The organism is Micromonospora sp. NPDC002575 (genome assembly GCF_042889525.1).
GTDB classification, from domain to species: Bacteria; Actinomycetota; Actinomycetes; order Mycobacteriales; family Micromonosporaceae; genus Micromonospora; species Micromonospora carbonacea.
In genome coordinates, this window is sequence record NZ_JBIARA010000007.1 from 282,971 (window position 1) to 325,576 (window position 42,606).

The 42,606-nt window shown below is 69.3% G+C and carries 32 protein-coding genes, 2 tRNA genes and 2 pseudogenes (1 of these 36 running past the window's edge); 19 read left to right on the forward strand and 17 right to left on the reverse strand.

Translation table 11 applies throughout. The annotated features are described in order from the left end of the window. Together ACFYWL_RS14085 and ACFYWL_RS14090 are read left to right on the forward strand one after the other, a co-directional pair. Positions 1-298: the 3' portion of a carbohydrate ABC transporter permease gene (locus ACFYWL_RS14085; RefSeq protein WP_386971924.1), read on the forward strand. 551 nt of this gene lie to the left of the window's left edge; the window shows 298 of its 849 coding nt (coding positions 552-849); its start codon lies off the left edge, out of view; its stop codon occupies positions 296-298. Between the two features lie 2 nt (positions 299-300). Then, on the forward strand, positions 301-1,665 hold the full coding sequence (locus tag ACFYWL_RS14090; protein ID WP_386971927.1) for an FAD-dependent oxidoreductase: 1,365 nt from the start codon (positions 301-303) through the stop codon (positions 1,663-1,665). A 45-nt stretch (positions 1,666-1,710) separates the two neighbouring features. On the opposite strand, the gene ACFYWL_RS14095 is transcribed toward ACFYWL_RS14090, so the two are convergent. From ACFYWL_RS14095 to ACFYWL_RS14105, 3 genes are all read right to left on the reverse strand, one after another. Then, complete coding sequence (locus ACFYWL_RS14095; RefSeq protein ID WP_386971930.1) at positions 1,711-1,917, reverse strand: hypothetical protein; 207 nt, start codon at positions 1,915-1,917, stop codon at positions 1,711-1,713. Positions 1,918-2,050: 133 nt separating this feature from the next. Further along, the gene (locus ACFYWL_RS14100) at positions 2,051-2,848 is read right to left on the reverse strand and encodes an NAD(P)H-dependent oxidoreductase (protein ID WP_386971933.1); all 798 of its coding nucleotides are present in this window, start codon (positions 2,846-2,848) and stop codon (positions 2,051-2,053) included. After that, positions 2,845-3,462: a TetR/AcrR family transcriptional regulator gene (locus ACFYWL_RS14105; protein ID WP_386971934.1), complete on the reverse strand. Its 618-nt coding sequence runs from the start codon at positions 3,460-3,462 to the stop codon at positions 2,845-2,847. Before ACFYWL_RS14105 ends, ACFYWL_RS14100 begins: the two co-directional genes overlap by 4 nt. 643 nt (positions 3,463-4,105) lie before the next feature. Between ACFYWL_RS14105 and ACFYWL_RS14110 the strand changes: the two are divergent. Further along, a pseudogene (locus ACFYWL_RS14110) lies at positions 4,106-4,597 on the forward strand (MMPL family transporter); the annotation flags it as partial. Between the two features lie 47 nt (positions 4,598-4,644). Here the strand turns inward: ACFYWL_RS14110 and ACFYWL_RS14115 are convergent. Then, positions 4,645-4,887, reverse strand: a pseudogene (locus ACFYWL_RS14115) (response regulator); the annotation flags it as partial. Positions 4,888-5,482: 595 nt separating this feature from the next. Between ACFYWL_RS14115 and ACFYWL_RS14120 the strand changes: the two are divergent. Genes ACFYWL_RS14120 through ACFYWL_RS14135 form a run of 4 tightly spaced genes read left to right on the forward strand, consistent with a single transcriptional unit; the run spans position 5,483 to position 14,490 of the window. Then, positions 5,483-6,934 (forward strand): PD-(D/E)XK nuclease family protein, encoded by a 1,452-nt coding sequence (locus tag ACFYWL_RS14120; protein ID WP_386971936.1) that lies wholly within the window; start codon positions 5,483-5,485, stop codon positions 6,932-6,934. Next, on the forward strand, positions 6,909-8,063 hold the full coding sequence (locus tag ACFYWL_RS14125) for a hypothetical protein (protein WP_386971938.1): 1,155 nt from the start codon (positions 6,909-6,911) through the stop codon (positions 8,061-8,063). The genes ACFYWL_RS14120 and ACFYWL_RS14125 overlap by 26 nt, the downstream gene beginning before the upstream one ends. After that, positions 8,056-11,571: a signal recognition particle gene (locus ACFYWL_RS14130; RefSeq protein ID WP_386971941.1), complete on the forward strand. Its 3,516-nt coding sequence runs from the start codon at positions 8,056-8,058 to the stop codon at positions 11,569-11,571. The genes ACFYWL_RS14125 and ACFYWL_RS14130 overlap by 8 nt, the downstream gene beginning before the upstream one ends. A 36-nt stretch (positions 11,572-11,607) precedes the next feature. Continuing rightward, on the forward strand, positions 11,608-14,490 hold the full coding sequence (locus ACFYWL_RS14135) for a pPIWI_RE module domain-containing protein (protein ID WP_386971942.1): 2,883 nt from the start codon (positions 11,608-11,610) through the stop codon (positions 14,488-14,490). Positions 14,491-14,674: 184 nt separating this feature from the next. Here ACFYWL_RS14135 and ACFYWL_RS14140 read toward each other — a convergent pair whose 3' ends face one another. Beyond that, entirely contained in the window at positions 14,675-15,634 is a 960-nt protein-coding gene (locus ACFYWL_RS14140) for an FAD-dependent oxidoreductase (protein WP_386971945.1), read from the reverse strand. Positions 15,635-15,649: 15 nt separating this feature from the next. After that, the gene (locus ACFYWL_RS14145; protein ID WP_386971948.1) at positions 15,650-17,029 is read right to left on the reverse strand and encodes a carph-isopro domain-containing protein; all 1,380 of its coding nucleotides are present in this window, start codon (positions 17,027-17,029) and stop codon (positions 15,650-15,652) included. Between the two features lie 264 nt (positions 17,030-17,293). Here ACFYWL_RS14145 and ACFYWL_RS14150 point away from each other — a divergent pair, with 264 nt between their 5' ends. Genes ACFYWL_RS14150 through ACFYWL_RS14180 form a run of 7 tightly spaced genes read left to right on the forward strand, consistent with a single transcriptional unit; the run spans position 17,294 to position 23,874 of the window. Further along, positions 17,294-18,193, forward strand: a complete 900-nt coding sequence (locus ACFYWL_RS14150) for a radical SAM protein (protein ID WP_386971950.1) — start codon at positions 17,294-17,296, stop codon at positions 18,191-18,193. 16 nt (positions 18,194-18,209) lie between these two features. Next, entirely contained in the window at positions 18,210-19,460 is a 1,251-nt protein-coding gene (locus ACFYWL_RS14155) for a methionine adenosyltransferase (protein WP_386971953.1), read from the forward strand. Beyond that, complete coding sequence (locus ACFYWL_RS14160; RefSeq protein ID WP_386971956.1) at positions 19,457-20,116, forward strand: class I SAM-dependent methyltransferase; 660 nt, start codon at positions 19,457-19,459, stop codon at positions 20,114-20,116. Before ACFYWL_RS14155 ends, ACFYWL_RS14160 begins: the two co-directional genes overlap by 4 nt. Further along, on the forward strand, positions 20,113-20,871 hold the full coding sequence (locus ACFYWL_RS14165) for a phytanoyl-CoA dioxygenase family protein (RefSeq protein WP_386971958.1): 759 nt from the start codon (positions 20,113-20,115) through the stop codon (positions 20,869-20,871). Before ACFYWL_RS14160 ends, ACFYWL_RS14165 begins: the two co-directional genes overlap by 4 nt. A gap of 8 nt (positions 20,872-20,879) precedes the next feature. Beyond that, entirely contained in the window at positions 20,880-21,851 is a 972-nt protein-coding gene (locus tag ACFYWL_RS14170) for an NAD-dependent epimerase/dehydratase family protein (protein WP_386971961.1), read from the forward strand. Continuing rightward, positions 21,848-22,480 (forward strand): FkbM family methyltransferase, encoded by a 633-nt coding sequence (locus tag ACFYWL_RS14175; protein WP_386971964.1) that lies wholly within the window; start codon positions 21,848-21,850, stop codon positions 22,478-22,480. Before ACFYWL_RS14170 ends, ACFYWL_RS14175 begins: the two co-directional genes overlap by 4 nt. Positions 22,481-22,491: 11 nt before the next feature. Then, positions 22,492-23,874 carry a hypothetical protein gene (locus ACFYWL_RS14180; RefSeq protein WP_386971966.1) on the forward strand — a complete coding sequence of 461 codons (1,383 nt, stop codon included), beginning with the start codon at positions 22,492-22,494 and terminating at the stop codon, positions 23,872-23,874. Between the two features lie 11 nt (positions 23,875-23,885). On the opposite strand, the gene argS is transcribed toward ACFYWL_RS14180, so the two are convergent. The 4 genes from argS to ACFYWL_RS14200 form a co-directional block, all read right to left on the reverse strand. After that, positions 23,886-25,604 (reverse strand): arginine--tRNA ligase, encoded by a 1,719-nt coding sequence (argS, locus tag ACFYWL_RS14185; RefSeq protein ID WP_386971969.1) that lies wholly within the window; start codon positions 25,602-25,604, stop codon positions 23,886-23,888. A gap of 124 nt (positions 25,605-25,728) precedes the next feature. Then, positions 25,729-27,153, reverse strand: a complete 1,425-nt coding sequence (gltX, locus tag ACFYWL_RS14190; RefSeq protein ID WP_386971971.1) for a glutamate--tRNA ligase — start codon at positions 27,151-27,153, stop codon at positions 25,729-25,731. 235 nt (positions 27,154-27,388) lie between these two features. Further along, positions 27,389-27,829, reverse strand: a complete 441-nt coding sequence (locus ACFYWL_RS14195; protein ID WP_386971973.1) for an NUDIX domain-containing protein — start codon at positions 27,827-27,829, stop codon at positions 27,389-27,391. Positions 27,830-28,091: 262 nt separating this feature from the next. Beyond that, positions 28,092-28,167, reverse strand: a tRNA-Lys gene (locus ACFYWL_RS14200). Between the two features lie 186 nt (positions 28,168-28,353). On the opposite strand from ACFYWL_RS14200, the gene ACFYWL_RS14205 reads away from it, so the two are divergent. Together ACFYWL_RS14205 and ACFYWL_RS14210 are read left to right on the forward strand one after the other, a co-directional pair. After that, positions 28,354-29,625 carry an Ig-like domain-containing protein gene (locus ACFYWL_RS14205; RefSeq protein WP_386971975.1) on the forward strand — a complete coding sequence of 424 codons (1,272 nt, stop codon included), beginning with the start codon at positions 28,354-28,356 and terminating at the stop codon, positions 29,623-29,625. 202 nt (positions 29,626-29,827) lie between these two features. Beyond that, positions 29,828-31,123 carry an Ig-like domain-containing protein gene (locus tag ACFYWL_RS14210; RefSeq protein ID WP_386971978.1) on the forward strand — a complete coding sequence of 432 codons (1,296 nt, stop codon included), beginning with the start codon at positions 29,828-29,830 and terminating at the stop codon, positions 31,121-31,123. A 74-nt stretch (positions 31,124-31,197) separates the two neighbouring features. On the opposite strand, the gene ACFYWL_RS14215 is transcribed toward ACFYWL_RS14210, so the two are convergent. The 6 genes from ACFYWL_RS14215 to ACFYWL_RS14240 form a co-directional block, all read right to left on the reverse strand. After that, positions 31,198-31,270: transfer RNA gene (locus ACFYWL_RS14215), tRNA-His, on the reverse strand. Positions 31,271-31,464: 194 nt separating this feature from the next. After that, positions 31,465-31,746 (reverse strand): hypothetical protein, encoded by a 282-nt coding sequence (locus ACFYWL_RS14220; RefSeq protein ID WP_386971980.1) that lies wholly within the window; start codon positions 31,744-31,746, stop codon positions 31,465-31,467. A gap of 111 nt (positions 31,747-31,857) precedes the next feature. Beyond that, positions 31,858-32,148 (reverse strand): hypothetical protein, encoded by a 291-nt coding sequence (locus tag ACFYWL_RS14225; protein WP_386971982.1) that lies wholly within the window; start codon positions 32,146-32,148, stop codon positions 31,858-31,860. Then, on the reverse strand, positions 32,123-36,082 hold the full coding sequence (locus ACFYWL_RS14230) for a toxin glutamine deamidase domain-containing protein (protein WP_386971984.1): 3,960 nt from the start codon (positions 36,080-36,082) through the stop codon (positions 32,123-32,125). Before ACFYWL_RS14230 ends, ACFYWL_RS14225 begins: the two co-directional genes overlap by 26 nt. A gap of 16 nt (positions 36,083-36,098) precedes the next feature. Next, positions 36,099-36,443 (reverse strand): hypothetical protein, encoded by a 345-nt coding sequence (locus ACFYWL_RS14235; RefSeq protein ID WP_386971987.1) that lies wholly within the window; start codon positions 36,441-36,443, stop codon positions 36,099-36,101. Beyond that, positions 36,440-36,862, reverse strand: a complete 423-nt coding sequence (locus ACFYWL_RS14240; RefSeq protein ID WP_386971989.1) for a YbaB/EbfC family nucleoid-associated protein — start codon at positions 36,860-36,862, stop codon at positions 36,440-36,442. Before ACFYWL_RS14240 ends, ACFYWL_RS14235 begins: the two co-directional genes overlap by 4 nt. 80 nt (positions 36,863-36,942) lie before the next feature. Between ACFYWL_RS14240 and ACFYWL_RS14245 the strand changes: the two genes are divergently transcribed. Further along, positions 36,943-38,172, forward strand: coding sequence for an SUKH-3 domain-containing protein (locus ACFYWL_RS14245; protein ID WP_386971991.1), 1,230 nt, complete (start codon positions 36,943-36,945; stop codon positions 38,170-38,172). A gap of 30 nt (positions 38,173-38,202) precedes the next feature. Here ACFYWL_RS14245 and ACFYWL_RS14250 read toward each other — a convergent pair whose 3' ends face one another. Continuing rightward, positions 38,203-39,642, reverse strand: a complete 1,440-nt coding sequence (locus tag ACFYWL_RS14250; RefSeq protein WP_386971994.1) for an aldehyde dehydrogenase family protein — start codon at positions 39,640-39,642, stop codon at positions 38,203-38,205. A 161-nt stretch (positions 39,643-39,803) separates the two neighbouring features. Between ACFYWL_RS14250 and ACFYWL_RS14255 the strand changes: the two genes are divergently transcribed. Both ACFYWL_RS14255 and gabT read left to right on the forward strand, forming a co-directional pair. Then, the gene (locus tag ACFYWL_RS14255; protein ID WP_386971997.1) at positions 39,804-41,240 is read left to right on the forward strand and encodes a gamma-aminobutyraldehyde dehydrogenase; all 1,437 of its coding nucleotides are present in this window, start codon (positions 39,804-39,806) and stop codon (positions 41,238-41,240) included. A gap of 3 nt (positions 41,241-41,243) precedes the next feature. Further along, complete coding sequence (gene gabT, locus ACFYWL_RS14260; RefSeq protein WP_386972000.1) at positions 41,244-42,515, forward strand: 4-aminobutyrate--2-oxoglutarate transaminase; 1,272 nt, start codon at positions 41,244-41,246, stop codon at positions 42,513-42,515. Positions 42,516-42,606: the final 91 nt, after the last annotated feature.

The window sequence follows — 42,606 nt, forward strand, 5'->3', positions numbered from 1 at the left end:
CGGCTACCTGCGCGCCTTCCTCGCGGTGACACTGCCGCTGCTGCGCACCGGCCTGGCGACCACCGCCATGTTCTCGTTCATCCTCTCCTGGGACGAGTACCTCTTCGCCAGCGTCATCGCCCAGGGCCGCAACGTCACCGCACCTGTCGCGATGGCCGGCTTCGTCACCTCGTTCGACATCCGCTGGGGCGCGATCATGGCCCTCAGCACCCTGGTAACCATCCCCGTCGTGGGACTCTTCCTCGTGCTCCAGCGCTACTACGAGAAGGGCCTCACCGCCGGCAGCGTGAAAGGCTGAGCGTGTCACCCGAGAAGCACGTCCTCACCCCTCAGGTCCTCGTGGTCGGCGCCGGCTCGGCCGGCACCGCCGCCGCGATCGCCGCTGCCGAGACCGGCGCCGACACGCTGCTGGTCGAGGCCAGCGGACACATCGGCGGCACCCTCGCACGCCAACTGCTCGAGCACAGCGCCGGCTTCCACGACGCCGCCGGCAACCAGGTCACCGGCGGCATCGGCCAGCGGATCATCGCCCTGCTCCAGGAGTACGGCGGCTCACCCGGCCACATCCCCGATGACGTCAAATACACCGCCACCCGCACCCCGGTCAATCACGCCGAGCTGTCCATGTGCGAGGCCATCCTGCTGCGCCGAGCAGGAGTACGGCTCCTGCTCAACACGGTCGTCGTCGCCGCGCAGACCGCCGAGGGTGAGCAAGGCAAACGGGTCACCGCGGTCGTGGTGGAATCGGCCGCCCTCGGCCGTGCCCTGATCCGTCCGGAGGTGGTCGTGGACTGCTCCGGCGACGCCGTCGTCTTCGCACTCGCCGGGGCGAGCTTCCAGACCGACCGTCTCCGCTCCACCCAGCCGGCGTCCCTGCTGCTCAAACTCGGCGGCGTCGACTACGGGTCACTGCTGACGTACGCGAGCGACAACGCCGACGACTTCCGCCCCGGTAGCCGCATCGGCACACCCACCGACGAACACGTGAACCTCTGGGGCTTCGGCCGCCTGCTCGAGCAGGGCCACCGCGAGGGGCGGCTCTCCTGGCGGCGTACCGAACTGCACCTGGCCGGCTGGCCGAGGCGTGCCGAGGCCGTACTCAACCTGACCCGCACGCCGATCGACCCCGCCGGCAGTCGTCTCGGCGACACCTACCTGACGCTCGCCGAACAGGTCATGCAGACCGTGGCCTGGTTCCGTCGGTACGTACCCGGTGGATCGGACGCGTACCTGGCCGATGTGGCAGACCGGGTAGGAGTGCGGGAATCACGGCGGATCAAGGGAATCACCACCCTGCGCGAGGAGGACGTCAGAAGCGGTCGCCGCAGCCCCGACAGCATCGGGCAGGCAGCCTTCCCCATCGACGTGCACGCCAGCGACGCACCAGGGCTTTCCCACACCGACGGTCTGACCGCCGCCTACGACATCCCGTACGGAATCCTCGTCGGCCACGACCACGACAACCTCCTCGCAGCCGGTCGATGCGTCTCGAGCACCCACGAGGCCAACGGCTCGGCCAGGATCACCGCCACCTGCTTCACCACCGGCGAAGCGGCCGGCACCGCGGCGGCCCTGGCCGTCCGACACCGTACGAATCCCCGCCGCCTCGACGTCGAACAGCTCCAGGCGGCACTTCGCCAACGTGCAGTAATCGGAGCCCGCTAACCACCTGATGATGATGGTCGATCGGCAACATCAGCGACCTCGAGATCATGCACCGGACGCCAACTTGTTGGCTCTGGCACACATTCTGGTGAGACGGTCGCCGTTGCCGCCTGTGGGTGTGAGGAGCGCGGCGAACGGGCCGATGAAGCCGGCCAGCGCGGTCGTCTGCGGGCAGGCGGCGGTGAGAGCGTGGACGAGCGTCCGCTGGTGGCCTGTGAGCTGGTCGGGTGCGGTCAGGAGGTAGTCCTCCACCTGATCACTGTTCTGCAGCGGTTCCTGGTCAAGGGCAAGAGCATCACCGACGGGCTCACAGCATCGCCGCAGGTTCGGATTCAGCGCTCAGGCTGACGTGGTGGGCAACGCCGGCGCTGCCCGTGAGCTTCTCTCAGGCGCCGTGGGCGGAGTGAATGCCGAGATCGGTACGCCCTGGCAGTAGATCCTCGCGGAGGGCCCGGGTCCCGTGGTAGTCGCCATCGCGCAGGCGTCGGAACGGCAGGGTGGGCTCGGTGTCGACGGTGCGCAGCCGCTCTCGTAGTCGCGTGGTCTCGCGTTCGACAGCGGCGGTGTCCAGACTGTCGGCATCGTGGACGACGTGCAGGTCGACCACGTCGATGCCGACGTACCAGAGCACGCCGTGGGTGACGGGGAACAGCAGGGAATCGATGTCGCCGCTGATACCGCGCGGGCCGATCGATGCGGCGTCTTCGCCGGCGGTCACCACGATCAACGCCCGGCGTCCGGCGAGGCCGCCGTCGCCGTAGCGGCGCGGCAGCCCATCGTCATCGAGGTCACCGTACGCGAATCCACTGGTGAGTACTCGGTCGAACCAACCTTTGAGGATCGCGGGCGGCCCGTACCACCACAACGGGAACTGGATGACCAACAGCTCGGCCGCGGCCAGTTTCGCCTGCTCGTCGCGCACGTCGGCGGGCAGTTCGCCCCGGGCGTACGCCTCGCCGGCCAGTTCGGCGATGTTGCCGGGATTCGCGACCAGCTCACCGAGGTCACGGTCGCTGAGAACGGGGTCGAAGCCCTGCGCGTACAAATCGGACGTCTGCACCCGGTAGCGAGCGGCCAGGGCCTCGGTGCCCGCCTGGAGGAGGTGAGCGTTGAAGGATTCCCGGCGGGGATGCGCGTACACCCAGAGGGCGTTGCCTGCCTCGGGGGTGTGGGTGATCGTCATCGGGTCTCCTCGCTCGTGGGGTGTCGGTTCTCGGTGGCGACCGCCGTGACGACGCGGGCAAGCGCGTCGCGGGCGCGCTCGGGGCTGATCCGGTTGTCGAGGGTGCTGCGGGCGAGGGCGTCGCCGGCGCCGACAATGGCCTGCAATCCTGCCGTGTCGATGGGGCCGGCCAGGGGCACGAGTGCCTCGCGGCACATGTCGAGGTAGGCCTCTTCGGCCTCCTGGCGTAGCCGGTTGAGGGTGGCTGAGCCAGTCAGCGCGGCGACGACGTCGGCCAGCTCTCGGCCTTCGGCAAGGCAGCAGTCGATGTATGCCCCCGCAACCAGGTCCGCCACTCTCGGCAGGTCGGGCTCGGCTTCCTCGAGCGCGGCGCGCAGCGTCTCGCGCTGGCGGGCCTCGAACTCGCGGTACAGCTCGGCGAGGATGCCGCCTCGGTCGCCGAAGTGGTCGTAGACCAGGGGTTTGGTCACTCCGGCGCGGTCGGCGAGCCGGGCGAGGGTGAACTCGCCGGTGCCGGCGTCGCGGATGAGCTCGCGGGCGACCTGCAGTAGTTGGGTGTGCCGCTGCTGCTTGGACATCCTGCGGCGCGGGCCGGCCGCCGGTAGCTCACTCACCCGAACTCCTTCCACACCAAGATCGCCGTAAGTTACTTCCAGTAAGTTACCACAAGTAACTTCGATCGGATATGGATCTTCGCTCCGGTGAACACGACGGCGGCAGCGGGCCGCGCGGTACACATCCATGCCTTGCCCGGTCGGTGTGGTTGTCTCCGCTGCCCATGGCAGCAGACGTCGTTACCATCGGAACCACGGCATCCGCGACATCGCGGGCAGCGTGGCAATGCTGGCCATTTCCATCATCGCCGCCTCGATGCGGGCCGCCTCGTGGCCGCCGAAGCCACGTCAAATCCCGCGACGGCGTACCAGTCCGCTCCGCCGTTGACGCCTGCCTCGGCCTGTTGCTCCCCCGGCTCGACGGCAGCACTCCCGAACGGGGTGCCGCTCGAAACGGCTCAGCTCTGCGTGAGCCGCAGAACGCGAACGTCCCAGGGGCCTTGCCAACCAGTCTGATCACCGGATTAACGGTCGTCTCAGATTCGCTCGTTACGAAGTTGGCCTCAGACAAGCGATGCAACCCGCCAGGAGGCTATTGATGTCAGTCAACGCAGCGCCGCCCAGGGAAGCGCCGCCCGGTCGGTTGGCAGGCCGGTGGGTGCCGTGGCTGGTGATCGGCTTGTGGCTGGCGCTGGCGGCGGTCATGGTGCCGTTGAGCGGAAAGTTGAGCTCGGTCACCACCGACAAAGCCGTGGACACCCTGCCGGCCAGCGCCGAGTCCACCAAGGTGGCGGTGCTAGAGGACAGTCTCCCCGGCGGCGAGGACAACACGTTCGTCTTCGTGTACCACCGCGCCGGTGGCATGACCGACGCCGACCGCGCGACGGTCGAGCGCCACCACAACGCCCTTGCCGAGCGGTACCCGCCGAAGGTGGCGGCCGGCGAGGACGACGAGGGCCCAGCGACAAGACTCTCCACCGACGGCAAGGCGATGATGTTCACCCTCGACGTGAGCACGACCTACGGCGCACCGGAGGCCATCGTCGGCCCGTTGCGTGACGCCGCGAAGGACCGCCCCGCCGGCCTGGAACTCGACGTGACCGGCCCAGCCGCGATCGACGGCGACATGGACGCTGTCTTCGACGGCATCGACCTGCAGGTCCTCCTCACCACGGTCGTCGTCGTCACGGTCCTGCTTATCCTCACCTACCGCAGCCCGGTGTTGTGGTTCATCCCGCTCGTGGTCGTCGGCGCGGGCCGCCCGCCACGCCACGCCTCGAACCTGTCGGGATCGACCCGGACGTCGGCGAACGACAGGATCTGCGACTCCCCGTCGCCCGGCGTGCGCCGGCGCAGCAGGGCCCGCACCCGGGCCAGCAGCTCCTCGGTGGCGAACGGCTTGGGCAGGTAGTCGTCAGCGCCCGCGTCCAACCCCGCGACCCGGTCGGAGACCTGGTCAAGAGCGGTCAACATAAGCACCGGCAGTGTACTTCGATGGACGCCCCAACGGGGACACCCCTTCCTCTGGACCAACATCCAGTCTCAGGGTGTCCACATCTCAGGGGGAAGCCCAGGTAAGGTCCGCGCCGAGCTTGGTCAGCTCTCCAGCGAGGGCGTAGCGGGTGTCGTGGATGCGCTCACGGAAGTAGCTCGCTCCGGGTGCTTGGGTGGCGAGGGCGCACCCCGTTGGCATTGCTGCTCAGCTGACGTGACCTGCTAGCCTTCCAACGCGCTGTTATCAAACAATCACGCCTTGCGAGCAAGCGTCAAGGGTGCTGAGCTGTGCGAACACCTTCGTCATGGGAGCGCGATGTCAGACAGGAAACCGCCATCCCTGGAACAACCCGGCACCCTTCCCCTCGTTCCCGGTCAGAGAACACCCGAGGACGCACCGCCCGCAGGAACCTGGGCCGCGCCGCCCGAACTCGTCGGCAGCGCGTCACCTATCCGTGTGGCATTGAGCGTCTTGGCTGGGGGAGACCATAGGTGCCCGATGCACCTTGCGGTGAAGTCGAGGCCAGGGCTTAAGCCCGCCGCCTGGCCGCGTCGAGACAAGCCGCCGGTGCCCATACGGCTTGTCATGGATGTACTGGACGCTGTGGAGTTCGACCGTCGACCGGTTGACGAGGCGCTGAACTCGGTGCTGGCGAAGCAGCTGCTTCACGAAGGTCTCGCAGCCTTCATCAAACATGCCGCACGCAGCTACCTATCGATCTGCGAGGCGGAAGCTGCGATGCTGCCGGTCGCCCGCTGGTGGGTGGTCCAGCATGTCGATCAAGGTGTACGCGAGCTATGGGCTTGGGGCCGGCGCTACCGCTCGACTGACGGTGCTGTGCGTGAACTACGGCTAATTCGCCTCGCGAACATGCTAGAGCGACAGCGCAGCGAGGCCGAGGTGGCGGTCGCGGCCTACACGGCCGCATACGGCCGTCCCGCGCCGTGGCCGGATGATTGGGAGAAAAAGTTCTTTGTCCGGGCACGCGAAGAGATTTCTCGCGTAGTGGTCGCCGACATCGACCTCACCGAAGGCTTGAAAAGAGTCCTGTTCGACGGAACCATCGAGGATGCCGCCGCTCTTTACGAGAAGCATGGACGCCGTGCTGCGGTTCAGGTCCTTCATGGCCAGACGCGCCGCCCAGGCGGCGATTGTCTCAAATGCCGTCTCGTGCTGGCCTGTGACGAGGTAATGCGAGCTCCGGGACTGCTGGGACTGCGGTCGGACCGGCGAGCGAAGCTGCGCCAGGTGTCGATCACCGACTTACGCTATTACGACAATTGCCCGGCCCAGCATTACCTGCAGACGTTGCGTCTGCCGAAGGTCAACGAGTACGCCATTCCGGCCCGGATCGGTCAGGCAGTTCATCGCTATTTGGAAACGCTGCACGCAAAAGTAAGCGGACCGTGCCAGCACGCGGACATGCCAGGTGACATCAGCTGGCCCGACCCGCGCTGGGAGCTCGACGCTGATGCAGCCGAGGCCGGCATGCGGATGCTCGCGCATCACCCGTCCGTGTGCCCTCTTGAAGAGAGCACCTCAGACCTCAGGATCGAAGAGACTTTCGTCTTTCATGACACAGCTGCCCAGTCGCTGGTGATCGCCAAGCCCGACCTCGTCTACCGCGACGACGGCGCCTGGGTGTGGCGCGAGACCAAGACCACCCGGCGCCGCCAGCGTGGTGGCGAGGATGTCGTCACAGAGTTCCCGCAGGTCGCACTCGCGACGGCCATCCTCGGGCGAGGCCTGCTCGGCGGGCCCGTCGACGGTTCCAGAGTGGAGCTGGAGATTCTCCGGCCAACCGGAGCGGATCTCATCATGGTCGACCCGTCAGATCCGCAGGAGCTCGATAAGGCGTACGCAGCCCTGCGGAAGTTGACGCAGCCGTGGCGCGAGGACAACACCTTCGCCGCGGTGCCAGGAGATAACTGTCGTACCTGTCCGGTAAGTAGGTGGTGTCCCAGCGCGGCGGAAACGGACCCGTCGCCGTCCTTTCAGGAGGCCGCCCACGGTGCTGATCCAGAACAGCCCGCCTGATCTGTCCACCTTCACCGGGGTGACGCTGCTGCGCATGGTCGCGACCGCTCTGGTCGACCTGTCGCGTCATGACAGGTCCCCGGATCCGATCTACTCCGACAAGGTGCAGAAGGCCTACAACCACCTGGTCCTGCAATGCCTGCTGCGCGAGATGGAGCCGCCGGCTAGCGTCGCAGGCATGGCGCGCTGGGCGGCGACCAGGCCGATCGGAGATTGGCCGTTTGACCTGCCGGCGGAAGCCGAGAACCTGGACGAGTTCCTGGTCGACGTGCAGACCGGGGTCCCCACCCAGCGATGTTACGAGTGGGAGGTCTCAGGTCCCGATGCCGCAGCCGAGCTCTTCGAAAACGAGATCATCCGTACTGTCTTCGCACAGTGCGAGACGGCACGATCGCCACAGTCCTACACCGCGTTTCGGCGTCTTTTGATCGACAAGCCGGTCCTGACCGGTATCGACAAGGCGACGCTGATCGGTGAGCATCCCGAGCTGGGCACCGTTTTGGAGACGGTGAACCGGTGCTACGAGCCGGCCCCGGCCGCCTACCGAGGCACCGACGGACGCTTCGCTACGTGCGCACGCTGTCACTGCCTGCTCAAACCCGATGGGCGGTCCTGGCGGTGCGAGCTGGACCGATGCCGCCGCGAAGCCCACGCCACCCTGAAAGAGTTCATCGACGATCGCTCGACCGGCGGGCTGTATTTACTGCGAGCGCCGCTGCGCATGTTCATCACCGGCCCGGGGCTGGCCGAGGTCGAGCTGGAACAGAAGCTCATCAGCAAAGGCCTCGTCCCGGAGATGTGGCCGGGCTGCGACGCCTATGACCTGAGGATCACGCTACCGAACCGGCAGGTTTGGGCCATCGATGTGAAAGACCGCGCCAACCCGGCCCTGCTCGGGCACAGTGCCACCCGGTTCCGGCCGGAGCCGCCGTACAACCGGGCCTTCCTGGTGGTGCCGCAGTACCGGTTCGATGACCGCGAGGACTACAAGATCGTCTTCGAGCATTTCTGCCCGCCGGAGGTCAAGGAGCAGGTGACCCTGCTCAGCGACAAGGCGTTTCTCCGCATGTTGACAACCACCTTGACCCGGCTGCGTAAGAACGGCTCTGTGGGAGGCGACGATGCGTGATCGCAGTAGCTGGCACGGCGACCTTGCCGCCGAATTCCGTGACGCGTGGAAGGCACCTGCCGGGTTCGGCATCGGTGACCTGCTCGACGTCGAGCTGGCAATCTACCTCGGCACGCGGGTCATGCCGACCCGGCCGGTGCGCGACATTTGGACGCTGCTCAGCGGCTACCCCTATGAGGAAGTGTTCGGCGACGTACGCACCAGCGAAGCGCGGCTGATGATCCGGCGGGCCCGGCATTTCCTGTGGGACCGCAGCCGCCGCTACACCTGGCACAACTCGCTGCACATGTATCTCGACGTCGACATCACGCTGCGCGGCTACACGTTCGCGACCATCGACGATCTGCCCAAGGCGCTCGAGCCCACGCGCGCGCACGACCGCAGGGACGTCTATGAAAGGTTGCTGACCCAGCCGCCTCCTCTGGAGCGGCGCGAGCTGCCCATCGCCGGCGCCGGAGACCAGCTGTTCTACGTCCGCGACCAGCGCCACTCCGTGAACATCCCCGTCGAGCTGATCGGCCTCAAGCCCTGGATCAGGCATGACATCGGGGCGGCACCGGCAGGCAAAGGCGAGCCGATCACCGTCACTATGACCGAACTGGAAGCCGCAGCCGATGCTATGGACGCCTTGGAGGCCGCCACCAACGCCGCGGATCTGGCGGAGAACCGCACGCCTCGCAAGCTCAACGATTGGAAGAGGCGCCTACGTCGGGTCGAGTTGCTGCTGCGCGACGAAGCCGCCGGGGCGTTCCAGACCCATCCCCGGCTGCGCATCGATAGGCTGATGAACCTGGTTGGCATGGTCGGCGCCGGCAAGTCCACGATTCGCGACATTCTGGCCTTCCAGCTCGCCATTCGCGAGCGACCGGCTGACCGACGCCGGACCACGATCGTCGTAGGTGACGTCGCCGAAGTGCTGACCATCGCCGAGCAGTTTCGTCGTCTCGGTGTGCACGCCGCGCCGATCCTGGGAAAGTCCACCCTCGAACGCAATATTCAGCGGTTGCATCGGCGCAGCGAGTCTGCCACACAGAGCATGCTGAATCATGACAACCCGGGTTTCGCGTACCTGTCGAGCGCCTGCCCGCTGGACGCCCTAAGGGGGTTCGAGGCACGCCGGGCACTGGCGATCACCGCTGCGCCATGCACCGGTTTGTACAACGCTGACGATGTCGAAAAGTCCGAGATCGAGCACGATGATCCTGACCCCGTCAGCACGGGGTTCCGGCGTCGCCGCAAGCCAGCCAGGCCGAAACGTCACGGGTGCCCGTTGTGGACTGCGTGCCCGCGGCATAGTGCGGCCCGCGACCTGGTCGACGCGCAGATCTGGGTCGCTACGCCGGCATCGCTGGTGCACAGTCGTGTGCCCGACCATCTCAACGACGAGAATATGCGCTACCTGGAGCTGGCCTGCCGCCGCAGCGACCTGATCATCGTCGACGAGGCCGATCGGGTACAGATGCAGCTCGACACCGCGTTCGCACCAGCGGCGACGCTGGTGGCCCGTGGTGCGGAGTCGTGGCTCGACGAGGTCGGCAAGCACAAGCTCACCGAGCTGGCCGCACAGGGCCGGCTGCAGTTGTCGAGTGACGAGATCGACGATTGGAACAACGCGCTCAACACGGTCATCACGGCCACCGACCGGATCTACTCGATGCTGATCAACGACGAGCCGCTGCGGCGATGGATCACGCAGGATTACTTCAGCGCGATGACCTTGCACCAGTGGCTGATCAATGAGTGGTTTCCCGAGCTGCGCAGGCGCAACCGCAACGATGACGAGAATGCCGTGGCCCCCGACGAGGACAAACTTGCTTCCCAGCGGGCCGAACTCCAGCGTGTCGACACCGTTCTCGGCAGTTTCCGCGACTCGCCGCTGACCCCGTTGCGCGGGCGTGGTCCCGAGGATACGACCACGGACCTGGTCAACGCGCTCGTGGCGATGGCGACGGAGTTGCTGCACGCGCCCCGCGGGGTATTCGTTCGCGAGTTCAGCCGTGAGCGGCTGAAGAAGTTGCTGCGCCAGCTGGTCCCGAACAACGCCTCCGTCGCCGGTGACCTTGACGCCAACCTGCACCGCTTCGAATTCACCCTCGTGCTGGCGGTCCTGCACGATCGTCTTGACCGCATGACCATTCTGTGGCCTCGCGTCGAAGCAGCGCTCAACCTGGATTCGACCTCCAACGTGCTGTCGCGCCGGCCGCCCAAGGACTACATGCCGGTGGTTCCCGAATCCCCCATGGGTAACGTGCTGGGCTTTCAGTTCCAGGCCGGCGACCGCAACGAGGACGGCGATCAGAGCGGTGAGCTGCGGTTCTTCCGCTGCAACGGAGTCGGCCGCGAGCTGCTGCTGGAGCTGGCCGACATCCCTGCCGTGGACAACCGACCCGGTCCACACGTGCTGCTAATGTCGGCCACCAGTTGGGCCGGCACCTCCAGCCGCTACCACCTGCACGCCCAGGTCGACGCCGTGCTGCGGCCCCACGAACATGAGGTCGCCGCCATCAAGAAGAGCACCTTCCGCAAGCTCTTTCTCTACCCGCCCGGTGTCACCACCGCCCTAAGGCTGTCCGGCACCGACCCCCGGCAGCGTCCCGCCCAGCTCGAGCAGATGCTGCACCAACTGGCCGTACCTGACCGCAGCCTGACCGGCGCGACCTCGCTGCTGCAGCAGGAACTAGACGACATCGACGACCCACAACGCCGCCGGATCCTGCTGCTGGTCGGCAGCTACGCCGAGGCACACCGTGCCGGGCACTACCTCAACAACCTGCCGGAATGGACCGGCAACGTCACGGTCCTGGTATCCGATGACACCGACCTCGACCACTCCTGGAGCAACCTGCCCGCCGAGACCCGCCAGCTGCACCTTCGCCGCGGCGAGCTGGCCAAGTTCCCTGACATCGGTGGGCAGCTGCTGATCGCGCCGCTGCTGGCCGTCGAGCGCGGGCACAACATCGTGGTTCCCGGCGGTAAGGCCGCCATCGGCAGCGTGTACTTTCTCGCCCGCCCGCATCATCGCCCCGACGACATCACCCTCGCCACCCAGGCGATCAACGACTGGGCGGTCCGCCGAGTCCGCGGCCCAGGCCGTCGCTTCGCTCAGACCGCTCTGGCCGCCGGAAGCCCGGACGACGCCGGACTGCGCTTCCGGGCCGAAGCCGCCCGCAAATGGCACCGCTTCCTCACCCGTCGCCTGTCCTGGACCAGCCTGCCCCCCGATGAGAAGTCGGCCTTCACCTGGGATCAGCTCGTGGTCATCTGGCAGGTCATCGGACGACTCGTGCGCGGAGGTGTCGCGGCCCGCGTCTACTTCGTCGACGGAGCCTTCTCACCCCGCGAGGCCGGCTTCACGGGGGACGACACACCAGCGACCAGCCTGCTCGCCAGCATGCTGCACGAACTCGCGCCCTATTTCGACCCCGAGTCGGCGCAGACGGCGGTCGACCGATCGCTGGTGCAAGCCCTCTACGACCCGCTCTACCGCGCCCTGCGCGATATGAACTGACCGCCCCACGCTCGGACCGGTTCAGAAAGGCCCTTGATGCGCTACGACCGCACCCAGACCGCAGCCTTCGTGGCAGCACGCGATCTCAAGATCCCGCTGCACACGCTCACGTTCCCCGTCTCCTGGCGCCGCCCCATCCTCGACCTGCACACCGCCGGCTGGCGCGAGGAATCACGCGCGCGCGCCCAGCAGGTGCCAATCGGGCGCCTCAACGCACTGATGCGTACCGCAGCCCCCGATCTGGTCTCCACCGCGACCCGGGCCAACCTCGACGAAGGCAACCCCTGGTTATTCGCGGCGACGCCGTTCCCTCCGGCGATCATGCGGACCTTCATCAACGCCTGGCTGTATGACCTGCCCACCACCGACGACGGCAAAGCGCTCGTCCTGCCGACGATCACGAAACTCGGCTCCGGCATCCTGCAATGGACGCAGAAGACCGTCGACCTGCTCGCCCACGAACTCTCCGATGGCAACACCGCCGTGCCGCAGCCTCACCTGTTCACCCTGCTGCCTGACTACGCCGCAGCCAAGATCGCCGGCCGGTCCTACCAGCACGGCAGCAAATCCATGCGGTTCCGGCAGGTCGCGGCCAATCCCGCCAACGGCTACGCCGAACTCGTCTCCTGGCCGCCGCTGGAACACCACACCGGCAAAGGCAGCAACATCCGGACCTGGTACTACAGCGCCACGATCAAGATCGCGCTGCGTACAAAGGCCTTCGACCCCACCCTGCGACTGCACGTCGACACCGGCATCCGGCGTTGGACCAGCGGCGAGCTGAACACCAAGGGCCGCTGGGGAGCCTCCACCCTCCTGCAGTCGACCAGCCCGTTCGTCACCGACGCACCGACATCGCAGAAATTCGCGGTCGCCCACCTGATCTGGGACCGCGATACCCGGGAGATGGGCTGGCGCAACGGCGGCACCGAACAGATCCTCAACCGGATCGGCGCCCTAGACAACCTTCCGGCAGCCGAGCAGCTCGCCGGCAAATCGGACGCCTGGATCTTCGGCCGGGACGGCGTTACTGCCGCAGTCACCTACCACACCACCATGCGCGGCCCCGACCACCAGGTCGGCACCGGCATCATGCCAGCCGAACGCAGCCGCCTCATCCGCTGGATCGGTCAGTGCCTGCAGCCCGACTTCGATCTCGACCATCCCCTGACCCGCGTGCTCATCGGCGGCAAGGCGAGCCGGAGCCTCACCAAGCTCGAAAGCGTCCCGAAGGACAAGAAGGACCAGACCGACGCCGAGCGCGCCCAGCTCGTCGAAAGGCAGGAAGCCGCCCACGCCACGAACGATGAGATCTCGAAGGCGAACGCGCTCATCCGGCGCCAGCAACTATCCGCCGCGGTGGACGGCAGGCTTTCCGTCGTCTTGCTCTACCAGGGCGACGGCAAGGGGATGCGCGACCGCCTGCTCGCTACCGTCGAACGACTACTCGACCTGCCCCGTCAGCAGCCCGCCAGCAACGACACCTGGACATGGGACGTCGGCGACCTCACCCTCACGATCCACGCCCGTCCTCTCGGCAGGCTCGGCGCAGCGCTCGGCGAGGGATCCGTTCCCCGGCGTGGCAGGAAGCACGACGAAGCCGTCGCCATGCGCCGGAAGCTGGTCGCTTCCGCTATGAAAGATCTGGCCGAAGAAGTCGGTGACACCCTGCACCTCGCCCTCATCGAGCTCGACGGTGCGAAAGCCTTCAACGCACGTACCACCGACCCGAAATTTGCGATCCGCATGGGCTGTGCCGACGCCGACATGGTCAGCCAGTTCATCCGCCCCGACGAGTTCCCCGGCAAGGACCTCGGCAAGGAAGAGGCCAGCAACCAGCACCGGGCCGAAGCCGCCTGGGACGACTGCCTACGTCAACTCGGTATCCGTTTCGTCCCGCAACATCGCCTCAAGAGCGCCATCCCCGACGACCTCGAGCAGCTCGCATTCTGGGTCGTCAAAAGACGCAACGACGACACCAACACCCATCAGATCTTCGTCCCTATCGCCATCCTGATCCGGCCCGGCCAGAAGCACATCATGGGCAAAGCTGAAGGTATGGCTGACTGGGTGCCCTACCCGACCCTACTCAAGACCCTGGCCGGCACGAACTACCACGCCAGCCCCGCCAAGGAAGACGAACAGAAGGAGCGGCTCGCCGCCTTCATCCGAAGCACCCTAACCCGGTTCCGGAACACGCAGACCCTCATCCTGACTGAAGCCCACAACATCCGGTATCGCCTAACTACGGTACAGAACGCTCATATGCTGCCCGACCACCTCCAGCTCGGCGAATTGCGCCCCCAGAAAATCAGCCTTTTCGGCAAAAAAATGAGGCTGGTACGGATCTGCGGCAACGAACGCCTCGAAACCCCCGAGTCATGGGCTTTCGAGGGCGACAACATAGGCATCTCCGACGGGCTGTGGCGACACGACGACGGAAGCGGAAACACCGAGCAGACCCGCGTCTACTACAGCACAGTCGACAAGCCGGCTACCCACAGCTCCATCGTCATCGACCTAGCCAAACTTACGCCTCATTACAAGGAGATCCCGGCAAAGGCCGATGCCCCCCAACCCTCAGAGGGCCGGTCCCCCGACGACGGAAAGCTAGAAGGCGCGAGGAACTATCTCGACCCTTCTAAGAACGCCTGGAACGCCGAACTGCTCGAGTTCGTCGTCGTCGCTCACCCCGAGGGCGAAGACCCCGCAAACTGGGCCGGGTTTCTGCACCAGCAACGCCACTGCTTTGACGACTACCGGGCAGCCCTCAGCAGGCCCCTGATCATGCACGTCGCACGACTCGCCAACCAATACGCCCTACCCGCCGACGACACTCTCGAAGACGACGGTGACAATATTGACGATCAACCCGAACCCGAAGGCGACATCCAACTAGCCTTCGACTTCGATTTCTGAAGCCCCCGGAGCAAACGAAAATACGGCCGGGCACCTCACTCCGCACGAGGTTGCCCGGCCTGACCCAGATGCCGACGACCCCGCCCGGAATATCACTATCGAATTAGTGAGTAGGGCGCAGTTTTTAGCTACCTCACGTGCGGATCAATAAGGCTTGTGCGATCACGCGACGTGTTGGGCTGTATCAGACGATCAGATTTGAACGTGCGATCTCGAAGGCACAGCCCCAGGAGAGAGTGAGGCCAGCCCCGCCATGGCCGTAGTTGTGGACCACCTTCGCGTCACCAAGCTGCTCTTCTTCGACCCGGACGTACGGCCGGGTGGGGCGTAGTCCCACCCGGTGCTCGACGACCCGGGCGTTCCGCAGGCGAGGCTCGACGTCGGCACAGCGGGCGACGATCGCTGCGGCGGTCTCCGGATCGGGTTCTCGGTTCCATTCACCGGGTTGGGCGGTGCCGCCGAGAACGAGGGTTTCGCCCTGCGGATAGAAGTGCAGCAGGTCCGGTGAGGGCCCGGTGTCTTCGGAGAAGAACTCGGTGATGCCGGGGTTCTCGACCACGACGAGTTGCCCGCGGATCGGAGTCAGGTCGGGGTCGGGTACGAGGTCACGGGCGCCCATCCCGGAGCAGTTGACGATCACTGGGGCCACACCAACGGCCTCACCAAGCGAGTGAATCCGGCGGATTGCGATCTCGCCGCCGGCCGCCTCCAGCCGCCGATGCAGGTAGCCGAGGTAGACCGGCATGTCGACCAGCGGGGCGGTGTACCGCCACCCGGTGGCGAAGCCGTCCGGCAGTTCATTCGGCTCGCAGATCCGGAACCCGTCGAGCTGGCTGCCCCACTCGGGCGGTTCGACGGGCGTGCGGGACGCCTCGATCCCGGAGACGAGCCGCACCCCGGTCGCCGGGTCGGTGGCGAGGTGCCGCAGCACGTCCAGCGTCTGAGCGCTCCACACCCGTACCCGGTCGACGGGCTCGACAAGGTACGGACCCCACATCGCCCCGGCGGCATACGAGGTGGTCCGCTCGGGTGGCTCGGCTGCCCAGATCTTCACCCGCCGTCCGGCTTCGGCGAGGCAGGCGGCGGTGGTGAGGCCGGACACGCCGGCGCCGATGACCAGGGCGTCGAGATCGGTGCGGCTCATCGGTCGACCGTAGTGTCAGGCCGGTTGGCGCGCGAGCGCGTTCTCAAGGTCGGGGAGCAGGTCGGCGACACCCTGGTTCCGCTTCCGCCGCCGGAGCTCCTTGGCGAGCGTGCCCAACAGGGCGGCACTACGAGGCGATCGGACCTGCTCGAGCCGGGGCAGGGCCATCCGGGTAACCGCGCAGGCGTCGTCGAGTTTGCCGTGAGCGGTGTAGCCGAGCGCGAGCCAGGCACCTTCGTAGAGGGCACGGCGTTGGTAGGGGACGTCCGGCCGGCGGGCGTAGGCCCCGGTGCGCAGGAGTGCCTCGCCCTTGCGGAGCAGGGCCCGCCCGTCGGTTCCCCTGCCGCTGGCAACCACCTGCCGACCGGCGAGGATCATCGCGTAGCCGGCCTGGCAGTCGAGATGGTTCGGCGTCAGGTAGTACATCCACTCCGGGTCGCGGTCGGGATGCCGCTTCGCGAGCTGGTCGCGGGACTCTGCCCAGGTTCGTTCGCACTGCTCGACATGTCCGGCAGCGGCGTGGGCGTACGCGAGGCGGGACAGCACGGAGGCCTGGACGCTCGCGGCGGACCGGTCGGCCACCCGGCGGGCGGCGCTGCCGAGGCGCAGGCCGTCGTCGGCGTCGCCGAGTGAGGCGGCCTGGAAGGACAGGTCGGCCAGGATGTGCGCTTCCATGGCCCGGTATCCGGCGTCATGGGCGGCGCGTAGGCCGGTAAAGAAGTAGCGCTGGGCGAGACCCTGGTGTCCGGCGTCGAAAGCCTTCCAGCCGGCGAGTTGGGCGAGGTCGGCGAGGGCGACCAGAAGTCGGCGGGTGGTGGCGTCGGTGTGGCCGCCGTCGCGGAGTACGAGCAGAACCGCACGTACCTGGGCCCCGACGTAGCCGAGGCCGGACGCGCCACCGCGCTCGTCGTCGAGCAGTTGCAGCCGCGGCACGCTGGCTTCGATCTGGTCGACGAGGGGGTCGTCGGGTGTCGCGGTCGGGAGCGCGGCCCCGTCGGCCGGTAGGTGTACGCCGAGGTAGATGTTCACGGCCTGGGTGAGGGCGGCCCCGGAGACAGAGAGGAACATTCTCCGGTCCACCAGTCCTCCCAACAGCCAGTCCTCGGCGACCAGCATGGTGCTCGCGAGGGTCCACGGCCCGTCCATGCCGGTGCTGGCCGCCATGACCAGCGTGCCATCCGCCGTGTCGGGCTGCCCATGCCAAAGGTCCCCTGCGGTCACGATGCGGCCGAGGCGGCGGGAGATGACGTACGCGGTCAGCGCCGGCAGCGGCGGGCGGGGGATGCCGCCCGCGTCGCGCCAGTGGTAGGGCGCGGTTTCGGCGAGCGTGCCAGCCCCGAAGAGGCGGTTGATCTCCCGCGCGAGGGTGCGCGGGGTGAGGCCCGCTTCGGTCATGTGCGCGGCGAGGGTCTGGTTGGCGCGGTCGGGTGGCAATCCCATCGACTCCTCCGCAGGGGCAACCGACAGTACCGCGACAGTGCCGGATCGTGTTGACCGCTTCGGCCAACGGAATTGACGCTCTTGACGGTTCCATCCCCTGCCCGAGCGGTGCCGGTTCGCGGTCTGCTGAATGCGTCCCCGCCGGCGTACCGCCAGGAGGGCTGCGCCGGCGGGTGAATCCCCGACGGGCGAGCGGAGGACCTGATGCGTACTTCGGCGATGACCCAGACCAAACCTCCATGGGACTGGGAGTTCGACTGGCACCTCACGAACCGCTGCAACTTTTTCTGCGAGTACTGCCACCCGCAGATCCGCTACGTGCTCAACCGCAGGCACCTCGACGAGCCGACCCCTGAGCTGGTGGTCCGGCGCTTCGACGAGCTGGGCAAGGTCTGCCTGGTGCACATGTCCGGTGGCGAACCGTTCATGTTCCCTGGCTTCGTCGAGCTGTGCCGGGGTCTGGCCGGCAACCACTTCATCAGCATCAACACCAACCTCGCCTCGGACGACGTGGCGGAGTTCGCCGAGCGTGTCCCGGCCGGCCGGGTGGCGAAGATCGTCGCCGCGATCCATCAGCCGGAGCGCGAGCTACGTGGGCTGGAATTCGACGCCTACGCCCGCAACTACCTGATCCTGCGGCGCGGCGGGTTCGACGTGACCGCCCTGTACGTGCTCTACCCGCCGCTGCTCGGTCGGTTCGCCGCCGACCTGGACCGGCTGCGCGAACTGGGCGTGGACCACGTCCGGGCCAAGGTGTTCAAGGGTGTGTACGAGGGCGTCCGCTACCCGGAGGGCTACACCGACGAGCAGAAGGCCCTGGTGTTGGCGAACTCCGGCGAGTACGTCTTCAACCGGCCCTACCTCGACGGGATGCTCTCCTTCCGGGGCCAGGCATGCACCGCCGGTGTCACCTCATTCAAGGTCACCGTCACCGGTGACGTGCGTCGGTGCGCCTCTGTGCCCACCGGCTACGGAAACCTCTACGACGGCACCTTCCAGCCTGCGGACGTGAACGAGCCGTGTCCCGCCAAGCGGGTGCTGGTCCTGTCGCAGTGCCTGTCCTACCTCGTCGATCCTCCGGTCCGCCCCGAACAGGGCGTCGACCCGGACGACCTCTGACCCGAAGGGCATCCCCATGCGAATCTCGATCCGTCACGCCTGCGTCGACCCCGACGACCAGCCGTTCGACGTCGCCGAACGGAAGGGAGTCGGCCACCCGGACAGCCTCGCCGACCTGGTCGCCGACGCCTTCTCCCAGCGCTACTCGTCCTGGTGTCTGCGCGAGTTCGGTGCCATCCCCAACCACTGGGTCGACAAGGTGAACCTCGTCGGTGCCGCCGCCGACGTGCGCTTCGGTGGCTTCGACATCCTCAAGCCCGCCGACTGCTACCTCTTCGGGAAGATCACCGACCAGGTCGGTGCCACGCAGGTGCCGATCGAGGAGATTTTCCGAGCGGTCGTTCTCGAGATCCTCCCGGCCGCGCTCGGCGATCGCCGCATCCTCGAACACCTCCGCCTGCACATCAACAACACGCGCGGCACCGCCGTCGACCACGACCGGAGGTTCTACCGCCCGGACGCGGCACTGGACATCAACACCGTGCTCGCGACCGAGTCCGTCGCCAACGACACCGTCGTCTGCGTCGGCACCAGCCGGCGCAGCCTCGCCGCCGATCTCGCGATACGACTGGAACGCCGGCTCACCGCCGAAGCGTTCCGGCAGGCCGTGCCGGCTGCCGGGACCGACGTGAAGGTCATGGTGATCCGGATCGGCTCGGCGCTGGAGGTCACAGCCGCCGTACCGTTCCATCCCGAACTGGTCGGCTCCTGGCCGGCGTACCGGACCGCGCTCGCCGAGGCGCAGAGCGCCGTCTCCGCCGAACTGAAGTCGCTGCTCGACCAGGAGCCCCGAGCCCGGCATGTCACCGGCCTGTCGCTGCATCTCAACACCAAGGACGTCCCCGGTCGCGGCTACCTGGCACCGTTCGGCACCTCTCTCGGTAAGGGTGACTGTGGCGCGGTCGGGCGTGGCAACCGGTACAGCGGCGTCATCGAGCCGCTCCGCCCGGCCAGCGGTGAAGCGCCGGCCGGCAAGAACCCGGTGCATCACGCCGGCAAGATCTACACCGCGCTCGCCGCCGAGGCCGCCGAGCGGGTGCTGGCCGAAACCTCGGTGTACGCCGAGGTCACGATCGCCGCCCGCAACGGTGGCCAGCTCGACGCTCCCGCCCACGTCCTGATCTCCGTGGACCGCGAGGTCGACGCGCTCACCGTGGCCGAGGTCGAGGAGGTGGTGCGACGCGTCGTCGCCGGTGCCCCGACCTTCGTCGCCCGGTTCATCACCACCGAGCCGCTTGCCCGGTTCCGGGACGGGATGCCGCTGTGACGCGCAAGGTCCTGTCCACGGCGCACCAGCGGCACATCGCCGCCCTCCTCGACCAGCCCGCCGTCATCGACGCGGAGGGGCTACGTATCGGCTCACAGTACGTGATGTTCTTCGCCGAGGCCGACCTGATGGGCGAGCACGTCGACCGTCTCACCGAGGGTTTCTGCCGTCCCGACGTGTTGGAGGTGGGACTGGGCCTGGGTGTGTTCGCCGCGCAGCTGGCGAAGCGCGAGGTCGGCTCGTACACCGCGATCGAACCGCATCCGGGCGTGGCCCTAGCCGCTCGCATGCGGCTGGTCGAAGCCTTCGACACACCCATGCGGGTGCACGTCGACCCGTGGCAGCTCGTGAGGCTACCAACCAGTGCCTTCGACGCGATCATGTACGACACCTGGCCACCGGACGGCCACGCCGACCTGGACTTCGCCGACTTCGTCGCCAACGTCGCGATTCCCTGCCTGCGCCCCGGTGGCCGGTTCAGCTTCTTCCACAGCGGCACCGCGATCAGCCCGGCCCGCCGCGCGGTCCTCGACCGGCACTTCGCGGAGTGGACCGCCCACCCGCACACCATGCCGGTCGAGCAGACCCCACCTCACTGGACGAAACCCAGCCGCGACTTCCTGATTCCGATCGCCACGAAGGGCGGTGCCCGATGACTCCCCCGATAGCGTCGGCGGTCACCGCGCAGCAGATCGACCGATTCGCCTCGCACGGGTACCTCGTCCTGCCGAACCTGATTCCGCCCGCCACCATCCAGGACCTCCGCGTCGAGGCCGACGAGATTCTCGGTGGTCGGCTCGCCTGGATGGTGGCCTCCAGGACGCTCGACCCGCGCGTCACCTGGTGGCGCCTCGCCAGCGGCAAGCCGTACGTCCTCAAGGTCAAGCCCGTGGTCGACCTGTCCCCGACCGCCACGACGGTGGCCGACGACCATGCGCTGCGCGCTGTCGTCGCCGACCTGCTCGGTGCGCCCCCGACGCTGATGGACAACAAGATGATGTACAAGCAGACCGTCGACATCGCCGCAGGCTGGGCGGCGCTGCCGGTGCTCGGTGAGGAGGTCCGCAAGCACACCGACGCCGCCTACTACGCGGCACGCGGCTACCCACGGGTGCTCACCGTCGCCGTCTGCCTCGACCCCTGCACGGAAGATGCCGGCGCGCTGCGGGTATGGCCCGGCAGCCACCGGCGCACCATCGAGATGATCCCGACGGACAACCAGGGGCCCGTCGTACCGGACGCCGCCGCGCCCGACACGGCGGCCGTGACGCTGGTCGCCGCGCCCGCCACGGTACTGGTTTGGGACGCCGCCCTGGTCCACGCCAGCGGACCCAACACGTCCGGTCACCCACGCCGGCTGCTCGTGCTCGGGTACAGCCCCGCCCGGCCGGAACGCGGGGCACCACGATGAAGATCCTCATGCTCGGTGGCACCCGGTTCGTGGGCCGGCACATCGTGGAGGAATGCCTCCGGCGCGGAGACGACGTCACCGTGCTCTACCGAGGCCGGTCACCGTCACCCTTCGCCGGGATCAGCCGCCACGTCCTCACCGACCGGCGCGCACCAACCGCCGAAGCAGCCGCCGTCCTCGCCGAACCCTGGGACGCGGTCATCGACACCAGCGCCCGCGACGTCGACGACCTGCGCCCGGTCCTGCCCCTGCTCGGTGGCGTCGGCCGGTACCTGTTCGTCTCCAGTTGCGGGGTCTACCGCAGGACGCTCGGCCGGCACGGCCTGACCGAGCGGGCGCCCACCATCGCGGCTGACGTCTCCCACCCGGTACGCGCCTCCGCCACCCGCAAGCTCCGCTGCGAGCGGTGCCTCCGGCGTCGTCTCGACCGGACCGACGTACCGCTGCTCACCGCCCGCCTCGGCCTGGTCATCGGCCGGTACGACGACAGCGAACGCCTCGCCTACTGGCTCGAACGCGCCCTGCGCGGCGGCGACGTTCTCGTCCCGATGGACGACCGCCAGGCCATCCAACTCATCGATGCCGTCGATGTCGCCCGGTTCCTGCGCGACGCCATCGACCAGCGACGTGTCGGCGTCGTCAACGTCGCCGGTGCCCGCGCCACCGCCCGAACCCTGGTGGACACGGTCCTCACCAGCGCCGGCCGAGCCGTTGCCCCCTGTCGGGTCGGCGAGGAGTTCGCCCTCGCCCATCGCCTCCAACCGTGGACCGAGATCCCGCTGTGGCTGCCCGCCAGCAGTCCCGAACTGGCTCTCATGTCGATCGACAACAGCCGTGCCACCGACGCCGGTCTCACCCTCCGTCCCCTTGCCGACAGCATCACCGACGCACTCGGTTGGCAGGCGCTGCGGCGCAGTTGGTCACAGCGGTGGCTCGATCACGCCCGTGAGCGGGACCTGATCAAGCGGTGGAGGGGATGACGGCCATGCTGCCCTACACCCAACCCGCGCCGTACCACTCGCAGTGGGGCGAGGACCGCTGGCTCGCCGAGAACTACCACCTCCCGGCGCATGGCGTGTTCGTCGACGTCGGCGCTGGCGACGGCGTACGCGGCAGCAACAGCCTCTACTTCGAGAACCGAGGCTGGCGCGGACTCTGCGTGGACGCCGACCCTCGCAATCACCGACGCCTCCGGGACCGCTGCTGTGCCGTGGACACCTGCGCCGTGTCCGCCACCCCCGGACTCTGGCCGTTCGGCATGTACGCCTACAAGCCCTCGTGGTCCGGCCTGCAGCGGCGCGGCACCGACTACCAGGAGATCCTCGTCGCCTGCCGGCCTCTGGAAGACCTCCTCGGCCAGTGGTGCATCGACCAGATCGACCTGCTCAGCATCGACGTCGAGGGCACCGAACTCGACGTCTGGGACTCCTTCGACCACACCCGGCACCGGCCGACCGTCGTCATCGTCGAGTTCGACGACGAGCACGCCGACCGGCACCGCCACACGATCCACCGCCACCTCGGCCCGGACACCTACGAACTCGTCCACGAGACACCAGCGAACCTGATCCTGCACCGGACAGACCGACCCTGGCGACGACGCCGATGACCCACCCCGGCATGTCGATCACCCAACTGCTACCCGACGGCAAGCTGATCGTCCTCTGCGGACGCGCCGACGACGCGGAAGCCTGGCAGGACCTGCTCGGCCCGGCCCGGTGTCTCGCCATCGCCCTGGACGACGCACCATCCGATGTCCGACCCCGGACACTACGCGGCGCGTCCGACCACCTCGCGTGGCAGCACCACGCGATCGGCGGGCTCGACGGCTCCGGCTGGCTCGCCGAAGCGGCGGACGCCTTCGACCCCGACCACACCGCGACACTCGTTCTGCCCGACCCGCTCGATCCGCCGAGGGCCGGGACCCGGCGACGGTTCGGCGTCAGGCAGCCCGCGTGGCGGCTGTTCGAGGACAAGACCGTGGTCGACACGCTGTGGGACGCCGCCGGGGTGCAACGCGCACCGTCGGTCGTCGGTGACGGCACCGCTGACCTCGCCATGCTGGGTGCGATGGTGGACCAGGGCACCGGAGTCGTCTGTTCCTGCCAGCCCAGGGGTGCCGGTCCGTCCGCCGGCGGTGATGGCATCTGGTGGTGGCGCGAAGGCCCACCACCGACGACCATCCCCACCGCCGGATCCGGAACCTGGCGGGTCCGGTTGATGCCGCTCCTCGAAGGGATCCCGGTACGCCTGCACGGGTTGGCCCTCACCACCAGGAGCATCCCGTTCCCGCCCATGGAACTCGTGACGCTGCCCCGCCCCGGGCAGGGGACCTTCCTCTGCGCCGGTGCCGTTCCCCTGCTCGACGATGCCGCCGATCTCGTCACCCATACCGAGCGGATCGGGGTTGGGCTACGCGAACGCCTCGGCTACTGCGGCGGCTTCTCCGTCGACGGCATCCTCACCTCCAGCGGGTTCCAGCCCACCGACTTCAACGCTCGGCTCACGTCGGCCATGGAAGCGGCACCATCTGACCGTCGGGTCCTGCTGCACGCGGTCAACCTGCTCGCTCGGGAAGGAAACGAGCCCGACGCCGGCGCGGTCGAGCAACTCGCGGAGGAGGTCTTCTCCATCGGCACCAGCTGCACGATCTTTGGCGCGACCACGCACGTCAACGAAAGGGCCTCCCGGACGTCGTCGGTCCGCTGGGATGGTGACCGACTGGTCCCTGCCCCCAGCAGCGGGCAGACGGAAGGCTGGTCATCACCCCGTCACCGCGCGGCTGGCTGCTCACCGCGACCCTTGCCACCGCCCGGCTTCCGGGCGGTGGCTGGGTCGGGCCCCGGGCACCCGAGATCTTCCGGGTCAGCGACGAGGTCCTCGGCACCAACTTCGGACACCTCGTACCGCCATTCGACACCACGCCAGACGCCTGTCTGCCGGAAGCACGGCTCAGCCCCGAGCCAGCGGGCAGGTAGACGGGCCGTGCACGGGAGTGGTTGAGGGGACGATCGCTACATGCGGTCCGGGGTGGTGATGCCCAGCAGGTACAGGCCTCGGTGCAGGACCCGGGCGGTGAGGTCGCACAGGGCCAGCCGGCTGTCGCGTACCTCACCAGCGGCGCGCAGAACCGGGCAGTGCTCGTAGAACCCGCTGAAGGTGGCGGCGAGAGTGTGCAGGTAGCCGGCGAGCCGATGGAACTCCAGGGTCTGCTCGACGTCGGTGACGACACTGCCGAAGTTGACCAGTTCGAGGGCGAGGGCATGCTCGGCCGGGTGCCCGATCGAAATCGGTCCTGCGGTGAACTGGTCGATTCCGGCGCGGCGGAAGATGGACCGGATCCGGGCGTGGGCGTACTGCAGGTACGGGGCGGTGTTGCCGTCGAGGGAGAGCATCCGCTGCCAGTCAAAGACGTAGTCCTTGATCCGGTCGGTGGACAGGTCGGCGTACTTGACGGCACCGATGCCGACCGCGCGGGCGACGTCGGTGACGGCCGCCTCGGGCAAGTCGGGGTTCTTCTGCCGGGCCAGGTCGGCGGCCCTGGCCACGGCCTCGTCGAGCAGCCCGACGAGCTTGATCGAGCCGCCGGCCCGGCTGCGCAGCATCCTGCCGTCCGAGCCGAGAATCGAGCCGAACCCGATGTGTTCGGCCACTGCGGGCGGACTCAGCCACCCGGCCTGCCGGGCGACCGCGTACACCATCTCGAAGTGCTGACGTTGCGGCAGCCCCACCACGTAGAGCAGCCGGGTCGCGCCGAGATCCCGGGTCCGGTGCCGGATCGCCGCGAGGTCGGTGGCACCGTAGCCGTATCCGCCGTCGCGCTTGCGCACGATGATCGGCAGCGGTTGCCCGTCGCGGCCGGTGAAGCCTTCCGGGAAGACGCAGGCGGCGTCACCGCTGTCCCGCAGCAACCCGAGCCGGTCCAGTTCCTCGGTCACTGGGGCGAGCATGGCGTTGTAGTAGCTCTCGCCGTAGAAGTCCTTCTCGGTGAGCAGGACGCCAAGCTGGTCGTAGACGGTCAGAAAGTACTTCTCCGACTCGGCGACCAGCAGTCGCCACAGCCGCAGGGTCAGCTCGTCGCCGCTCTGCAGGGCGACCACCCGCCGCCGGGACCGCTCCTTGAACGCGTCGTCGGCGTCGAACTTGATCCGCGCAGCCTTGTAGAACGAGTCCAGGTCACCGACGGACAACTCGTGGGCCGCCTCCGCCTCACCCAGTTCAAGCAAGTGCTCAATGAGCATTCCGAAGGGGGTCCCCCAGTCGCCCAGGTGATTGGCCTTAACCACCCGGTGCCCGAGCCACTCCAGCAGCCGGACGGTCGCGTCACCGATGACGGTTGACCGGAGGTGCCCGACGTGCATCTCCTTGGCCACGTTCGGCGCCGAGTAGTCGACGACCACCGTTTCGGGTGCGGTGCTCAGCGGGACGCCGAGCCGGGTGTCGGCGGCCATCCTCGACAGGAGCACGCCGAGAGCCGGGTCGGCGACGGTCAAGTTGATGAAACCCGGCCCGGAGACCTCCACCGCCGAGCAGAGGTCCGCCAGCTCCACCCGGCCGAGGACCTCGGTGGCGATGTCCCGGGGCGGGCGGCCGAGCCGACGCGCCAGGGACAGGGCGGCGTCGGACTGGTAGTCGGCGTGCTGCGACCGCCGTACGACCGGGTCGACCGGACCGTCGGCCACGGCTGAGAACGCCTGCGCCAGCCGGTCGGACAGCAACTTCTCAAGATCCATGAAGTGCGCCAATCTCGCTCCGATCCGCCTCGGGGAAGGAGGCGGATCTGCCGGGAAGTGCTCGGGGAGCGGATCGATCGACGACCAGGTTGACCGGCGGATCGATCCGCCGGTCGCGAAGGGGTCAGCTCAGGCGGTCGAGTGCGGCTCGCAGGCGAGCCAGGGTTCGCTCACGTCCGAGGATCTCGATCGACTCGAACAGCGGCAGCCCGACGGTACGGCCGGTCACCGCGACCCGTACCGGTGCCTGGGCCTTGCCGAGCTTGAGCCCGCGCTCCGCGCCGATCGCCTCCAGCGTCGACTTGAGCACCTCGGCCTGCCACCCGCACGTCTCGTACGCCTCGGCCACGGCGGCCAGCAGCGCCGGGGCGTCGGCCTTCATGGACTTCGCCCACGCTGCCTCGTCGGTGACCGGCTCGTCGAGGAACAGGAAGTCGACCATCGGCACGATCTCGGAGAGCACCGCGATCCGGGTCTGCGCCAGTTCGGCGACCGCAGCGAACGCCTTGGCGTCGTACGCCTCCGCCCGCCATGGCGTGGCCTCGGCGCTCAACCAGGGCTGACACGCCTCGACGAACGCCTCCACCGACAGGGCCCGGATGTAGTCACCGTTGAAGGCCCGCAGTTTCTTCACGTCGAAGAACGCCGGAGAAGGGTTGACATCCTCCAAGCGGAACTCCGCCACGATGTCGTCCCAGGGCAGGATCTCGCGGTCACCAGACGGCGCCCACCCGAGCAGCATCAGGTAGTTCCGCATCGCCTCGGCGAGGTATCCCTCGGCGCGGAAGTCCTCCAGGGCCACCCGGTCCCGACGCTTGGACAGCTTCTGCCGCTTCTCGTTGACCAGGATCGGCGCGTGCACCCACACCGGGGGCTCGGCGCCCAGCGCCTCCCACAGCAGTTGCTGCTTCGGCGCGTTGGGCAGGTGCTCCTCAGCGCGGATCACGTGGGTGATGCCCATGACCATGTCGTCGACCACGTTCGCCAGCAGGAACACCGGCGACCCGTCGCCACGGGCGATCACGAAGTCCTCGATCAACTTGTTGTCGAAGGTAGGCTTGCCGCGAACCAGATCGACGATCACCGTCGAACCGTCGTCCGGCGTACGGAAGCGCAGCGCGCGACCTTCGCCGGCGCTCTGGGCACGGTCCCGACAGAAGCCGTCGTAGCCCTTGTGCTCGCTGCCCGTACGCGCAATGACCTGGTCCCGGGTGCAGTCGCAGTAGTAGGCGCGACCGGCGGCGAGAAGCCGGTCGATGGCCTCGCGGTGCTGCGGGGCATAGTCGGACTGGAACAGCGGACCCTCGTACTCGCTCGGGCCGATGCCGAGCCACTCCATCGCATCGAGGATGCCCTGCACCCACTCCGGGCGGTTCCGCGCCGCGTCCGTGTCCTCGATCCGCAGCACCATCGTCCCGCCCGACTGTCGGGCCAGCACCCAGTTGAACAGGACGGACCGGGCGTTGCCCACGTGGAACATGCCTGTCGGGGAGGGTGCGAAGCGGACGCGGAGATCGGAGCTGGTCACGGATAGCAGGCTACCGAACATGCTGCGGTCAGCCTCACCGATATCCGGGCTGGAGCTTCCGAGGCGAGACGGGGCACCCCCGATCTGCGCAGACCTGCTGTGAACGGGGTGCTGGAAGCGACAGCCGCGCCTACGCGGAATAGCGCGCACCCGACTGCGTAGTCGGCCTGAGCCCCGACGAGTACCCAAGCGAGTACCAAGCGTGGCGCAGCCCGGGACTTCAGACTCGGACCGGCGATGGTCTGGCCAGCCTGCCCTACACGGAGAGCAGGGCCTCATCGTTGGAGATGATGAACTCTTTCAGCTCATCCGGCTTGAGATCCACCGCAGGCAGCTTGTCGATCGCCACCCGGTCGAGCTGGTAGCCACCACGCGACGGATCAGCGAACTCCTCCCCGGTCCGGGCGTCCTCGTTCAGCTGACGTAGCCGACAGGCGAAGAAGTGCTGGACGGAAACGCCCTCACCAGCGGGGGTGGTGAACAGGAACACCTGGGCGAACCGGTCCGCCTCGGCACCGAGTTCGTCGTGCAACTCGCGGCGAAGCGCCGCCTCCAGGGAGACATCCGTCGGCTCCAGGCCGCCGCCCGGCGTTGTCCAGTACGGTGTCTGGCCGGGCTTGATCCGCTTGATCAGCACGAGTCGGTCGTCCTCATCCAGAAGAACGGCCCGCACCGACCTACGTACGATCTGACGCACGACTTGCCCCTATCCGCACGGGAACCACTGAAAGTGGGTACCTGTCGCATCGTTGGAGGCACAACGAGTTACCTGATCCAAGCCTCACCCGTCGACGCGACGCGCCAGGCAGTTGATCCATCTCTCCACCGACACGCCACCTGTCCACCCAGTACGCACCGGTCCAACGGCTCCCGAGCACCCGCCGAGCACCGAGCCACCGCCGGCGTACACGAAAAAGGCCCCGACCAGGTGTGAACCACCAGGTCAAGGCCTTGATCGTTGGTGCGCCGCCAGGGACTCGAACCCCGAACCCGCGGATTAAGAGTCCGCTGCTCTGCCAGTTGAGCTAGCGGCGCTCGTTGGCAACGGAGAGAACCCTAGCACGCCTCCCGAGCGGGGTTCCAATCCGATACCCGGCTCCACCCTTCGGGCACGCTTAACGACCAAAAGCCCCCAAATCTCTCAGGATTGCCAGCGCGGGCGGTGGCGGATAGCCGTCATGCGGCACGATGTCCGCCAGGTACGCGAGAACAGAGGTGGGAATGGGCAGGTTCGCGCGGGCCGGGGCGACGGTAGGCGCCCTGAGCCTGATGGCGTCGCTGGCACTGACCGGGTGCGGCGACGACCAGAAGAAGGCGGAGTTCGTCGACGGTGCGCCCGCCGTCGGCAGCAGCGTCGCCGCCGAGACAGGAACGGCACCGGCCGATCCGGCCACGAGCACCGGTCCGACGCTTAAGGTCAGCCCGGCGGACGGGGCCAAGGACAGGCCGGTCAGCACCGAGATCTCCGCGAAGATCCCCGAGGGCGGCAAGGTGACCGACCTCACCCTCACCGCCGCGAACGGCGACAAGGTCGAGGGCCGCTGGCGCGCCGACAACTCGTCCTGGGTGCCGAACAAGCCCCTCAAGTACGGCACCCGCTACACGGCCACCGTCAACGCCGCCGGCGCAGGCGGCGAGACCAGGCAGGGCACCAGCACGTTCACGACGATGGCCAAGCCGAAGTCGGTGATCGCCTCCGGGCTCTACCTGTTCAGCGACAAGACGTACGGCGTCGGCATGCCGGTCGTCACCGAGTTCCACCCCGGCATCCCGGAGAAGGACCGGGCCGCGGTGCAGAAGCGGATGTTCGTCCGCACCGACCCGCCGCAGCCCGGCGCGTGGCACTGGGTCTCCAACGGCACCCAGGCCTACTACCGGGCGCCGGAATACTGGAAGCCGGGGACCACGATCAGCGTACGGATCGCGCTGGCCGGCATCCCGCTCAGCAACGGCAAGTACGGCAACGTCGACCGGAGCGCCACCGCCAAGATCGGTCGAGCGTTCGAGATGAAGGTCGACAACGCCACCAAGCAGATGAGCGTCTACCAGGACGGCCAGCTCCTCCGGAAGATCCCGGTCAGCCTGGGCAAGAAGAGCACCCCCTCCTCCAGCGGCACCATGGTGGTGATGGAGAAAAAGGAGTCGACGGTCTTCGACACCCGCGACGACCCGGACCCGGCCAACCGGTACGTCACCGAGATCGACTTCGCCCAGCGGCTCACCTGGGGCGGCGAGTACATCCACGCCGCGCCCTGGTCCGAGCACGTCCAGGGGCGGCAGAACGTCTCGCACGGCTGCGTCAACGTTTCGATGGCGCAGGCGAAGTGGCTGTTCTCCCAGACCCGGGTGGGCGACCCGATCACCATCAAGGGGACCGAGCGCAAGCTCGCTCAGGGCAACGGCTGGACGGCCTGGAGCCTGAGCTGGTCCGAGTTCGTCAAGGGCAGCGCCCTGCCGGTGCCGGAGGGCGGCTCCGGGCCGGCTCTGGCCTGATAGGACCACCAGCACGAGGGCGGGCGCCGGGACTCCGGTGCCCGCCCTCGTCATGTGCGAACATCGCTCGCCAAGTGCGGCTTTTCGCCAGATTCAGTCATCATGGTTCGGGTGTTTCTCTTCACCCCCGGCAACGGGTATCCGTTTCCGTGCGTCAGTGAGAGACGATGGGCAACCGGGGCACCACGACAGTGAGGGAATCATGCGCGCAACCCAGGACCAGCTGACCCGGCGCGGTGGTCGACGCCGCGTCTTCGCGGCGGGGCTGCTCGCCGCCGTGTTGGCGCTCACCAGCGCCTGCACCGACGGCGAGGGGGGCAAGCCGTCGTCCTGGCAGGGCGGCGGCGAGAGCGCGCCCAAGGCCGCGGCGACCATCACCGAGCCCGCGGCCGACGCGAAGGACGTGCCGGCGTCCACCGGCATCACCTTCACCACGAAGGAGGCGAAGGAGGCCACGGTCGAGCTGAAGGACTCGGCCGGCGCGCCCGTCAAGGGCACGCTCGCCGCCGACGGCAGGAGTTGGCTGCCCAAGGCCGCCCTGAAGTACGGCGAGACCTACACGGCCACCGTCACGGCGACCGGGGACGACGGCAAGCCGGCGCAGGCGACCAGCACCTTCACCACGATGGCCAAGCCCGGCAAGCAGGTCCGCGTCAGCAGTTTCCTCGGCGACGACCAGGTCGTCGGCGTCGGCATGCCGCTGATCGTGAAGTTCAGCCGGGCCATCCCGGAGGACTACCGGGACGACGTCCAGCGGCGGATGACGGTGACGTCCACGCCGGCCCAGGAGGGCATCTGGCACTGGGTCAGCCCCACCGAGATCCGGTACCGGCCGAAGGAGTTCTGGAAGGCCGGCAGCACCATCTCGTACCGGGTGCAGGCCGGCGGCCTCCCCCTCGGCGACGGCTGGTACGGCCGGGCGGACCTGACGGTCGACATCAAGACCGGCCCGGCGGTGATCATGACGGTCGACAACAAGACGAAGCGGATGACCGTCACCAAGGACGGCAAGGTGATCAAGACCATCCCCGTCAGCCTCGGCAAGAAGAGCACGCCGTCGTCCAGCGGCACGATGGTGGTCATCGAGAAGCTGCGCAAGACCGTCTTCGACACCTTCGAGGAGCTGGGCCCCGAGGACGGCTACCGCACGAAGATCGACTATGCGCAGCGCCTCACCTGGGGCGGCGAGTTCATCCACGCCGCGCCCTGGTCCGAGGGCCAGCAGGGCAGCGTCAACGTCTCGCACGGCTGCGTCAACGTCTCGATGAAGAACGGCGCCTGGCTGTTCGACAACACCCGCGTCGGCGACCCGATCACCGTCAAGGGCACCGAACGCAAGCTGGCCAACGGCAACGGCTGGACCGACTGGAACATGAGCTGGGACGAGTACGTCAAGGGTAGCGCCCTCCCGTACGACCCGGACGCCGCCGCCTCGCCGGACGCCGAGAAGGCTCCCGGCGACGCGACCGAGTCACCGAACGCGGAGCCGACCGCCTGACCCGGCCCCGGGGCTCCGGCCCCGGACGGCAACGACGAAGGCCCCCTCCGAGCGGAGGGGGCCTTCGTGCTGAGGGTGACTGATGGGAATTGAACCCACGACAACCGGGACCACAACCCGGTGCTCTGCCAACTGAGCTACAGCCACCATGCGCTCCGCTCCGGCAGGACCGGGCGGCGTGCGGGACTAATAATAGCCTCACCCCCGCCGCCCACGTCCACCGGGTTCCCCGCCGCCCCGCCCTCGACGTGTCGACGGGAGATCTTGGCGGGAAGCGGCCCCTGGAGGGGCCGTTTTGCACCAGGTCTCCCCGAGCACGCCTGAGCACCGTCGCCGGGCAGCTACGGGACGGCGATCGTCGGGTCCGCCTCGGGGTCACCCTCCCGCTGCAACTGCTCCTCGAACATGACGAACGTCCGCCGCCTGATGCTCCGCACCAGGGCTGCCTCCCGGCCCGTTAGATAACGACCTTCCCGCGCCTCTACGTTGATTATTGCCTTTACGGTTTCGTACAGCGCGAAAATCGGCCCCTCACCAGACAGGTAGTGACCGCGATAGCGCTCGACGTCCTGCACAAACTCATCGACAGAACGAGTGAAAACCTCTCCACCGATCGCCGCCACACCCGGATGCCACCGTCAGGCGTTTCTACGATCTTCACCGGGGCTGAGTAGTAGATATTGTAGGACGGAAGAACAAGACCCGGAGAACCCCTCACCTGCCACGCCTCTCACCTACTCACTCGATTTGTGTCCCTGGAAGATCGTCGCCACCTCACTCTCGCCCGGCATTTCGGCGCCTGTCACAGCAAGCGCCACCTGCCGCGCTCGAGACTCGTCAACCTCTCGGTAACGATCGACGTTCCGATAATCCTCAAGGAATCGGAAAGCGAGCCCGGGATCATAGGACCACCCCTCGAGGCGATGGTTCCAGACCAACGCTCGACCCTTGAGCGGATCCACGATGAAGATCCCCGCCGGATCGCCCTCGTCTTCATCCCTATAGATCACGTAGTATGTCAACATCTTTGCGCTCCAGACGGTCGATCAGGTGCTCAGAGACAGGGAAATCGTCTGCCGTGAGGCCAAACCCGGCAACAACGTCCCGAAACGACTCACCTCGCGAACGCAGCCATTCAAGATAGTCTCGCCAGACGAAGCGGTGAGAAGAAATCCACTTGGCGAACGTGGCATCCTTTGCAGGGAACCTGACCCAGAGGCCATCCGGAACAGCGTCGGCCAACCCTGATACGCGGTTGACTCGAAGCATTTCGAGGAAGGCGGGCAGACGACGGAAACTGGGCTCGGACTCCCGACGCAACACCTCGTATGCCTGGTGAGTTCGCAGCCAGGCATCCCTGGAGAGGTTGGTGTGCAACTGCACCTCGAACACCTGGCCGGACGGGGAGTGCACGGTGCAGTTGAACCCGTAGAACCTGTTCCCAGACTGCCAGAAATTCTTGCAAGAGTCATCGTCGACGTCAAAGCCGAGGCTCGTCAACGTTGACAGGATCGCTTCCAGCGCCGGCTTGTAATACTCACCCTCGGGCATGGAGAACGAGAACCGAAGCACATCGTTGACGCCGGCAGCGAACCCGTCCACCGACCCACCGACGATGGCTGCCTGGTCTAGAAACTTGCGCTCAAGCGACTCGAAGCTCTTGATGCGAAACGCGACATCGCGTAGACCAACTAGTTCCTGAAGTCCGAGCGCCTCCGTCACCTGTCGACCCACGGTTCTAAGCGTGGCCTCGATGTGGTCCGCTTCTGCCAGCGCCTGCTCACGCAGTCCGCGTAGGACCTGCCTCTCCTGAGGGCTGGTTCGTGCGACACCGCTCGCGACAGGAGCCTGCGACGAGGAGTCTTCCCCATCTGCCCGAGGCATGCCTTCCGGCTCGATGCCCACGAAGTCTGAGCCGGGGCCTTCGAGCAGGTGCATCCGGTTGACGTACAGTTCGTCGTCCGTCGGGTCGTCGGGACCGGGCCGCCACTGCCGTGACCGGTCCTCCGGCTGCGGCCGTTGCCACTGCTCCGTCACTTCGGCGCGCTGGCTGAACTGCCCCGGCCCGACCCCGGCGAACGGCATGGGACGCCCGTCCGGCCCGAGGACCAGGGCGTCGATGCCGGTCACGTTGTGCGGGGCCGGCAGCCCGCTGTGCGTGTAGATCGGCATGTCGGACACGGTGCCGCTCTGCGGATCCAGGTAGAGCACGCCGCCGTTCTGGTTCAGCGCCACCCAGGCGTGCGACCCGCCGCCCTCGTACGTGGTGATGAGGAACGCGTAGCTGCCATGCCCTCCGGCGCGGAGCTGCCTCTCGATGCCGCCGAACCCCCGGTTGACGACGCTCCACCTGTCGTCGGCCGGAGTGCCGTCGTCGGGGTCGACGAGCTTCTGGAAGCGCCCGCCGGTGGCGTCCTCGACCCGCCCCGGGCCGCCGAGTTCGCCGCCGAGCGGCCGGCTGATGTCTCCTGCGGCGTACGCGTCGAAGGTGCGGGGCGCGGAGACCCGGGGGCGGCCGTGCATCCACGTCTCGTACAGGGACAGGGTGCAGTCCAGGCAGTTGATGCCCCGGGTCGGGTCGGCGGCCGGCCCGCCGTCGTTGGCGAGCCGGAACCAGCCGCCCCGGCGGGGGTCGGCGGTGCGCAGGACCCGCCCGCCGGCGTCGCGGGGCATCGCGCGTTCGAGGTCGGACTGGTGCAGCGCCAACGGGGGCCGCAGCCCGCCCCACTGCCCGTACCGGCGGGACCGGTCGATCGGCGGCGGGTGGCCGTCCCCGGTCAGCGCCGAGGGGCCGTCAATCTCCACCTCCCCGACGACGAGCGACGGATCGTCCGTGTTGATCGAGTAGAAGTCGAGGGGGTCGCTGACCTCGACGAACTGCGGCGTGGCCGTGCCGGCGAGCACCGCCTCGGCCAGCTCCCGCGACTCGTAGGCGGCCCGCTCGTCCGTCACCGCCATCCGGTGCCACGACGTCGCGAGGTAGCCCTGCCCGCGTTGCTTCAGGTCGAGCGCGTAGGCGGCGTACTCGCTGGCGCGCCGCTGGAAGAACTCGTAGCGGGAACGTAGCTCCCGAGAGTCGTCATGTCGCCGGTTGTCCTCGTGCAGGGCGCGCTGCTGGTGGAAGCGGGCCTGGTAGCGACGCCGGTCGTACGCTTCGCGTTCGGCCCGCTGCCGGGCCTGCCACTCGGGCGACCTGCGCGGCGGAGGGACGGGACGGTCGGCGGACCGCGACCGCGGATCCAGCGAGTGCAGCAGCGGAAAGCGGGGCGGCGGGAGCGGGAGCGGGTCGTCGGATCCGGGGCTCGCCGGCCTGGCCGTGCCCACCGTGCCCGCGCCGGTCGTCGGCGTCGTCACCGGGGGCGGCGCGACGGTGCCGCTCGCCGGGGCCGGCAGGTGGGGTGCCGTCGGGGCCCCGGGCCCGCCGACGGCGTGCGGCGCGACGCCGTCGGCGACGGGGGCGACAGGGGCGGCGACGGACGGGGGCAGCGGCCCGGCTCCCCGAGCGTCGAGCTGCGTGGGCTCGGCCGGAGCGACCGAGGACAGCGTCGGGCTGACCGCTGCGCGGGGGGCCGCCGGCCCGTCGGTCGCGCCGGACGTGGCCGGCGACTGCGGCGCCGGCTCCGTCGGCGCCTGCGCCAACGCGGTCGACCCGTGGCCGGGGTGGCCGCCGCCGTTCGGGCCGGCGGCGTGGGCGTCGACGAGTGGCGACTCGGGCGTCGCGGACGCGGCCGGCGGGTGGGGCGTGCGCAGCCCGTCGCCGGCAGCCTCGGCCGGGGCCGGGGCGACGGGGCCGGGCCCCGCCCCGTCGCGCGGGAGCGGGACGGCGGGAGGCTCCGGGCCCGCGCCGGGGGCGTCATCGGTCGGGGCCGGGGCGAACGGCGCGTCGGTCAGGGCCGGGGCGAGCGCGCCGAGGTCCGGCGGGGCGAAGGACGCCCCGGCGAGAGCGGCCATCCGGCCGTCGAGGCGGTGGTGCAGCGCCGTGTCGGTCTGCGCGGTGGTCGACCCGGTGGCCCCGGACGCGGCGGCCCGCGCCGCGTCCTCCAGCGACACCAGGCCCTGCCCGGTGGCGAGGTTGGCCGCCTGGTCGGCGATCACCTCGCCGGTCATCTCCCGGCCGAAGTGCTCGCCGGCCCGGGCCACCCGCCCGGTCGCGTGCCGCCCGAGGCCGGCCAGCGGCACCGCGGCACCGCCCGCCAGGCCGCCGAGCGCGGACATCCCCGCGTCGGTCAGGTCCAGGCCGCGCCGGCGGCCGGTCGAGTTCTGGTACGCCTGCGTGGCGAGCGTGACCCCGGACTCCTCGGCCGCCTCCTCCAGCCCACCGCGCGCCGCCTTGCGGGCGAGGCCGCGCATGCCGCCCTCGGCCACCCGCTTGGCGGCGCGCTCGCCGGCCTCCTTCAGGCCCTGCTTGAGGGTCTTGCGGGCGAGTTGGGCCAGCAGCTTCTTGAAGATCTGCTGCACGACGAAGCGGCTGGCGGCGATCGCGGCGCCGGCGGCGGGCGAGGCGGCGCCGGCGGTGAGCACGGCCGCGACCGCGAGGGAGAGCAACTCCACGACGAGGATGCCCAGCTCGATCCAGACTTCGAGCTTGGCGCCCTCGATGTCGCAACCGCACTCCTCGACGAGCCGGCCGAGGTCACCGCTGACCGCCAGCAGCACCGGCAGCGGGGCCTCGTCGCCCTCGGCCACCCGCTGCCAGGCCGCGTCGAACGCCGCCGCGACCGCCCCGACCCCGCCGTACCCGCTGCGGACCTCCCCGGCGGCGGCGACCGCGTCGGCGCGCGGACCGGCCAGGGCCTCGGCCACGGCGTACCACTGGTCGGCCAGGTCCCAGACCGCCTTCTCGTCGCCCTCCGGCCACTCCACCCCGATCACCCAGTCGAGCGCCTCGTAGACCCAGCCGGGCAGCTCCCAGGGCGCGTAGTCCAGCGGGTGCGGGATCGGGCTCGGCAGCAGGGTCACGGGGGCCTCCGAGTGGTCAGCGTCCGGCGGGTCGCTGGTCGGAGATCCGGTCGAGTCGGCCGGCGTTGTGCGCGTCGGTGCGCACGGAGTTGTCCACCGAGCGCACGACGTCCTCGCCCAGGTGCTCCAGCGCCCGCCCGAGGCCCGTCCAGGCCCGCAGCAGCGTCTCCTCGAACCCCCGGTACTGCTTTTCGAACGCCGCGCCGATGTCGTCGCGGCCCCAGGGGCGGGCGGCGCTGGCCGCCGCGAGCTGGCCCCCCACCCGGGCCCGCCGGTCGGTGACGGCCTCGCCGGCCGAGGTCAGGTCGGCCCCACCGCGCCGTGCCCGGCCCGGATCCAACCAGAGCTGCCCGTCGGTCACGTCGGTCGCTCCCCGCCCCGCATGACGGCGTCGGCCCGGCCCAGCAGGGTGTCGAAGTCACCGGTGCGGAGGAACTCCATCGCCCCGGACCCGGCCGGCAGGTAGCCCGCCACCAGCTCCTGGGTGGCGGCGACCGCGGCGGCGGTGGCGCGGTGCACCGTCAAGGTGATCTTGCGGCTCAGAGCCCCGGCGTCGCGGCCGTGGAGGGCGGCGGGGGTGAGCTCCACCGAGACGACGTCGCCCCGGGCGCCGGCCACCACGGTCACCTGCCCGTCGTCGGAGCGCGCGGTGACGCGCAGCTCCGCCAGCCGGGACCGCAGCTCGTCCAAACCGGAACGGAGCTGGCGGTATTGCCCGTGCACCTCGTCGAACCGGGCTCGCAGCGCCCGGTTGGCCTCCCGGTCCACGCTCTCGGCCAACGCCGACCTCCCCGTCACTCTCGGTACGGCAGACCATACCGGGCGCCACGGATTCCGTGGGGTCCGGTAACTTCGGGTGGGTGATCGACCGTCAGCAGGCCGAACAGCTCGCCACCGTCTGGGCGCACCGGGACTCCCAGCGACTCGGGCACGAGTGCGCCCCGCTGGTCGAGGAGTTCGACCTCGGCTACCTGATCACGTCGACGGTGACCCCGTCGGCCGCGGTCCTCCCGGGCGACCTGCCGACCACGGTGGTGGACAAGGAGACCGGCGAGGTCTCGACGTGGCCGCGCCTGCCGTTCCCCGCCGTGCGGGAGATGTACCGGCGCAGCCGGCCGGCGCAGCCCGCGCCGCGCACCGTCGACCCGGCGAGCCAGTTGCTCCGCGAGATCCTTCGCCTGCCGGCCCCCGGCACGGCCGCGCACCTGACCGTGGGCGGCCGGCTGCACCGCGCGTGGGGCGTCAAGGGCGAGGCGGTGCTGCGGCACCACCGGCTCGTCCGGGAATATCTGGACGCGCAGCCGCCCGGCCACCTGGTCCGGGGGGTGGACCGGCACGCCGAGCTGATCGTCGTGTCGGACGTCCTGCACGAACACGATTACCGGCGCGCCGCCGAGGGGCGGGCCCCGGCGACCCTCGACGAGGCACGGGTCCTCTTCGCGGGCAGCCCGTTCGAGCTGTACTGGGTGCGCGAGCCGGGTGACCCGGCGGGCGGGCCGGGCGACCGCCCCTGCGACTCGTGCCTGCGGTTCCTGGTGCACATGAACGTGCTCCCCTGGTCCGACCTGGGGTTCAGGCAGCCCCGGATGCCTGAACCGGTCCCGGTGCCCGAGCCGGGCCGCTTCCCCGACGAGGTGGCGCACGCCCTCGTCGCCGCCGGCTGGGCCCCCCACATCGGGGACGAGATCATGGCCGCCGCCGCCGTGCGGGACGTCACGGCCGTCGCCGGGGCCAACCACACCCACGTCGCGTTCCCCGCGGCGGTGGACGCCATCACCCGGTTCCCCGGCCTGATCGGGTCTCGGCGCGGCCCCGGCCAGCAGGTGTGGATCTCGCGGTTCGACGTCATGCCGCACCTGGTCGCCCACAACGCCGACACGCTCGCGGACTTCGCCGCCGTGCTCGGCGTGCGGCTGTTCCCCCTCGGCACGGAAAACCAGGAGAGCATCATCGCCGTCGACGAGCGGGGCCGGGTCTTCGCGCTGGACCAGGCCGGCGAGTGGTTCCTCGGCGACGACATCGACGCCGCCCTGACCACCCTGCTGCTCGGCCGGGCCCCGGCCCGCGTCCGCGACGACGGCACCTGGTGACGCCGCCGCCGAGCATGACGCCGGGCGAAGCTACAACTGCACCCCGGTGAGGACGAGCACCCGCGCGTCGGTGTAGTCGTCCATGGCGCTGCGCAGGCCCTCCCGCCCGACGCCGCTGCCCTTCACGCCCCCGTACGGCATCTGGTCGGCCCGGTACGACGGCACGTCCCCGACGATCACCCCGCCGACGTCGAGGGCCCGGTGGGCGGCGAAGGCGACGTCGAGGCGGTGGGTGAACACGCCGGCCTGCAACCCGTACGCGGAGTCGTTGACGGCGGCGAACGCGGCGGCGTCGCTCTCGACCCGGGCGACCACGAGCACCGGCCCGAAGACCTCCTCGGCGCACACCTTCGCGTCGGCCGGCACGCCGGAGAGCACGGTCGGCGGGTAGGTGGCCCCCTCGCGCCGCCCGCCCACCTCGATGGTCGCCCCGGCCACCGCCGCCTCGTCGACCCACGCCTCGACCCGCTGCGCGGCCTGGACCGACACCAGGGGGCCGACGTCGGTCAGCGGGTCGGCCGGGTCGCCGGTGCGCAGCGCCTCCACGGCGGCGACCAGCCTCGGCAGGAAGGCGTCGTAGAGCCATTCGTGCACGTACACCCGCTGCACGGCGATGCACGACTGCCCGGCCTGGTAGTTGGAGAAGGTGGCGATCCGCCGCGCGGCGAAGGTGAGGTCCTCGTCGGTGTTCCAGTCCTCGCAGATCACCGCCGCCGCGTTGCCGCCCAGCTCCAGGGTGACGTGCTTGTCGGGCGCGGCCCGGCGGATGGCCGCGCCGACCGGCCCGGAGCCGGTGAACGACACCACCGGCAGCCGGGGGTCGGCGACCAGCTCGGCGGCCCGCTCGTTGGGCAGCGGCAGCACCGAGAACATGCCTGCGGGCAGCTCGGTCTCGGCGAGGAGCTCGCCGAGCAGCAGCGCCGACAGCGGGGTGGCGGGGGCGGGCTTCACGACGATCGGCGCGCCGACGGCGATGGCCGGGGCGACCTTGTGCGCGACCAGGTTGAGCGGGAAGTTGAACGGCGTGATCCCCAGCACGGGCCCCTTGGGCGCCCGGCGGACCAGCGCGATCCGCCCGGTGGCGGCCGGGTCGGTGTCGAGGCGTTGCAGCTCGCCGGTGAAGCGCCGGGCCTCCTCGGCCGCCCAGCGGAACGTCGACACCGCCCGCCCCACCTCGGCCCTCGCCCACTTGACCGGCTTGCCGTTCTCGGCGGTGATCAGGTCGGCGACCTCGTCGGCCCGTTCGGCCAGCCGCCGGGAGACGTGGTCCAGGGCCGCCGCGCGGGCGTGCGCGGGCAGGGCCGCGGCCTGCGCCGCCACACCGGCCGCCGCGGCGACGGCGGCCTCGACCTGGTCGGGCGTGGCGAGCGTGGTACGCCCCACCGCCCGACCGTCGTACGGGTGGGTGACGGTCAGCTCGCCCTCGCCGTGTGCGGGGCGGCCGGCGACGAAGAAGGCTCTCGGCTCCACACCTCGGCAGGGTAGCCGACCCGCAGCCTGCGCGGGAACAGCTCCGCCGCACGGAAACAGTCGCTCAAGCCCTTGTCTGCCGCGAATTCAGTAGCGAAGATGGCAGTCAGATTCCGATAACCTCCGCTGTCCGCATCCCCGGCATCCCTCGGAGACACCTGATGAGCGACCAGCAGCAGCTGCGCAACTTCGTCAACGGCGAGTACGTCGATCCTTCCGACGGCGGGTACGCCGACCTGGTCGACCCGTGCACCGGCGAGGTCTTCGCCCAGGCACCGGTCTCCGGCGCGGCGGACGTCGACGCGGCCATGCGGGCGGCCTCCGCCGCGTTCGAGACGTGGCGGGACGCCACCCCGGGCGAGCGGCAGAAGGCGCTGCTGAAGCTCGCCGACGCCGTGGAGGCGCGGGCGGCGGAGCTGGTCGACGCCGAGGTGCGCAACACGGGCAAGCCCCGCCAGCTCACCGCCGAGGAGGAGCTGCCGCCGGCGGTCGACCAGCTCCGGTTCTTCGCCGGGGCGGCCCGGCTGCTGGAGGGCCGGTCCGCCGGGGAGTACATGGCGGGCCACACCTCGTACGTGCGGCGGGAGCCGATCGGCGTCTGCGCCCAGGTCACCCCGTGGAACTACCCGCTGATGATGGCGGTGTGGAAGATCGCCCCGGCCCTGGCCGCCGGCAACACGGTGGTACTGAAGCCGTCGGACACCACGCCGGTGTCGACGCTGCTGCTGGCCGAGATCGCCGCCGAGTTCCTCCCGCCGGGCGTGTTCAACGTGGTCTGCGGCGACCGGGACACCGGTCGTACCATCGTGTCGCACCCGACCCCGCAGCTCGTGTCGATCACGGGCTCGACCCGCGCGGGCATGGAGGTCGCTTCCGCCGCCGCGCCGGACCTCAAGCGGACCCACCTGGAGCTGGGCGGCAAGGCCCCGGTGGTGATCTTCGACGACGCGGACGTGGCGGCGGCGGCCGAGGCGATCGCCGTGGGCGGCTACTTCAACGCCGGCCAGGACTGCACGGCGGCGACGCGGGTGCTGGCCGGCCCGGGCATCCACGACGACTTCGTGGCCGCGCTCGCCGAGCAGGCCCGCAACACGCGCACCGGCGCGCCGGACGACGCCGACGTGCTCTACGGGCCGCTGAACAACGCCAACCAGCTCGCCCGGGTCAGCGGCTTCGTCGACCGGCTGCCCGACCACGCGAGCGTGCAGACCGGCGGTTCGCGGGTCGGCGAGCGCGGCTTCTTCTACTCCCCCACCGTCGTCTCCGGCGTCCGGCAGGCCGACGAGATCATCCAGCAGGAGGTGTTCGGGCCGGTCATCACCGTGCAGCGCTTCTCCGCCGAGGACGAGGCGGTGCGCTGGGCCAACGGCGTCGACTACGGCCTGTCGGCGTCGGTGTGGACGCGCGACCACGGCCGGGCGATGCGGATGACCCGCCGGCTCGACTTCGGCTGCGTCTGGGTGAACACCCACATCCCGTTCGTCTCGGAGATGCCGCACGGCGGGTTCAAGCACTCCGGGCACGGCAAGGACCTGTCGGTCTACAGCCTGGAGGACTACACCCGGATCAAGCACGTCATGCACAACATCGAGGGCTGAGCCTTGCCGTCCTCGGAGGAGCTGCACAAGCGGCGGGGCGCGGCCGTGGCCCGGGGCGTCGGCAGCGTCGTCGGCGCGTACGTGGACCGGGCGGGCGGCGGCACGATCACCGACGTCGACGGGCGAAAGTGGATCGACTTCGCCGCCGGCATCGCGGTCACCAACGTCGGCAACTCCGCACCGCGCGTCGTGGCGGCGGTGCGCGAGCAGGTCGAGCGGTTCACCCACACCTGCTTCATGGTCGCGCCGTACGAGTCGTACGTTGCGGTGTGCGAGCAGCTCAACGCGCTGACCCCGGGCGGCTTCGAGAAGCGCTCGGCGCTGTTCAACTCGGGCGCGGAGGCGGTGGAGAACGCCGTGAAGATCGCCCGGCACGCCACGGGCCGGCCGGCGGTGGTGGTGTTCGACCACGCGTACCACGGGCGGACCAACCTGACGATGGCGCTGACGGCGAAGAACATGCCGTACAAGCACCGGTTCGGGCCGTTCGCCGGCGAGGTCTACCGGGTGCCGATGTCGTACCCGCTGCGCGACGGGGGCCTGTCCGGGGCCGAGGCGGCGGCGCGGGCCATCGAGACGGTGGAGAAGCAGGTCGGGGCGGAGAACGTGGCGGCGCTGCTGATCGAGCCGATCCAGGGCGAGGGCGGTTTCGTCGTACCCGCGCAGGGGTTCCTGCCGGCGCTGCGCGAGTGGGCGACGGCGGCCGGGGTGGTCTTCGTCGCCGACGAGATCCAGACCGGGTTCTGCCGCACCGGCGACTGGTTCGCCTGCGACCACGAGGGCGTCGTGCCCGACCTGGTGACCCTGGCCAAGGGGATCGCGGGCGGCCTGCCGCTGGCGGCCGTGACGGGCCGGGCCGAGCTGATGGACGCGGTGCACGTGGGCGGCCTCGGCGGCACGTACGGCGGCAACCCGATCGCCTGCGCGGCGGCGCTCGCGGCGATCGAGACGATGCACGAGCTGGATCTCGCCGCCGCCGCCCGCCGCATCGGCGCGACGCTGGCCGACCGGCTGCGCGCGATCGCCGCCCGCGACGCGCGGATCGCCGAGGTACGCGGCCGGGGCGCGATGCTCGCCGTGGAGCTGGTGCAGCCGGGCGCCCTGGTCCCGGACCCGGCCGCCGCGGCGGCGGTGTCGGCGGCCTGCCACGCCGCCGGCCTGCTCACCCTGACCTGCGGCACGTACGGCAACGTGCTGCGCTTCCTGCCCCCGCTGGTCATCTCCGACGCGGAGCTGGCCCGGGGCCTGGACATCCTCGACGCCGCCTTCGGCTGATTCCCTATCGGGGATCGGTTGTCAAGATGCCGGCTGGCTTGACCGTGTAGGTGGGCTGGTTGGAGGATCGTTGGTGGGGAAGGTCGCCTCG

Coding starts and splice junctions, on each gene's coding strand:
- ACFYWL_RS14100 (WP_386971933.1), bottom strand. CDS start 2,848: ATGACGATCACCCACACCCCCGAGGCAGGCAACGCCCTCTGGGTGTAC.
- ACFYWL_RS14120 (WP_386971936.1), top strand. CDS start 5,483: ATGGATGTACTGGACGCTGTGGAGTTCGACCGTCGACCGGTTGACGAG.
- ACFYWL_RS14130 (WP_386971941.1), top strand. CDS start 8,056: ATGCGTGATCGCAGTAGCTGGCACGGCGACCTTGCCGCCGAATTCCGT.
- ACFYWL_RS14135 (WP_386971942.1), top strand. CDS start 11,608: ATGCGCTACGACCGCACCCAGACCGCAGCCTTCGTGGCAGCACGCGAT.
- ACFYWL_RS14140 (WP_386971945.1), bottom strand. CDS start 15,634: ATGAGCCGCACCGATCTCGACGCCCTGGTCATCGGCGCCGGCGTGTCC.
- ACFYWL_RS14145 (WP_386971948.1), bottom strand. CDS start 17,029: ATGACCGAAGCGGGCCTCACCCCGCGCACCCTCGCGCGGGAGATCAAC.
- ACFYWL_RS14150 (WP_386971950.1), top strand. CDS start 17,294: ATGACCCAGACCAAACCTCCATGGGACTGGGAGTTCGACTGGCACCTC.
- ACFYWL_RS14155 (WP_386971953.1), top strand. CDS start 18,210: ATGCGAATCTCGATCCGTCACGCCTGCGTCGACCCCGACGACCAGCCG.
- ACFYWL_RS14165 (WP_386971958.1), top strand. CDS start 20,113: ATGACTCCCCCGATAGCGTCGGCGGTCACCGCGCAGCAGATCGACCGA.
- ACFYWL_RS14170 (WP_386971961.1), top strand. CDS start 20,880: ATGCTCGGTGGCACCCGGTTCGTGGGCCGGCACATCGTGGAGGAATGC.
- ACFYWL_RS14175 (WP_386971964.1), top strand. CDS start 21,848: ATGACGGCCATGCTGCCCTACACCCAACCCGCGCCGTACCACTCGCAG.
- ACFYWL_RS14180 (WP_386971966.1), top strand. CDS start 22,492: ATGTCGATCACCCAACTGCTACCCGACGGCAAGCTGATCGTCCTCTGC.
- argS (WP_386971969.1), bottom strand. CDS start 25,604: ATGGATCTTGAGAAGTTGCTGTCCGACCGGCTGGCGCAGGCGTTCTCA.
- gltX (WP_386971971.1), bottom strand. CDS start 27,153: ATGTTCGGTAGCCTGCTATCCGTGACCAGCTCCGATCTCCGCGTCCGC.
- ACFYWL_RS14205 (WP_386971975.1), top strand. CDS start 28,354: ATGGGCAGGTTCGCGCGGGCCGGGGCGACGGTAGGCGCCCTGAGCCTG.
- ACFYWL_RS14210 (WP_386971978.1), top strand. CDS start 29,828: ATGCGCGCAACCCAGGACCAGCTGACCCGGCGCGGTGGTCGACGCCGC.
- ACFYWL_RS14225 (WP_386971982.1), bottom strand. CDS start 32,148: ATGTTGACATACTACGTGATCTATAGGGATGAAGACGAGGGCGATCCG.
- ACFYWL_RS14255 (WP_386971997.1), top strand. CDS start 39,804: ATGAGCGACCAGCAGCAGCTGCGCAACTTCGTCAACGGCGAGTACGTC.